The organism is Pseudoalteromonas sp. bablab_jr011 (assembly GCF_016464045.1).
In the GTDB taxonomy this organism is placed as follows: domain Bacteria; phylum Pseudomonadota; class Gammaproteobacteria; order Enterobacterales; family Alteromonadaceae; genus Pseudoalteromonas; species Pseudoalteromonas lipolytica.
Genome location: NZ_JACDWU010000122.1, coordinates 1 through 47,004, shown reverse-complemented (window position 1 = coordinate 47,004; position 47,004 = coordinate 1). Strand labels below are relative to the sequence as shown.

General features: G+C 42.7%; 36 protein-coding genes and 1 pseudogene. 22 read left to right on the top strand and 15 right to left on the bottom strand.

The window, feature by feature from the left end; all coding sequences use genetic code 11:
• Positions 1 to 138: 138 nt before the first annotated feature.
• Positions 139 to 411 (top strand): annotated as a pseudogene (locus tag JIG41_RS05080) (alkaline phosphatase family protein); the annotation flags it as partial.
• Between the two features lie 87 nt (positions 412 to 498).
• Here JIG41_RS05080 and JIG41_RS05075 read toward each other — a convergent pair.
• On the bottom strand, positions 499 to 1,035 hold the full coding sequence (locus tag JIG41_RS05075; protein ID WP_065979268.1) for a hypothetical protein: 537 nt from the start codon (positions 1,033 to 1,035) through the stop codon (positions 499 to 501).
• A 195-nt stretch (positions 1,036 to 1,230) separates the two neighbouring features.
• On the opposite strand from JIG41_RS05075, the gene JIG41_RS05070 reads away from it, so the two are divergent.
• The 3 genes from JIG41_RS05070 (at position 1,231) to JIG41_RS05060 (ending at position 4,055) form a co-directional block, all read left to right on the top strand.
• On the top strand, positions 1,231 to 2,190 hold the full coding sequence (locus JIG41_RS05070) for a RimK family alpha-L-glutamate ligase (RefSeq protein ID WP_036972486.1): 960 nt from the start codon (positions 1,231 to 1,233) through the stop codon (positions 2,188 to 2,190).
• Between the two features lie 162 nt (positions 2,191 to 2,352).
• Positions 2,353 to 3,501: a benzoate/H(+) symporter BenE family transporter gene (locus JIG41_RS05065; RefSeq protein WP_036972485.1), complete on the top strand. Its 1,149-nt coding sequence runs from the start codon at positions 2,353 to 2,355 to the stop codon at positions 3,499 to 3,501.
• Between the two features lie 242 nt (positions 3,502 to 3,743).
• On the top strand, positions 3,744 to 4,055 hold the full coding sequence (locus tag JIG41_RS05060; protein ID WP_036972483.1) for a cupin domain-containing protein: 312 nt from the start codon (positions 3,744 to 3,746) through the stop codon (positions 4,053 to 4,055).
• Between the two features lie 38 nt (positions 4,056 to 4,093).
• Here the strand turns inward: JIG41_RS05060 and hemH are convergent, their stop codons facing one another.
• Both hemH and JIG41_RS05050 read right to left on the bottom strand, forming a co-directional pair.
• The gene (hemH, locus tag JIG41_RS05055; protein WP_074988485.1) at positions 4,094 to 5,116 is read right to left on the bottom strand and encodes a ferrochelatase; all 1,023 of its coding nucleotides are present in this window, start codon (positions 5,114 to 5,116) and stop codon (positions 4,094 to 4,096) included.
• Positions 5,117 to 5,193: 77 nt separating this feature from the next.
• Positions 5,194 to 6,501 carry an HD domain-containing phosphohydrolase gene (locus JIG41_RS05050; protein ID WP_074988578.1) on the bottom strand — a complete coding sequence of 436 codons (1,308 nt, stop codon included), beginning with the start codon at positions 6,499 to 6,501 and terminating at the stop codon, positions 5,194 to 5,196.
• A gap of 95 nt (positions 6,502 to 6,596) precedes the next feature.
• Here JIG41_RS05050 and JIG41_RS05045 point away from each other — a divergent pair, with 95 nt between their 5' ends.
• The 3 genes from JIG41_RS05045 (at position 6,597) to JIG41_RS05035 (ending at position 11,141) form a co-directional block, all read left to right on the top strand.
• Positions 6,597 to 7,559, top strand: a complete 963-nt coding sequence (locus JIG41_RS05045; RefSeq protein WP_199524347.1) for a sensor histidine kinase — start codon at positions 6,597 to 6,599, stop codon at positions 7,557 to 7,559.
• 72 nt (positions 7,560 to 7,631) lie between these two features.
• Positions 7,632 to 8,276: a UPF0149 family protein gene (locus tag JIG41_RS05040; RefSeq protein WP_036972480.1), complete on the top strand. Its 645-nt coding sequence runs from the start codon at positions 7,632 to 7,634 to the stop codon at positions 8,274 to 8,276.
• A 321-nt stretch (positions 8,277 to 8,597) separates the two neighbouring features.
• Positions 8,598 to 11,141: a TonB-dependent siderophore receptor gene (locus JIG41_RS05035; protein WP_199524346.1), complete on the top strand. Its 2,544-nt coding sequence runs from the start codon at positions 8,598 to 8,600 to the stop codon at positions 11,139 to 11,141.
• Positions 11,142 to 11,358: 217 nt separating this feature from the next.
• Here the strand turns inward: JIG41_RS05035 and JIG41_RS05030 are convergent, their stop codons facing one another.
• Positions 11,359 to 13,227 carry a cation:proton antiporter gene (locus tag JIG41_RS05030; protein ID WP_036972477.1) on the bottom strand — a complete coding sequence of 623 codons (1,869 nt, stop codon included), beginning with the start codon at positions 13,225 to 13,227 and terminating at the stop codon, positions 11,359 to 11,361.
• Positions 13,228 to 13,483: 256 nt separating this feature from the next.
• Between JIG41_RS05030 and JIG41_RS05025 the strand changes: the two genes are divergently transcribed.
• From JIG41_RS05025 to JIG41_RS05005, 5 genes are all read left to right on the top strand, one after another.
• Entirely contained in the window at positions 13,484 to 13,675 is a 192-nt protein-coding gene (locus JIG41_RS05025) for an alternative ribosome-rescue factor A (protein ID WP_036972476.1), read from the top strand.
• 472 nt (positions 13,676 to 14,147) lie between these two features.
• Complete coding sequence (locus tag JIG41_RS05020; RefSeq protein WP_199524345.1) at positions 14,148 to 17,327, top strand: glycosyl hydrolase family 18 protein; 3,180 nt, start codon at positions 14,148 to 14,150, stop codon at positions 17,325 to 17,327.
• A 55-nt stretch (positions 17,328 to 17,382) separates the two neighbouring features.
• Entirely contained in the window at positions 17,383 to 18,981 is a 1,599-nt protein-coding gene (locus JIG41_RS05015) for a lytic polysaccharide monooxygenase (RefSeq protein ID WP_199524344.1), read from the top strand.
• Positions 18,982 to 19,046: 65 nt separating this feature from the next.
• Positions 19,047 to 21,680 (top strand): glycosyl hydrolase family 18 protein, encoded by a 2,634-nt coding sequence (locus JIG41_RS05010; protein ID WP_199524343.1) that lies wholly within the window; start codon positions 19,047 to 19,049, stop codon positions 21,678 to 21,680.
• 203 nt (positions 21,681 to 21,883) lie between these two features.
• Positions 21,884 to 22,636 (top strand): ABC transporter substrate-binding protein, encoded by a 753-nt coding sequence (locus JIG41_RS05005; protein ID WP_199524342.1) that lies wholly within the window; start codon positions 21,884 to 21,886, stop codon positions 22,634 to 22,636.
• A gap of 1 nt (position 22,637) precedes the next feature.
• Here the strand turns inward: JIG41_RS05005 and JIG41_RS05000 are convergent, their stop codons facing one another.
• From JIG41_RS05000 to JIG41_RS04990, 3 genes are all read right to left on the bottom strand, one after another.
• The gene (locus JIG41_RS05000) at positions 22,638 to 24,143 is read right to left on the bottom strand and encodes a DUF2235 domain-containing protein (RefSeq protein WP_199524341.1); all 1,506 of its coding nucleotides are present in this window, start codon (positions 24,141 to 24,143) and stop codon (positions 22,638 to 22,640) included.
• Between the two features lie 193 nt (positions 24,144 to 24,336).
• Entirely contained in the window at positions 24,337 to 24,906 is a 570-nt protein-coding gene (locus tag JIG41_RS04995) for a manganese efflux pump MntP family protein (RefSeq protein WP_036972950.1), read from the bottom strand.
• Positions 24,907 to 24,996: 90 nt separating this feature from the next.
• Positions 24,997 to 26,301 carry an NAD(P)/FAD-dependent oxidoreductase gene (locus JIG41_RS04990; protein WP_036972471.1) on the bottom strand — a complete coding sequence of 435 codons (1,305 nt, stop codon included), beginning with the start codon at positions 26,299 to 26,301 and terminating at the stop codon, positions 24,997 to 24,999.
• Between the two features lie 260 nt (positions 26,302 to 26,561).
• On the opposite strand from JIG41_RS04990, the gene JIG41_RS04985 reads away from it, so the two are divergent.
• From JIG41_RS04985 to JIG41_RS04975, 3 genes are all read left to right on the top strand, one after another.
• Complete coding sequence (locus tag JIG41_RS04985; RefSeq protein ID WP_199524340.1) at positions 26,562 to 28,496, top strand: ATP-dependent DNA helicase RecQ; 1,935 nt, start codon at positions 26,562 to 26,564, stop codon at positions 28,494 to 28,496.
• Positions 28,497 to 28,615: 119 nt separating this feature from the next.
• Positions 28,616 to 29,326, top strand: a complete 711-nt coding sequence (locus JIG41_RS04980; protein WP_199524339.1) for a HipA family kinase — start codon at positions 28,616 to 28,618, stop codon at positions 29,324 to 29,326.
• Positions 29,323 to 30,168, top strand: coding sequence for a DUF3037 domain-containing protein (locus JIG41_RS04975; protein ID WP_065979279.1), 846 nt, complete (start codon positions 29,323 to 29,325; stop codon positions 30,166 to 30,168). Before JIG41_RS04980 ends, JIG41_RS04975 begins: the two co-directional genes overlap by 4 nt.
• A 58-nt stretch (positions 30,169 to 30,226) precedes the next feature.
• Here JIG41_RS04975 and JIG41_RS04970 read toward each other — a convergent pair whose 3' ends face one another.
• Both JIG41_RS04970 and JIG41_RS04965 read right to left on the bottom strand, forming a co-directional pair.
• On the bottom strand, positions 30,227 to 31,594 hold the full coding sequence (locus JIG41_RS04970; RefSeq protein ID WP_199524338.1) for a TrkH family potassium uptake protein: 1,368 nt from the start codon (positions 31,592 to 31,594) through the stop codon (positions 30,227 to 30,229).
• Positions 31,591 to 32,250 carry a TrkA family potassium uptake protein gene (locus JIG41_RS04965; RefSeq protein WP_130151919.1) on the bottom strand — a complete coding sequence of 220 codons (660 nt, stop codon included), beginning with the start codon at positions 32,248 to 32,250 and terminating at the stop codon, positions 31,591 to 31,593. The genes JIG41_RS04970 and JIG41_RS04965 overlap by 4 nt, the downstream gene beginning before the upstream one ends.
• Before the next feature lie 180 nt (positions 32,251 to 32,430).
• Between JIG41_RS04965 and JIG41_RS04960 the strand changes: the two genes are divergently transcribed.
• The 3 genes from JIG41_RS04960 to JIG41_RS04950 all read left to right on the top strand — a co-directional run bounded on the left by JIG41_RS04960 (position 32,431) and on the right by JIG41_RS04950 (position 35,385).
• Complete coding sequence (locus tag JIG41_RS04960) at positions 32,431 to 33,735, top strand: DUF4118 domain-containing protein (protein ID WP_199524337.1); 1,305 nt, start codon at positions 32,431 to 32,433, stop codon at positions 33,733 to 33,735.
• Positions 33,728 to 34,396 carry a response regulator gene (locus JIG41_RS04955; protein ID WP_199524336.1) on the top strand — a complete coding sequence of 223 codons (669 nt, stop codon included), beginning with the start codon at positions 33,728 to 33,730 and terminating at the stop codon, positions 34,394 to 34,396. The genes JIG41_RS04960 and JIG41_RS04955 overlap by 8 nt, the downstream gene beginning before the upstream one ends.
• A gap of 80 nt (positions 34,397 to 34,476) precedes the next feature.
• The gene (locus JIG41_RS04950) at positions 34,477 to 35,385 is read left to right on the top strand and encodes a diguanylate cyclase (RefSeq protein WP_199524335.1); all 909 of its coding nucleotides are present in this window, start codon (positions 34,477 to 34,479) and stop codon (positions 35,383 to 35,385) included.
• 61 nt (positions 35,386 to 35,446) lie between these two features.
• Here the strand turns inward: JIG41_RS04950 and JIG41_RS04945 are convergent, their stop codons facing one another.
• From JIG41_RS04945 to JIG41_RS04935, 3 genes are all read right to left on the bottom strand, one after another.
• Positions 35,447 to 36,028: a hypothetical protein gene (locus JIG41_RS04945; protein WP_199524334.1), complete on the bottom strand. Its 582-nt coding sequence runs from the start codon at positions 36,026 to 36,028 to the stop codon at positions 35,447 to 35,449.
• A gap of 105 nt (positions 36,029 to 36,133) precedes the next feature.
• Complete coding sequence (locus JIG41_RS04940) at positions 36,134 to 36,751, bottom strand: glutathione S-transferase family protein (RefSeq protein WP_036972455.1); 618 nt, start codon at positions 36,749 to 36,751, stop codon at positions 36,134 to 36,136.
• A gap of 48 nt (positions 36,752 to 36,799) precedes the next feature.
• Positions 36,800 to 37,831 (bottom strand): NADP-dependent oxidoreductase, encoded by a 1,032-nt coding sequence (locus JIG41_RS04935; protein WP_036972454.1) that lies wholly within the window; start codon positions 37,829 to 37,831, stop codon positions 36,800 to 36,802.
• Positions 37,832 to 38,016: 185 nt separating this feature from the next.
• Between JIG41_RS04935 and JIG41_RS04930 the strand changes: the two genes are divergently transcribed.
• Both JIG41_RS04930 and JIG41_RS04925 read left to right on the top strand, forming a co-directional pair.
• Positions 38,017 to 38,436 carry a hypothetical protein gene (locus JIG41_RS04930; protein WP_065978548.1) on the top strand — a complete coding sequence of 140 codons (420 nt, stop codon included), beginning with the start codon at positions 38,017 to 38,019 and terminating at the stop codon, positions 38,434 to 38,436.
• 10 nt (positions 38,437 to 38,446) lie between these two features.
• Entirely contained in the window at positions 38,447 to 39,289 is an 843-nt protein-coding gene (locus tag JIG41_RS04925) for an SMP-30/gluconolactonase/LRE family protein (protein ID WP_065978547.1), read from the top strand.
• A 1-nt stretch (position 39,290) separates the two neighbouring features.
• Here JIG41_RS04925 and JIG41_RS04920 read toward each other — a convergent pair whose 3' ends face one another.
• Both JIG41_RS04920 and JIG41_RS04915 read right to left on the bottom strand, forming a co-directional pair.
• The gene (locus tag JIG41_RS04920; protein ID WP_036972450.1) at positions 39,291 to 39,524 is read right to left on the bottom strand and encodes a hypothetical protein; all 234 of its coding nucleotides are present in this window, start codon (positions 39,522 to 39,524) and stop codon (positions 39,291 to 39,293) included.
• 180 nt (positions 39,525 to 39,704) lie between these two features.
• Positions 39,705 to 42,440, bottom strand: coding sequence for a TonB-dependent receptor domain-containing protein (locus JIG41_RS04915; protein ID WP_199524333.1), 2,736 nt, complete (start codon positions 42,438 to 42,440; stop codon positions 39,705 to 39,707).
• Between the two features lie 260 nt (positions 42,441 to 42,700).
• On the opposite strand from JIG41_RS04915, the gene JIG41_RS04910 reads away from it, so the two are divergent.
• Positions 42,701 to 43,906, top strand: coding sequence for an anhydro-N-acetylmuramic acid kinase (locus JIG41_RS04910; protein ID WP_118845045.1), 1,206 nt, complete (start codon positions 42,701 to 42,703; stop codon positions 43,904 to 43,906).
• Here the strand turns inward: JIG41_RS04910 and JIG41_RS04905 are convergent.
• Positions 43,903 to 44,379 (bottom strand): hypothetical protein, encoded by a 477-nt coding sequence (locus JIG41_RS04905; protein ID WP_118845047.1) that lies wholly within the window; start codon positions 44,377 to 44,379, stop codon positions 43,903 to 43,905. The two genes, JIG41_RS04910 and JIG41_RS04905, sit on opposite strands and share 4 nt — an antisense overlap.
• A 559-nt stretch (positions 44,380 to 44,938) precedes the next feature.
• Here JIG41_RS04905 and JIG41_RS04900 point away from each other — a divergent pair.
• Positions 44,939 to 46,792: an ATP-binding protein gene (locus tag JIG41_RS04900; RefSeq protein WP_199524332.1), complete on the top strand. Its 1,854-nt coding sequence runs from the start codon at positions 44,939 to 44,941 to the stop codon at positions 46,790 to 46,792.
• Positions 46,793 to 47,004: the final 212 nt, after the last annotated feature.

Here is a 47,004-nt window from a genome sequence, read left to right as displayed (position 1 = left end):
TTATTCAGTTAAAGCTGCTTAAAGCAGGTGGGGACAAAATTAGCTAAAGACCATATAGCAAAAGGGCTTCAGTAAGATTTTTATAAATCATCGCTGTAACCCTTTATTTTATTGGTTTTTCCTTAACTGATCTGCATTACGCGTGTGGGGGATATTATTTTACAAACGACTGCACCGCGCGTATTCACCGACAGCAAAATGGCGCCTTATTTAGGCACCCATGGTTACGCATACACCGATGATATGGCCGCCACATTTATTGCCACCGGCCCTGCGTTTAAAAACGGTATGCAACTTGATGAAGTGAGTAACTTAGATGTGTATCCGCTTATTGCAAATATATTAGGCCTGAAAATTTTAAGCCCTATCGACAGCGATGGCGCGACTTTGTGGCCAGTGTTAAACAAGTAATACGCGGCTTAAAAGCAAAGAGCGAGCGTGTAGTGCGATGTAAAACCGCGGCTACAAACTCGCCCTTTGTTGCTTGAATATTGTCACTTACAGCTTGGTTACCCAACCATACTTGCCATAACTTTCAAATTGGTAGTTTTCGTTACCCGCATTAAACTGCCCGTGTAAGGTATTTTCTGTCAGGGTCATAACGGCTTGATGGTAGTTTTGTGCGTGATCATTTAGTTTACCAAACACACTGCGATCACCGTTGCTGGCTTCAATAATGTCGGTAATTTCGACGGTGTAACTTAGGTATTCGTCTACCTTCAAAATATACTGATCACCGGTTTTTAAGGTTTTGAGTGTTTCAATATCAAATTCACTAAATGCGGTATCGCTCAGCGTTTTAGGTAAGCGCCTTTGTTTGTACAAGTAGTCGTGCGCTTTGTTTGAAAGCTGATTAAGGGGCGCGGTTAAGTTAACAATAGGCTGAGGTGCAATAAATTGCTCATCTGATTTGTATGCTATAACAGGCTTTTCAGCGCTTGGCGTAGAGATAAAGCCATCGCTTTGAATATGCCATTCGTTAAGCGCAAATGCACTGATTGGAAGAATGAAGATTAATGCAAGCGTCCTGTTCACATGTTTCTCTTACGGGTTTTAATGTTAACTTAATGTAAGTTTTTACCTTAAATTAACTTAATGGTCAATAGTTGTTCTATCAATGCTGCTTTTGGTAATCGTGACGATAAAATTTATTTGTTTTACTCGGGCTGCAATGCTGCGCATAATCCGCGTTTTTTTGTCACTTAAACCCCAAGACTAGAGGTACTAACCATGCGTGGGTGGATCATTTATAAAGACAGTTCGGGCTTGTTAAAGCAAGAAACCTATGAAGTTGAGCGTTTACTTGCAGCTGCCAAAGAAGAGGGCATTGATTTACAAGTTTTTTCGCCTGATCAATTTGATTTAACCATTACCCGCGAAGATGGCAAAAGCATTTTGATTGATGGTCAATCAGTTGCACTACCTGATTTTGTTATTCCACGTATGGGCGCGAGCACAACGTATTTTGCTTTGGCTATTATTCGCCACCTTGAGCGTTTAGGTGTGTATTGCGTGAATAGCTCGCAGTCAATCGAAACGGTGAAAGACAAGTTATTTGCACAGCAAATTTTAGCTGAGTGTAATTTACCAACCCCTAATACAATGCTCGTAAAGTTTCCGGTAAATATTGATTTAGTTGAAAAACAAATTGGTTTTCCGGTGGTGATCAAAACGTTATCGGGGTCGCAAGGCAGTGGTGTCTTTTTATCAAAGTCGAAAGAAGAGTTTGATGATCTTATGCAGTTAATCGAGGCTGCAAACCCACAAGCAAACATTATTTTGCAGCAGTTTGTTAAGTCGAGCCACGGTCGTGATTTGCGTGTACTTACTATCGGTGGACGTGCCGTTGCATGTATGGAACGCAACTCGCAGGGTAAAAACTTTAAAGCAAATGTCAGTGCGGGTGGTACAGGTAAGTCATTCCCAATTACCCCCGAAATTGAGTGGCTTGCAACACAAACGGCCAACGTTTTAAAGCTCGATGTAGCGGGCATTGATTTATTATTTGACGAGCAGCATTTTAAAATATGTGAAGCAAACTCAAGCCCAGGCTTTGAAGGCCTAGAAGGTGCATTGGGCATTGATGTCGCAAAAGAAATTTTGCACTTTATTCGTATCCGCTTAGGTATTTTTGACAAGCCCGTAGCGAAAGAAGTAAACGAAGAAGTGGTTGATCAAACTGCCGCTTAGTGATTACTTAACCGAAAGATGCACAAATACGGCCACCGCGACTAGGTGGCCTTCTGTATAGTAAATTACTCTTCAAATACTACAAAAGTGTACAGTGTCAACGTGTGCTTCTTGCGATAAGGTAGGTTTTTATCTGCATGTTTTGCAAGGAGTCTCCCCTTTATGAGTCAACTGATCAGTCGAGCAACCGCGGGCTTAGTGGCGGTGATTATTGGCTTTACCAGCTCAATTGCATTGATATATCAATTAGTGATGGTGTTAGGCGGTACCCCTGATTTAGTGGCCAGTTGGGTATTAATGCTGGGGCTTGCGATGGGAGTAAGCTCTATTGCATTGTCGTATTACTATAAAGTGCCCATTTTGGTTGCGTGGTCGACCACGGGCGCTGCATTACTTATTTCAAGCGCGCAAGGCTACACCTTAAACCAAGCTGTTGGGGCGTTTATGTTTTCGGCGGTGTTGGTGTTTTTATGCGGTATCACCGGTATTTTCGAAAAAATGATGAACAAAATTCCCAGTCAATTGGCCTGTGCTATGTTGGCGGGTGTCTTGGTGAATTTTGGCATTGATGTGTTCAATTTTATGAACGAATTGCCCTTAGTGATTGGCGTGATGGTGGCTGTTTATTTATGTGGTAAACGTTATTTCCCCCGTTTTGCGATGTTAGCCGTTGTTGTGGTTGGCTTTTTAATGGCTGCAATGACCGGACAAATTGATACAAGCAGTTGGCAATGGAAATTAAGCGAGTTTACATTTATTGCGCCAGAGTTTGATTTAAATGCCATGGTCAGTGTGGGCTTACCGCTGTTTATTGTGACGATGACATCGCAAAACTTACCGGGCATCGCTGTGTTAAAAGCACATCATTATAAGGCTCCGGTCTCGGCTGCTCTGAATGTTACGGGGCTTTTAAATGTGTTTATCGCGCCATTTGGTGGGTATTCGATTAACCTTGCGGCGATCACTGCGGCAATTTGTATGAGCCCCGAAGCCGATAAAAATCCCGATAAGCGTTATTGGGCAAGTATTGCTGGTGGTGTGTTTTATATCATTATGGCGTTACTGGCTGCGACATTAGTTGGTTTAGTCGCCAGTTTACCGCAAGCACTTATTTTAGCATTAGCGGGTATAGCCTTGTTTGCCACGATTGCCAGTAGTTTACAGCAAGCGTTAACAGAGGCTTATTATACCGAGGCAGCCATAGTGACATTTTTAGTGACGGCTTCAAACCTGACCTTGTTCACGGTTGGTTCGGCATTTTGGGGGATTGTTGCAGGGGTAATAACCTTAGTGATGACACGCAAAGATTAGGGGCTATTTAAACTAATCCGCAATGATGCTTAATCATTTTGAGGGATTAAACCTGTCGCAAGCTGTGTTAAAAATGTCTGATTTACGACTGCATGGATGCAAGAGGCTGGAGGCAGAGCAATGCGGGAGTAATTGCCGAGAACACCTCAATAACGACATGTTTGCCCAGTTATCAACGAGCTTATATTGCCCAAAATAGATCACTTAATTAAACAAATTAGTATTAAAGGTGAAAGTAACAAATGAAAGTAATACGAAGTCATGAATTTACTGCCGACCGTGCATGGGGCGCATTAGATATCGCCACAATGAACGGCATTACAACCCGTTTGCATTGGACGAATGAGCCTTACAAGTGGCACACCAACGACGGTGAAGAAGTGTTTGTGGTGTTAAGTGGTCAGGTTGAGATGCTTTATAAGCAACAGGGTGAAGTATGCGCTGAGCTGTTAAATGCCGGAGATATCTTTTATGCCAGTGTTGGCACTGAGCATGTGGCTCACCCAAAAGGTGAAGCGCGTATTTTGGTGGTCGAGACACAAGGCAGCGTGTGAGTATCAATTAGGCCCTAGTAACTAGGGCCTAACTATAATTACTTAAGCAAAGGCTTAATAACTTCATACATGGCGTTAATGTGGTCATCGCGCGTATTAAGTGCAGGAATATAACGGTATTTTTCACCGCCTGCATGCTCGAATATTTCGCGATTTTCGCCTTCTATCTCTTCTAATGTTTCTAAGCAATCGGCGCTAAACGCAGGGCTAATTATGGCAATATCTTTAATGCCTTGTGCGGGGTAACTCTCAAGCGTGGCATCGGTGTATGGTTTTAACCATTCTGCTTTACCAAAACGGCTTTGGAACGTGGTCACCGCTAAGTCTTTGTCTAAGCCTAGCTTTTCTGACACTAAACGCGTGGTTTGCATACAAAAACAGTAGTAAGGGTCGCCATTTTCTAAAAATAGTTTTGGCATACCATGATACGAAAATACCAGTTTTTGTGGTGTGCCATGGGCATTTAAATCTTCGCTGATACTGGCTGCTAACGCATCAATGTAAATAGGGTGGTCGTGGTAGCCGTTTATAAAGTGAAGCTCGGGTACCCAGCGCCATTTTCGTAATACGTTCGACACAGCATCAAACGTTGAACCAATCGTTGTACTTGAGTATTGCGGATAAAGCGGCAGCACAATAACGCGGGTAATGCCTTTTTCGCGCAGTGCTTCAAGCCCCGCTTCAATCGATGGATTACCATAACGCATTGCCATAACAACGTCGGTATCTTGATGGCCTTTCTCTTTTAAAATTGCGGCGAGTTTTTCGCTTTGTTGGCGTGTGATATGCGTTAATGGCGAACCGTTTTCTGTCCATATACTTTTATAAAGTGCAGCAGAGCGCTTTGGGCGAAGCGTGAGTACAAAGCAATACAGGATGATCATCCAAATGAAGCGCGGGATTTCGACAATGCGTGGATCAGATAAAAATTCGCGTAAGTAGGTTCTGAGTGCCGCTGTGGTTGGGGCATCAGGGCTGCCTAAGTTGGTCAATAAGATACCGGTTTTTTTATTAAATCGGCCATCATGAGGCTTATCTGTTATAGCGGAAAATCGCGACACTGATCGCTCCTTTAGAAGTAAAAGTAATATAAATCACATTGTAACGAAGTAGCGATAATAAGTGATCACTTTATTCGTTAATTTTTGATCATGATCCTGAAAGGATTCGGTTTTTTCGCTTCGAGCTGCTGTAACTTACTTATCGATTTAGGGCCAAATACATGCCCTTTAGGTAAGAGCAAAATTCCGTCGTAGTTTCTCAGGGCATGCCCAAGCACCATGCCGTTTTTTAACTCGTTTGCATTAATGATTTTCATGCTGCCAACGACTTGGTTACTGGCGCAGCTAATTTTTAATCCGCTTAAAATCTCGAGCAATTTAGGATGGTAGTAGGTGCCACTGTAAAGTTGTAATTGCCCCAGTGCATTTTCGAACTTGCTGTTTCCCAGCGAACTGACTTGAGCCACGGCTTGCCAAAAGTCGCGAGAAATAGCCAAAATCATGGCGGTTATCGGGATATCGGCGCCTTTTAATCCTTTTGGAATACCATTGCCATTGTATTGCTCAAATTGGTAATAAATGGCTTCGGATACATCGTGTAAATGCGTTGCGGGCATTAACATAAGTTGCGCCGTGCTTGGGTGCGTATAAAAAAGCTTTTTTTGATTTTCGTTTAATTCACGCGTGGGCTTTTTATACAGGGCTGGCTCCATTGCCAATAAGCCAATTTGCGCTAAATAGCCTGCCATTTCGGCCATTTCTATGTGTTTTTTATCTAACCCAAGTGCCTGCGCAATTTGCTTGCAGGTGTTCGCTATATTTTGCGCTTGAATACCATCTAGGTATGGGTTGGCGTTGATAAAATTATATAGAATCTCGAAAGTTGTGCGGTGCTCGTGTTTTTCACGTTCGTTTGCTTCTTCAAGCTGTTTAAGCACTTTACGTATTTGTTGGGTGCGTTTTTCAACCATCTGCTCAAGGTTATTATTGAGCTCTTTTAGTTGGCTGTTTTGGGCTTTAATTTTTTGCTCAAGTTGCTTATTTTTACGTTTTAAAGAGGTTTTTTCGATACCGTCATGAATGTTGCGTAACAACAGCTCATTTTGCCAAGGTTTTTGAATATAAGCGTGAATTTTTCCTTTATTTACAGCGGCAATGGTATTGTCGATATCGGAATAGCCGGTTAATAAAATACGCTGTGTATCGGGGGCAATGTTGATTGCTTGTGCAAAAAAGTCTGCGCCATCCATACCGGGCATGCGCATGTCACAAATGATCACATCAAAGGTGAAACTGTCTAAAAGTTTTAGTGCTTCAATGGGCGAAAGGCTGGTTTTAACCGAAAGATTATTTGCCGTTAACAACCTAACTAAGGTGCGTAAAACAATTTCATCGTCATCAATGCATAAAACCTGAATATGTTCTTTATTAAGTTGTTTTGCCATACCACATTGCTTTGAATCATCTTTAATCAATAACATAGCCTTAAATTAGGGCTTGTGCTAGGTTTTATAAGAGATGAGCTAAGTTTGAGGCTAAAATGGGTGATTTTAAACAAGCCTATTTACTAGAAAAAGCGGCGCGTGAACAAGCGGAGCAATTGTTAGCAGATAAAAGCCGGCTGTTGGTTGCATTAAACAGTGAACTTGAACAAAAAATTGCTGATTTAGAGCATCATCAGGCGATGTTTATTCAGGCCGAGAAAATGGCAACACTTGGCACGCTTTGCGCGGGTGTTGCGCATGAAATTAATAATCCACTGGCTTACAGTATTAGTAATGTTGACTGTTTAAAAGATTACTGTGATTTTTTTAGTGAGTTGCTTAGTGCATGTGACAAGTTTGCCAAGCGACACATTGAAAGAGATGTTTTTTCTGAGCAATTGACGCAACTGAATAAAAAACATGAATTTAATTATGTAGCCAACGACTTGCCTGAGCTAATTAGCGACACTGCCCAAGGCTTACAACGGATCCGTAAAATAGTTGCAAATTTGCTCGATTTTTCGCGGCCTAAAGGGCACGAAAAGCAATTTGCCGATATGACTGACGCGGTGAAAAGTGCCGTAAAACTGTTGGCAAATCAGTTAAACGATTACCACTTACACACCCACTACAGTCCTATTTCGATTAGCTGGTGTAATTTGCCTGCGATAAGCCAAGTTGTCGTTAATATTTTAATAAATGCCAAGCAAGCATGTGACAGTAATCGCTCAGAGGCACAGGTTACGGTGTCGGTGTATGAGATTGAGCATCATATTTACATTGATATTGAAGACAATGGCGAGGGAATGTCGGAGCAAACAATGGCTAAAATTTATGATCCCTTTTACACCACAAAACCTGTAGGCGAGGGAACCGGTATGGGCATGACCATGGCATACGCTATTGTGCATGAGCATCAAGGTCGGATTGATATTCAAAGTACACAAGGTATGGGAACGCGTATTAGCTGTGTGTTTCCGATCCTCAGTCATGTAAGGCAAGTTGTTGACAATATCTAAGTTGTTGCAAAAAAATGTGGATTCGCTAGTGTAGGAATACACCCTAACAAAGGCAAAATATAAAGGCTCAATATGCTTAATAAAGAAAGTGCAGATGTATTTAAAAATTATCTCGCAAGTCAAAGCGAAACACAGCAGGTTAGTTTAGACCAAGTAATCGGTTTTATGAGTGGCTTGTTAGCGTGTTCTGAGTTTTTTGGCGAGTCTGAATTGGCTAATTACATAGCCGACGGCGACGAAACGGTGTTTAACACGTTAATGACTGAGTCAGCCCCTCGTGATGCGATGATTGAGCTGCTTGATAATGTAACGGAAGCACAAGTTGAGCAAAAAAAATTACTCGTACATTTATACCCAGATGAAGTGAAAGCCAACGAGCCAAGCCAAGCATTGCAAGATTTTTGCAGTGGCTATATTGCAGCCTATATTGTTAACCAAGATATCTGGCATAGTGATTTACAATTTTTGTTGAAAGCCGATGAACAGAATGACAACGCAGGTGATGGTCAGCTGTTTATTGATAATTTTGAAGCAACGCTTGATTTACTCACAACCTTAGCCATGTGGGATCAGGCGCTTGCAAATCACCCCGAGCCTGATAAGTTAGGAGAAGGTTTTGCGACCTTTTTTACCGCGTTAGATGAAAGCTTGTCTGAGATTGCAACGATGGCGCTGATGCTTGAAGATGAAAAACTCGCGATGATAGAGCAAGAATAACCTCATCCTGTTAATAGCAGAGATAAGTGTGTAGTTGCATTTTCTTGCTTATTTCTGCTCGTTAAATAATCAAAACCCCTTTCTTTAATCACTTAATAGTACAAATAGGTATAATTATACCTAAGTCGTAGCTAATTTTTCTTTCTTTTCATTTTTTTGTTGATAGGATGTTTTGTAAAGGTTAACTCGCAGGCTTGAGTTAGCTTTCAAAATTAAGATTTTATAAATCTATAACACGTGCTTAATGCTTTTCCTTTGTTTCTCCCTGTGGGGCGCTTTATTTTTTAGCTTTGGAAAAGCCAGAATATCAACAGGATTCACATGACAACACATTCTTTTAGTATGCTGGCTATTGCCGTCAGCGTCGCTGTGTCGGCGACTTCATTGCAGGCTGCTGAGCAAGCAACAGACGTTCAAGCTGATAAAAATATTGAACAAATTTCAGTTTTGGGATCGCGAGTAGCAAACCGCACTGCGACCGAATCAAGCTCTCCTATTGATTTAATTGATGCTGATACCCTGAATAAAGGGGGCTTCACTGAACTTGGCCAAAGTTTACAAGCGACCGCACCGTCTTTTAACTTTTCTCGTACGCAAGTGTCAGATGGGTCGGATTTATTTAGACCCGCGACTCTGCGCGGTTTACAGCCAGATCAAACGTTGGTGCTTATTAATGGTAAACGTCGTCATAATCAGTCTATTTTTGGCCTAAACGGCACTGTGGGCGCGGGTGCAGCGGGAACCGACATGAACGCTATTCCGCTTAGCGCATTAAAAGGGGTTGAAGTATTGCGTGATGGCGCAGCGGCGCAATATGGCTCTGATGCAATTGCAGGGGTGATTAACTTATCACTTAACGATTCTACCGGTGTGACAACGGGCTATGTGCAAGCAGGTAGTACGGGCGAAGGCGACGGCGATACGATTTCGATTGGTTTAAATCGTGGTTTTGATTTAGGCGACGAAGGGGGGTTTATTAATTTTTCGGCTGAATACCGTAATGCTGATGGCACTAATAGAGCCGAGCGTGATACGGGTGGGTCGTTAGATGTTCCTGCTGGCACATTATCTGACGATGTCCGCTGGGGGCAAGGTAATGCTGACAGCGAGTTTACGTCACTTTTTTATAATATGGCACTCCCGCTGGGTGACACTGAACTTTACTCATTTGGTGGCTATTCAAACCGAACAGCATTAGGTAATGGTTTTTACCGTAACTATAATCAGGCCGCAAAGAATGTGGTGCAAGTATACAGCGATGGCTTTTTACCTCGTATAGACAACGAAGCCGAAGATATTTCATTTGCAGTGGGTCTGCGTGGCGAGCTGAACCCTGACTGGGGTTATGATGTGTCTGCTGTGTACGGTGAAAATAGCTATGATTTCACTTCAAAAAATACCTTAAATGCCTCTTATGCGGCTGAATATGTAGCTAATAACCCAGATGCGAGTGATGCAGATATTGCTGCTAATGCGGGCCCACGAGGCGGGTATTCGGGCGGGTTTAGATTTGATCAAGCCACCGTGAATGCCGATTTAAACGGCGTTGTTAATATTGGCCGCAGTGAGCCTGTGTATGTGTCGGTGGGGGCTGAGTACCGCAAAGAAAACTATCAAATTGTCCCAGGCGAAGAAGCATCCTATGCGTGCGGCCTTGCTAATACAGACACTTCTTACCCAGCGGTAAACGATGACAGCGTATTTGCTGAATGTGGTTTTCAGGCTTATAACGGCCTTCGTCCTGAGGCATCAAACAAAGAAAGCCGCGACAGCTATGCATTTTATGTCAATGCTGAAACCTTGCTGACAGATGCATGGCAAGTGAGTACGGCACTGCGCTATGAAGATTTCTCTGATGCGGGTGACGACATCATTGGTAAATTAGCGACACGCTATGAAATCTCTGATGATTTTGCAGTGCGTGGTGCAATCTCATCGGGTTTCAGAGCGCCTTCATTACAGCAAAGTGCCTACACGGCTTACACCACTAACTTAGGTGCGGGTGGGGTATTATTGCAGTCATTTACTGCAACGGCGGGATCTGATTTTCCTTCAGCACTGGGCGTTGATAACCTTGGCCTTGAAAGCTCAGAGAACCTAAGCGCAGGTTTTGTTTATAACGTGAGCAGTGAACTGTCGTTAACCGTTGATTTTTATCATGTTGAAATTAAAGACCGCATTACGCTTGGCAGCTTAATGTCTGCGGATGATGTTGCCTTTAGCCCTGCGGCTGTGGCTGCATTGAACGCCACTGGCGCACAGCAAGCGAACTACTTTTCAAACTCGGTAGACTCAACCACGAAAGGGGTTGATATTATTGCCTCGTACCGTACTGATTTGTACGACGGTAATTTCTCAGCAACGTTTGCTGGTAATATTAACGACACCGAAATTGATAATGTTAATGCCCCAGAGGGGATCCCTGAGTCGATTGCACTGGATGATTTGCAGCGTAGCTTTTTAACAGATGGTCAACCAGGTGAGCGTGCAACGCTTACATTTGAATATGATCGTGGCGACTTTAACAGTATGTTGCGCTTTAATTATTATGGCGAAACAGACGTTAAGTACTTTGGTAATGACCATATTGGCTTACCAGATGAGCTTTCACCTACAGGCGAATTTAAAGATACCAGTACGGTAGAGTCTGCGGTTTTAGTTGATATTAACGTGGGTTATCAGTTAACTGATGAGCTTATGCTGTCGGCAGGTATTGATAATATCTTCGACGTGACCCCTGATGAGTTAGGCGAAGATGAAGCACTTGATTTTATCACTAACCAAGCGTTTAAGTACCCTGTACGTGCCTTGCCTTATGGCTTTGATGGCATGACCTACTATGCAAAACTTAGTTTTAGCTTTTAATTCCTATATTGAAATGAAGTTTAAATAGCGCCGAAAGGCGCTATTTTTTTGTCTTTGCGAAGGTGAATACCTATCGGCAATAATACTTAATTAAGCACAATGGTATACGTATAGCGCCCTGCATTTATAAAACGCAGCTGGGGTAAAGCAAAGCGTATAGCAGCGGTTTAATTCACTTTGAGTTATACCGCATAAAACCGCTGTTACGTGTAAGCCTTTATTGTTTTGAACTATTGGCAGCCCGTTCGCATATGTCGCGCATTCGCTGTTTAATCTCAGGCTCTTTTTCGTTGAGTAGTTTACTAATGCAGTCGATGTACGCGTGGTTTTCTTCAAATGGCACACCTATTTCGTAGGCGTCTGCGGCTAAGCGCAGCATTTCTTTGTCAAATTCGCTGAAGATATTAACCAGCTCTTGTGCTTTTTGTTGCTCAATGCCGAGTGCTTCAAATGCGCTGCGACCCATGCGAAGGGAGCTGTCGTAGGTTTCTCTTATAATGTCGCGACACCCGTATGCCCACAAGTCATAAACATGATGGCGGTCTACAGCACGCGCAACAACATGAAGGTGCGGATAGTTTTGCATTGCATAGCGAACCAGTTTGGTTATTTGCTCGGCATCATCAAGTGTAACAACTAGTAATTTTGCATTGTCTATTCCGGCGGCGCTGAGTAAGTCGGGTCTTGTTGCATCACCAAAAAAATTGCGGATCCCGACACGCTCTAATCGATCAAGCTGTTTGTAATTGTAATCAATTACGGTGGTATTAAAGCCGCCCGCTTTTAAGATTAAATCGACAACCCCTCCAACACGACCAGAGCCAGCAATGATGACGTGGCTATCTTCAGGAAAGGTTTCTTCTCGGTGAGCTTGCTCGCCAATATAACGAGGGGCAATGAAACGTTGATACACAATGTATAATACCGGTGATAACAACATAGAAAGTGTGACAACCAATAACAGTTGGTCGGCCAAAGCCGATGGAAGCACATGATTGCCCACGCTGTAGCTTAATAGCACAAACCCAAACTCACCGGCTTGAGCAAGCCCTAGCGCCAGTAACCATAGGGCGGCTCCTTTTAAGCCAAACAGTCGCCCAAGTATTAATAACGCCGCTGTTTTAGTAAGGATCAGTATCGCCGTTAAAAGCACAATGGTCGCGAGGTTATCAGTTAATAACTGAAAATTAATACTGGCGCCAACAGTGATAAAAAAGAGCCCTAACAGTAATCCTTTGAAAGGATCGATATTACTTTCGAGCTCGTGCTTATAGGGGGAGTTTGCAAGCACCACGCCTGCTAAAAATGTGCCCAATGCGGGTGAAAGGCCCACTAACGACATCATCAATGCTATGCCAATAACAAAAAATAGCGCCGTGGCGGTAAAGAGTTCACGAAGCCGTGCTTGTGCTACAAACCTAAAAAGTGGGGCTGTGAGATGGCTTCCGCCAAACACCACAAGCGCAATCATACCTAATGTGACTAAGGCTGCTTGCCAGCTTTCAAGCCCTGCTACGAGGCTAAGCCCTGTATGACTGTTATTGCTGGTGCTTGTTATTCCTGTTGCCAGCTCTGGTAGGGCTAATAATGGAATAAATGCGAGCATGGGAATAACCGCAATATCTTGCGTGAGTAACACGCTAAATGATGCTTGGCCGCCGTCTGATTTTAATAACCCACGCTCTGACAGGGTTTGCAGCACAATCGCCGTGGAAGAAAGCGATAAAATTAAGCCAATAGTGAGAGCTGTTTGCCACGGGTGATCCAACATCATAGCCAGTGCAGTAAATGCTGCGCTGGTTAATAAAACTTGCCCTCCGCCAAGACCTATTAGTTGTTTGCGCATTGACCACAGTGTTTTAGGTTCAAGCTCAAGACCAACAATAAACAGCATCATCACCACACCAAATTCGGCAAAATGCTGAATGGCAATCACATCCACATTTAAGGTGGTTAGCAAAGGAGAAATAGCAATACCAGCCAGTAGGTAACCCAGTACAGACCCGAGTCCCAGCTTGGTGGCTATTGGCACGGCAATAATGCCTGCAATGAGGAAAATATAGGCTATTAACAGTAAGTCAGTCATTATGATCCTGTTGTTCTTTTTGATTCTTAGTCATTATTTTTTAATAACTATGGTTGTTTTAATCAGTATTGCCAGTTGTTGGTATGTGAATGCAAATAAAAAACACGCTTAACCATAAAAATGGCAAAAATGCATGGCAGCCATTGATTTAAATTACGACAAAATAAGGGTGAAAAAAGAGCCATATTTTTAATAAAACTACTTGCGTAGCAGTATTAACGGTATACAATCGCGACACATTCATGAGGAGTAAAAAATGAGCAAAAAGAAACAAAAAAACCAAAGCCAAGTTGATATTGGCCGCGGCGTAATTAACGACAATGCCTATGCTGCATTGGTTACCTCTAAGCTGTTTCAGGCTAAAGTTGAAAAAGCTAAAAAAGGCAAAGGTGCGTATCAGCGTAAGGCAAAACATGCAGGACGAGAGTCCTATTTAATCGCTGCTTAATTGAGTTGTGATCAAATAGGATTTTTTATAAAAGCAAACACCCGCTGTTTGCTTTTTTTATCTCAAACATCTTCTAAAAAAGTCACCGCGTTTACTTTTTACACAATTTTTATATATGTTTTTACAATAAAACTAATTTATTCGCTATATACCCAAAAAAGATACATTTTTTATTAACGCTATTTACCGCTATTTTCCCTCGCCAAATTCTAAATGCCTTGTAAGCCGTACGCTTCAAGGTTAAAAACTTGTTAATTTTGTGTTCATTTTTACGCTGTAGAATCGAGCAAGTTTTAGTCGCAGCTCAATAATTTTTATCAGTTTTGACAGAGATTAACGGTATTTTTCAGTAAAAATAAGAATGCATTTACCTTTATTGGGTAAATTAGAGGTTGACCTGATTATTTTTTATGTTACTTTTAGGTTGGAAATGTAAAATAATTGTTATAACAACCTTGGGCGGAGGGAGCGAATGAGCTCACATCAATTAATAAAAAATGCCTTTAAACTAAGTGCGCTGTCACTCAGTGTATTTGGCTTTACAGCACAGGCTGCAATTGATTGCAGTAACTTAGAAGTATGGCAGCAAGGCCAAACACATGTCGGTGGCGATCAGGTGCAAGCACAAGACAGTGCCTATGAAGCTAAATGGTGGACACAGACTAACCCCGTGGAGACATCCGGTGTTGATCAAGAGTGGCGTTTATTGGGTGTTTGTGACAGCGCTGTCAGTGAGAATCAAGCACCACAAGTAACAAGCTTAAACCCTGCTGAGGGTTCTTTGTTTACCACTGGTGACAGCGTTGTCATAGGGGCTGGCGCCATTGATACTGATGGCACAGTTGCGAGTGTTGAATTTTTTGTTGATGGAACATCGGTGGCTGTTACAAGCAGTGCGCCATATTCAACAAGTTGGCAGGCAACCGTCGGAAGCCATGTAATAAGTGCGGTTGCAACGGATGAGTTAGGGCTTACATCAACAGCGGTGGCACATTCGGTGAGTGTGTCTGATGCTGTCGAACCGGGTAATCAAGCGCCGACAGCAAGCATTGAATTTAGCACTGTAGCGAGTCAAGTTACCGTGGGTACTGATATTGTATTTGCACTTTCGGGCAGTGATAGCGATGGTCAGGTGACTGGGCTTAGTTTGGCAGAAAATGACAGCGCTGTTTATCAGGCAAGTAGCGCGTCATCAAGCTATACATGGCAAGCACCGGCACTGGGTCAATTTACCTTTACGTTAACCGTGACAGACAATGAAGGCGCAACTGGCACTGCCACTCACGTTGTGAATGTGGTTGAAGCGACGCCGCCAGGTGCTGATTGTAAGCCACACGGTTTATACCAAACACCGGGTGTGAATACACCGTATTGTACAGTTTATGACAGCAATGGCCGTGAAAAAATGGGCGCTGATCATCCGCGTCGTGTGATTGGTTATTTCACTAGCTGGCGCAATGGTGCAAATGGTCAACCGAGTTATTTAGTGAATGATATTCCGTGGGACAAAATTACCCATATTAACTACGCCTTTGCGCACGTTGATGCCAATAACAAGGTGTCGATAGGCGATCCGAATGCTGCGGGCAACCCCGCAACAAATATGACTTGGCCGGGGGTAACAGGGGCCGAAATGGATCCTAGCTTTAGCTACACAGGTCACTTTAATCTACTGAATAAATTTAAAAAACAGCATCCAGATGTAAAAACATTAATCTCTGTGGGTGGCTGGGCCGAAACCGGTGGTTATTTTGGTGCAGATGGCACGCGCGTAAACAGCGGTGGTTTTTACACAATGACAACGAATGCCGATGGCTCGGTAAACCAAGCTGGTATTGATGCGTTTGCGAAAAGCGCCGTTGAATTCATTGAAACGTATGGTTTTGATGGGGTTGATATTGACTATGAATACCCATCGTCGATGAATGATTCGGGCCATCCTGATGATTTTGCTATTTCGAATGCGCGTCGAGCAGGCTTAAATGCCTCGTATCGTGTGCTGATGCAAAAATTGCGTGAAGAGCTTGATATTGCGGGTGAAAAAGCAGGTAAGCATTATCTACTCACGATTGCATCACCGTCTTCGGGTTACTTACTGCGTGGTATGGAAACTTTCCAAAGCGTGAAGTACCTAGATTACGTGAACATTATGTCGTACGACTTACATGGCGCATGGAACTCACACGTAGGTCACAACGCAGCATTGTATGACACTGGCCTTGATTCAGAGCTTGCACAATGGGGCGTGTATACAACAGCTGAGTTCGAAGGCATTGGTTACTTAAATACCGATTGGGCTGTACGTTATTTCCGTGGCGCGGTGTCAGCGGGTCGCATCAATATTGGTATTCCTTATTACACGCGTGGTTTTAAAGATGTGTCGGGTGGCACACATGGCCTGTGGGGACAAGCTGCGTTACCTGATCAATCTAACTGTGCAAAAGGCACCGGGGTTGGTGAGAAAAACCTATGCGGCAATGGTGCGCTAGGCATTGATAACCTGTGGCATGACAAGAACGATGTAGGTGAAGAAATGCCTGCAGGTTCTAATCCTTTATGGCATGCGAAAAACTTAGAAAACGGGATTAATCCGTCTTACCTTGAAATCTACGGCTTAACGCCAGATACCGACACAGATGATGTTTTAACGGGCACTTATACACGTTATTACGATGATGTTGCCGTGGCGCCTTGGTTATGGAACGCAGATAAAAAGGTGTTCTTATCAATTGAAGATGAACAGTCGATGGCAACCAAAGTTGATTACGTTATCAACAATGGCTTAGGTGGCATCATGTTTTGGGAACTGGCGGGTGACTTTGATTACGACTCGGCAAAAGGCGAGTACTTTATGGGGTCAAGTTTAACGACGCTGGCTTACGATAAGTTTAATCAAAGCGGTGTGGCATACGACACACATCAAGGCAATGTTGATTTTACCGTGCCCAGCGAAGCTGTAGATGTGAGCTTTACGGTTAAAGACTTCCCGATTGGTGATGATAACTACCCAATTTCACCGACTTTCTCATTTACTAATAACTCAAATATTGATTTAAGCGGCGCGAAAATTAGCTTTGATGTGCCGGTATCGACGTCAGCCATTTTCAAGTCGAACTGGAATGCGCAAGAAAAGCTCGGTATGGCGGTTGAGGCAAATGGCTCGAATGCTGCGGGCAACAATATTGGTGGTTATGAGAATGAATTCCATCGCTTTTCAATCACTCTTGTAAATGAGTGGGGTGGAATTGAAAAAGCCTTTAACACCGGTGAAACCGTTGATGCACAAGTCATGTATTACATGCCTATTACTGGCCCAACTAATTTCACTATTGAAAAAGAGGGCAAAACCTACGCATTTAAATACGAGTACCCAATGCTTCCTGATGCCGTGCCGGGCACCACAAACCCAGGCGGTGACAATGGTGGTGATAATGGCGGTGACACAGAGGGTAACGATGCAACGTGTGACGGTGTCGATGTCGCCAGCATTGCGGTCTATCCAAATTGGCCGCAAACAGACTGGGCTGGTAACCCAAGCCATGCCGTTGGCGGTGATCTGATGAATCACAACAATGTGATTTACGAAGCTAAGTGGTGGACAAGCACAGAGCCAGGCACATCAGCTGATTGGACTGTGAGCTGCACGCTTTAACTCAACAAAGCGGGGCACGCAATGTGCTCCGCATTTCTACAGCGAGAATACAACAATGAAAACAACTAAATCGAAGGCATTGTCTTTATCGGCAGTGGCAACCAGCATGCTGCTTGCCTGTGCATCAAGCCATGTGAATGCCCACGGATTTTTAGAAAGCCCTAAAGCTCGCCAAGCATTTTGTCAGGCAGACGGCGGTTATTGGTGGCCCGCTGATGGTAGCGCTATTCCTAACCTTGCTTGCCGTGCAGCATTTGCAGAGGCAGGGCATGTGCAGTTTGTGCAAGATATTGAATATTCAGCGAACACGATTGATTACACCAACCTAGCAGCGGTAAAAGACAGTGTGCCCGATGGCCGTTTATGTGCGGCAGGCGACAGTGAAAAACGAGGCATGGATTTACCCTCAGCTCACTGGCAACGTACCGAGGTGGTGCCCAACGCGAATGGCGATATTTTAGTGCGTTTTTTAGCAAGTACGCCTCATAACCCAAGTTTTTGGCAGTTCTATCTGACAAAGCCTGGATTTGATAGCGCCACAGACGTTCTCACGTGGGACGATTTAGAGCTGGTTGAGGAATACGGCAATCTTGATTTTGTGATTGGTGATAATAACGACCGTTACTATGAAATGAGCGTGTCTATTCCTGCTGAGCGCCGTGGCGACGCTATTTTATATACTCGCTGGCAGCGTGATGATGCAGGTGGCGAGGGCTTTTATAATTGTAGCGATATTACCATTGTCACAGACACTGCACCGACGGATCCGAGTGAATGGTCTGCACTGACGTATTTTGTGCGCCAAGGTCAAAATGCCGAAGTGGGTGACAGTGTGTCTGCGCGTTTGTTTGATGAAACAGGGCAAGAGCTGTTTACACAACAAATGCAAGTCACCAGCGATAATCAGGCTAATTGGCAAGCAGAGTTTGCTCAGCTGCTTAATCTGAATTACAGCCATTTACTACGCATTGGTGTGCAAGATGCTGGTGGCACAATCGCTTTTAATGCCAGCGATATATTAACCAATCAGGTGTTTGCAACAAACGCCAACTACAGTTTTGCACTGAGCGTAAAAGCCGCACCTGAAAATACTGCCCCTATTATCCATCAACCTGAAGATATCACTCTGAATGAAAATAGTACGGCAGATGTGCACTTACATGCCTTTGACGATCAGCAAACCGCATTAACATACCGCTGGAATGTACCGGCTCCTGTTCGCTTTACTGGGGCGGGTGCCGACATCACGTTAATAGCACCAGAAGTCGATGCAGATACCTCTTTTACTGTCACGGCCTCAGTATCTGACAGCATGCTTACCAGCGAAGCCAGCTTTACGGTCACGGTACTAAATAGCAGTGTGGTTGAGCCAAACCCCGATGCGCCCGCGTGGAATAACAGTGCGCAATATAACACCGGCGATAAAGTGAGCTTTAACGGCGGGATCTACAGTGCGAAATGGTGGAACCAAGGCGCACAACCCGACAGCAGTGATGCATGGCAGCTTGAATCAGGTTCGGCATCGAGCGAATGGAACATCGGCAAAGCCTACCAAGGCGGTGACGAGGTGACCTATCAAGGACAGCGCTATCGTGCGCAGTGGTGGACTCAGGGCGATACACCGAGTACCAGCCAAGTATGGGCAAAAATCTAAAGTTTTGTAGTTCAAACTTTATCAATAACAGCAAACAGCTAAATAAAAATAGATAAGAGAGAATCATGAATATAAAACAATTAAGCGCAGCCATTGGTGTTGCATTATGTGCCAGTGCAGCGAATGCTGCACCATCGACACCGACCATTATTTGGGAACCGCAAGAGTACTCGTTTGTTGAAGTAAACCTTGAAGGAACGGGCTCGTATAAAAGCCTCGTTAAACGTGTTGATCAAGTAACGATTAACATTGAGTGGAATGCATGGAGCGGTGATGGTGGCGATAGCTACAAAGTGTATTTTGACAATATGCTGGTAAATGAAGGCCCTTTGGCTGCGGGCACTAAAAGCGGAGTGATTAGTTTCCCTTATGATAAAGCGGGTCGCCACACTTTGTATGTTGAGCTTTGTGAAGGTGGCACAACATGCGCGCGCAGTGAAGGCAAACCCATTGTTATTGCCGACACCGACGGTGCGCACTTAGCCCCATTACCCATGGATTACGATCCCAATAATAAAGACATTGGTACAAAAGAAGGGTTGGTAACAGGGGCTTATTTCGTTGAATGGGGTATTTATGGGCGTGACTACGATGTCACAAATATTCCTGCACAAAACTTAAGTCACATTTTATATGGTTTTATTCCAATTTGTGGTCCGAATGATTCACTGACTGGAGGCCCTAAAAACGCGCTAAATACTGCGTGTGCGGGCTCTGAAGATTTTGAAGTCGTTATTCATGATCCGTGGGCAGCGATTCAAAAAGCCCTTCCGGGTGTCAGTGCAGACGACCCAATCCGTGGTACTTACTCACAATTAATGGCGCTAAAACAACGCTACCCTGATTTAAAAATATTGCCATCTGTAGGCGGTTGGACGTTATCTGACCCATTCGCATATTTTACTAATAAAGCAAACCGTGACACGTTTGTCGCATCAATGAAAGAGTTCTTAAAAACATGGAAATTCTATGATGGTGTCGATATTGACTGGGAATTCCCTGGGGGCGACGGTGCTAATCCGGCGTTAGGTGACCCAATTGCAGATGGCCCTGCTTATGTGGCATTAATGCAAGAGCTGCGAGCTATGCTTGATGAGCTTGAAGCCGAGACTGGTCGTCAATATGAGCTAACATCAGCAATTGGTGCAGGCTACGACAAAATTGAAGATGTTGATTACCAAGCAGCTAGCCAATATATGGATTACATTTTTGCCATGACGTACGATTTTTACGGCGCGTGGAGTGGAGTAACAGGCCATCAAACCGCCTTGTACTGTTCATCGCATTTCCGCCCTGGTCAATGTGATGGCACGGGTGTTGACGCCCAAGGCGTACCATACAAAGGACCTGCTTACACCACCGATAACGCAGTGCAGTTATTACTTGCGCAAAATGTTCCATCGAAGAAAATTGTTGTGGGCACAGCGATGTATGGTCGTGGTTGGGAAGGGGTTTACCCAGCAGGCACGACTATTGATGGTAACCCTATGACTGCAACAGGGGCGGGTCCTTTAAAAGGCAGCACTGCGCAAGGCGTCTGGGAAGACGGTGTTATTGATTATAAAGGCATAAAAGCACATATGATCGGCGCAGCAGGCACCGGTATTAATGGCTTTGAAGTGGGCTACGATGAGCAAGCAAAAGGCGCATATGTCTGGAATCGCTCTACAGGTAAATTGATTACGTATGACAGCCCTGCCTCTGTTATTGCAAAGGGTAACTATGTTAATCAACATGACTTAGGGGGATTATTTGCATGGGAAATCGATGCCGATAATGGTGATATCCTGAATGCGATGCACGAAGGTTTAGGTGGTGCGGTTACAGAGCCTAGCAACAGAGCGCCTGTGCTGTCAGTATCAAGCACCGTAACTGTAAACGCCGGTGAGTCTGTTTCAGTTGCTGCATCAGCAACCGATGCCGATAACGATGCACTGACTTATAGCTGGACAGCAGACGCCGCGCTGTCTGTAACGGGTGAAAACTCAAATACACTGGTTATTGCTGCGCCATCAGTGACAAGTGATGCGCAATACCTAGCAACGGTATCGGTCACCGACGGTAAAGCCGTGGTGAGCCGTAATGTAACAGTGAATGTTGTGGCGCCAAGTACGGGCGGCAATTCAGCGCCTGTTGTGGCTGCAATTTCAGATAAAACCGTTGCTGAAGATGCAAGCGTTGCGGTATCTGTGTCTGCTACAGATGCAGATAATGATGCACTTAGCTATAACTGGACAGTGCCTGCAGGCTTAACATTGGTGGGTTCAGGTGCAAATATTAGTTTGCAAGCGGGCAGCGTTGATGCCGATACAAGCTATGTTGTAACGGTAGAGGTATCTGACACACAAGCTACGACATCGGTAAGCTTCAACGTGACAGTGACAGACTCTGGCACAACAAACCCACCGGGTGGCGATACAACATGGGATGAAGCCGCCATTTATGTGGGCGGTGACACGGTAATCTATAACGGTGTTGAATATACTGCAAAATGGTGGACACAAGGAAACCGTCCTGATTTAGGTGGCCCGTGGGAAGCAAGCTCAAAACCAACAGACGGTAATGGTGATGTGGTTTGGCAAGCTGTTGGTATCTACAACGGGGGCGACCAAGTCGTTCACCAAGGTACAAAATACGAAGCGAAGTGGTGGACTCAAGGAGAAGAGCCCGGCGTTGTGGATGTATGGAAAGCACTTTAAACCTACCTAGCTACATGTAGTGTATTTTATTAAAATGTGATTTCCCTACAAAGCAGCCTTCGGGCTGCTTTTTTAGTGTCTAATCTCTAACTTTTCCTTATTTTAATTGCTCACTTTCCTCCTCGCTTAGTTTTTGTGTTTCACCTATTATGAACCATACTAAAAGAGTGATGAGTTTAGGCTCTTAAACTACAGGTGTGTTGATGACGATGAAAGTGCTTTTCTTATTGGTTTTTGCTGCGTTAAGCACTGAAGCGTTTAGCTGCGATAGGGTTTTAAAAGTCGGGGTGAGCCAATCGTGGCGACCCTATGTTTTTAGCCAAAATGATCAGCTCACCGGGATTGATATAGAGATTACTGACTTGGTGTTAAAAGAAGCGGGGTTTTGCAGTCAATTTATTGTAATGCCTTCGTCAAAACGTGGATTTGCTGAATTAAAACATGGCACTGTTGATTTACTTCCCGCAGCCAGCTACAGCCAGCAGCGAGATGATTTTAGTACTTTTTCAGTGCCTTATCGTAACGAAGTTATGCGTCTTTTTTGGTATCCGCACAGCCATTTGGAATCACAAGACTTAAAAGGTTTACTCGACCATAAACAAACTATTCTTACCAATAGCGGCAGTTATTATGGCGATGAATTGACACGTTTAAGTACGAATAAAAAATATAAAGATCAGTTTGTTACTGTCCCATCATTACGACAGCGCTTAGCAATGCTGGTGGCCAAACGCGTTGATTTTTTTATTGACGATGAACTAGCAGGCTTAAGCTTGATTCAACAACATCAGGCTAACAACGTAAAAATTCATCCGTATATTATTAATAACGATTATATTTATTTTATGCTAAGCGACTTGAGCCTCTCCGAGGAGGAACGACAGGCTATTAACCACGCGATTCAATTCAACAAGCAAGCAATAACCGATATAATCAGTTCCTATAAAACACAGTGAGTTAGCCTAACCGCGTAACACGCAACTTGATACGTCCGGCATTGGCACCATAAAAACGATTTAAGTCATTCGCAAATGGGCAAAACTCGCCTGACTTTGTAATGCGAATATCGGCACCTTCAGCAATTTCAAATAAATGCTCATCGTTGTCATCAATCGCGCCAATAAGTGCAAACCACTGTGCATGCGCTAAGCGTCTAAATGGCTCAAGCACAGCCATGGGAATTTCTTTTACACCTAATTGCACGTTATCACGATGCCAACCCGCGGGGCCGCAACTAATGCCATCGTCATACCAAGTTTGATCAGGATAAGGCGTAAACCGATAGGTCGCCCCTTGCGCTAACATTAATCCGGTGTGGTTATATTTTTCGGCGCCATAAACAAATACATCTTTACTTTGACCAATACTGAGTACGGTCATGTTTTGTTTATCAAGCGCAATATGTGGGCTTAAGCCGTTGAAGGTTAAGCGGCTGTCATCACTGTAGAGCACATCATACGTAAGGCTTTTTAGCGACTCAGGGCGATAACTGGTTAAACGGTTAATACGCTCTGCCACGGTGTAATGAATTGTGGGAGGATGTTCACTTTGCTCATTATCAACCAATACGCAGCACTCTCGGTCAACAAGCTTAAATAAAGGATTAAACCAAAAGTAATTTTGTTGGTGACTAAGCGCCAACGGATCGGGGGTGACAGTGACATCGTCTTGGGCAATTAAATTACGGTGCTCATCGGGCAGTAAACTATGGTAATTAATATCAGCACTGGTCAGAAGGTTAAGTGAAATAGTTTGTTCTATTAACCACTCAATAGCATAACGCAGACAAATGTCGGCTAAGCCATCACGGTAATACCCGCCACCCACGTCAGAGTGTGCGCCCGCAAACCATACCTCTTCTACATGGGGCGCTTTGTTTATGAGTGTTGGCTCAAACGCGCGGCGCTTTTCATCCAGCGCAACACAATGCAGGGCTGCGTTAATATTACTGGCTAGGGTGTAGTTTTCAAAAATAACGTGTTCAGCGCCACGTGTTGCTTTGGTCACTTTTGAAAAACCAATAGATGCCACGGTATCAAATACGCATAAAAAAACATTGTCGCTTATTAAGGGCTCAAGGCATTTTGCAAAACGCCTTGCCAATGCTGCACCACGACTAAAACCCGTTAGCAAAACCCGATCGCCCACAGCGTAATATTGTTTAAAGTCGTTTATTGCGCGGTTTAAAATACTGGCGACATCGTCGCCTCTTGGGGCTAATGCTTGATTGAATAAACGTCTGAAGCGGCTTCCTTGAGTGCCTATGCCTTGGTAATAAAAACTAAGTTGGCTTGGGAATGGCGTTTCGGGTTCACTGTTGAGTGTGCCGCCAAATAACAAATGAAGTTTAAGAATATTGGAAATACTGGCATCTTCTTTGAAATGAGCGGCACTAAATTGTTCTGCATCACGGGGCTCACTGCCTGTGCCATCAAAGTTGAAAATCAGCGTTTTAGGGGTCATAGCGTCATTCCTTTAGTGGTTTGTCATAACATACAAGGCATTTATTAAAATTTGAAGACAAATTATGCGTGATGGCACTCTTTTTATATCAGGCTTTTTATATCAGGCTTTTTATGAGAACACAGAAGACAGGAGAGAGATTTGGGCAAGGTGTGGTTAACCTTGCCCAAAATAGCCGTTTGAACAGCTAAAATTAAGCGTAAGTGTGGCTGTATAGAATGCCTGAGCCAATTAAGATAAGGGCAATACCGCCAATGGCTTCAGCTTTTTTGCCAACCCAGCCACTCATCACATTCCCCAGTAATGAGCCGATAGTCACCATTACGGTTGTGGCGAGACCTATCATTGCGGCAGCAACATAAATATTAACTTTCATAAACGCAAGGCTTATGCCCACGGTCATTGCATCAATACTGGTGCCTACTGCGGTCAGCAGGGTTGCCATTAATGAACGCTTATTGCTTGGCACTTCGTCGGCGTCGTCATCGTCGTCTTTACGACTTTCAATGATCATGTGTATGCCAAGGCCCACCAATAATACAAACGCAATCCAGTGATCATAGGCTTCAACGTACTCGGCACCCGCACTGCCAATTAACCAACCTAAGACAGGGGCAATTGCTTCAATGCAGCCAAAAATTAAACCCAATTTAATGGCACTAAGAATACGTGGGTTTTTAAGTGAACTGCCTTTGGTGATTGATGCAGCAAACGCGTCGGTTGACATTGCAAGCGACAATACGCTGAGAGTAATAATATTCAATTTTTGCGCCCCACAAAAAGTGCGCATTATACGCGTATAAGCCGTAAACAGGTAGAGTAATTTACGGCTTAGGGTGAGTCGCGCTGTTTGTTAATGCAGTTTCATTTTGGGTCTTACCACGCGGAGTACTTTTTCGCTGATCCACAATGCAAAGGTTTTGGCACTGCCATGAATGGCGCGCTGGTGCATACGATAAAGAGAAATATACATAAACCGCGCTATTTTCCCTTCAATAAAAAAGCTATTACTGGTTAAGTTACCCATTAAGCTGCCCACGGTGCTGTAACGTGACAAATTCACCAAAGAGCCATGATCACTATAGGTAAACACGCTTAACGGGTTGTTTTTGAGTGTGGCTAGTAGGTTTTTTTCTACGCATTGTGCCATTTGATGCGCTGATTGTGCGCGTGGTGGAACCTGCGAGCCATCGTCTTGAGTAAACGCGCAGCAATCACCAATCACAAAAATAGTCTCATCAACACTGCTTTGTAGGTATTGATTTACCTTAATTTGGTTGTTACGTGTAAGCTCAAAAATACCAATATCTTTGATAAAATCGGGGGCTTTTACACCTGCTGCCCATACCATGATATCGGCCTTTATAATGGCGTCATTGTTAGTGATAAAGCTGTTTTCTGTGGCTTCTTTTACTTGCGTGCTTTCGCGCACCGTGACCCCTAATTTTACCAGTTCTCGTTTTGCCGAGTTGGCTATGCGTTCAGGCAAGGCAGGCAAAATACGAGGACCTGCTTCGATTAAATCAATGTGTAGGCGCTTGGCTGTCATTTTATCTAGGCCATACATTTTTAGCATGTCGGATACATGATACAGCTCAGCCGAAAGCTCAACGCCCGTCGCTCCACCGCCAACAATGGCAATTGTTAGAGCCTGCTGTGGGTCGTCATCTTGGTGCAAGCGAGTAAAGTTATCGAGTAATGCATGTTGAAAACGCTCGGCCTGTTGGTTTGAATCAAGGTAAAAGCAATGATCTTTTACGCCGGGGGTATTAAAGTCGTTACTCACACTGCCGATGGCGAGCACTAAGTAGTCATAGCTGACATGTCGCTGTGGCAAAATGCGATGGCCAAGTTCGTCTTTTAACTCGCTTAAGGTAATGGTTTTGTTGGTTGAATCTAAGTGGCAAAAACTGCCGAGTTGAAAATTATAATGGTGTTTTGCTGCATGAGCAGAGTACACAACGCCGTCTAAATCGGCATCAATCGACCCCGTCGCTACTTCATGAAGTAACGGTTTCCAAATATGGCTACGGTTTTTATCGATTAATAAAATATCTGCTTGGCGTTTTTTCCCGAGTTTATGTCCTAATTGTGTTGCAAGCTCTAAGCCGCCTGCGCCACCACCGACTATCACGATTTTAGGAGGTTGGTTAGTCATTACGTTGCCCTCAAAAGTATAATACCTAAACACTCTCGATTTAAAAGCGCTTAGGTATTGCAAATCCATTCTTCAATACCCCATGGCAACGGGTCTATTGTGCGCCTTTTTACTGGCTTTGTCAGCAAAGCTTACGAACAATATAGTGTGTTTAGTGATATTAATGGCCTTGGGTGATGAGCCTAAACACGTTAACATGGCTAATTCGCACTAAGGCACCTATCATTACCTAATACAGGGAAATGAAACAAGGGATCAGGATGACTACAGCACTCCACACTTCGCTAAATCAATACTTTGGCTTTACTGAATTTCGCCAGGGTCAGCAACAAACGATTGAACAACTGTTAAATCAACAATCATCATTGGCTATCTTTCCGACGGGGTCGGGCAAGTCGTTGTGTTATCAATTAACTGCATTGCATTTGCCTAATTTGACCTTGGTGGTTTCACCCTTGTTAGCGCTGATGAAAGATCAAATCAGCTTTTTGAATAGCAAAGGTATATATGCGGCCAGCTTAGATTCGAGTCAAACGAGCGAACAAAGTCATACCGTGATGAGTGATGTGCGAACCGGGAAGGTTAAAATTTTAATGGTGTCGGTGGAGCGTTTTAAGAACGAACGCTTTCGCGAGTTCATCAAGCAAGTGCCGATTTCAATGCTGGTGGTTGATGAGGCGCACTGTATTTCTGAATGGGGGCATAACTTTAGACCCGACTATTTAAAACTGCCGCGTTATCGCGATGAGCTTAATATTCCTCTGGTGTTGCTATTAACTGCAACGGCAACCAAAAAAGTAAAACGTGACATGTGTGAGCGGTTTGCCATTGCACCTGAATGCGTTGTGCAAACAGGGTTTTATCGTGCGAACCTTGATTTATCGGTGTTAAGTGTGGCGAGCCAAGATAAACAATCGCACTTAACACGCGTTATTGCTGAGCAGCAGGGCGCTGGCATCGTGTATGTGACGCTGCAACACACTGCCGAGCAAGTGGCCGCAGCGTTAGCGCAGACAGGACTTAATGCAGTGGCGTATCATGCGGGTCTTGACGATGATAAGCGCTGGCAAATTCAAGATGACTTTATGGCGGGTAACATTAATATTGTGGTTGCCACCATTGCGTTTGGTATGGGCATTGATAAGTCGGATATTCGCTTTGTTATTCATTATGATTTACCTAAATCAATTGAAAACTACAGCCAAGAAATAGGCCGCGCAGGGCGAGATTCTAAGCAATCAAATTGTTATACCTTGGCAAATCTAGATGGCCTGAACACGGTTGAAAACTTTGTTTATGCCGATACCCCCGAGCAAACTGGTATTGAATATGTGATCAACAATATTCGCACGGAGCAAACGAATGGTCAGTGGGAAATGCAAGAATACAGCTTGTCGAGTGACAGTAATATTCGTGCACTAGCCTTAAAAACGTTATTAGTACAGCTTGAAATTCATGGCGCTATCACGCCGTTGTATGCCTATTATGCTGACTTTAAATATAAGTTTTTAACAGGCAAAGACACACTTCTTCAGCAATTTGATGAGCAGCGCCAAGCATTTTTACAGCAGGTATTTAATCATACTGAGTTTAAGAAAATTTGGGGCACTCTCAACTTTGACGCCTTAACACATGCCACGCAAGTCGATAGAAAACGGGTGGTTGCTGCGCTCGATTATTTGGCCGAAAAAGGTCACATAGCCCTTGAAACTAAACGCATTACACAAGTGTATGAGGTGAATAACGAAGTCATTAATGCAGACAATTTAGCGTCGCAATTACATCAGTACTTTATTGAAAAAGAGCAGGCAGAAATAAAACGCATTGCTGCATTGGTGCGCTTTTTTGAGCTTAATAGCTGTTTGAGTTATAACCTTGCACGTTATTTTGATGATCATAATGCCCCAAAAGGGTGTGGCCATTGTTCTGTGTGTCGAGGCCAGTCTGTAAAACTTAGTTATTCACTTGAGCACACCATGCCAGACACTGCGGTTATTGCAGCTAAAGTTACACAGCTAAAAGAGCACTTAGCCACTAAAGGGGTAACTGAAATCAGTATTGATACTCAATGCCGTTTTTTAGCGGGAATGAGTGTGCCACTGTTTACCCGCAATAAAGTTAGGCAGCTCTCAGGTTTTGGCCTTTGCGAACACCAGCGTTATAGCGATATTAAAGCAGTGCTACAGCAGTTGTAGTGGATAGATTATTGTTTAACAAATATTTATAGTTTGAAATATGTAAAAACCTGTATAAAGTTTATTCGTGAAATAAAATTATACTTTCTATATAGGGCTTTGAGTTTTTAAGGATATAAATGTTAGCTGTTACGGAAATTGTCAGACAATTTAAACAAGGCCAGACGACCCCATTTTTGTGTAGGACTGATAATGATGAGCAATATATTGTAAAAGGTGCTCGCGCTACGGCTAAAGGGTTGGTTAAAGAGTGGATTGCTGCGCATTTATGTAGAAGTTTTGGTCTACCTAACCCTGATTATGATCTCATATATGTAGATGATGCACTAGTTGAATACGGATATGATGATCTTGGTCCTGGTATGTGCTTTGGTTCTAGATTCATACCTAATATTCAAGATGTTACATTTGCTGAGTTGGAATTTTTATCAAATGAACTTTTAAGAGACCTCTATATTTTTGATTATTGGATAAAAAATGATGATAGGAATCTAACAAGCCTTGGAGGTAATCCAAATCTGTTCTATGAGCCCTTAAAGAAAGAAGTTTATGTGCTCGATCATAATTTGTCTTTTGAACCTAATTTTTCTTTAGAGAAGCATAAAGAATTACACTTAGGCAGGTCAGCTTGGAATGATCCCCAGTTACCACTTTGGAGTCGGGTTGAGTACGAAGATAAGATGGAAGCTTCATTAAAAAATATTGATGCTGCAATAAGCTCTTTACCTGAAGAATGGCTTGAATATTATGATTTAGATAGCATTAAGAGTGAAATAATCGTAATATTAAAACAATTTAAATTAGCAAAATTTTGGGAGGATATAAGATGAAAAATTTATGCAAATACTCAATCATACGTTTTATGCCTTTCAGTGAAACACAAGAATTTGCCAATGTTGGAATATTATTATTCTCTCCAAAAACAGGTTTTGTTGACTACAAATTAGCACCTAAAAGCTTTGGTCGAGTTACGGAGTTTTTTGACGATTTAAACGGTGAACTTTATAAAAGTGCTTTAGTAACTTTTGAAAAAGAATTAACAAGAGTGAAAAGCTTAGGCTCTAGGTTTTATGGCGCAAAACAAGTTAAGTTGCTCGAAGAAGTTACTCGGTTCAGGGAAGGGATTGTTAGTTTTAGTGAGACAAGAGCTGTACTGCACGAAGCTCCTCAAATCGCACTTGAACAGCTATATAACAAGTATATAGCTAGAAACTTTGTGACTAAAGAGTACCGCGAACAGCAAATGGTTAAGGCTCTAAGACAAGATTTAAAAGATAATATCAGAGGTGTGCATTATACTCAGCAGAAATTGCCTGCTGGTTTGGGTGTTCAAATTGATATTCCTTTTGTAACAAAAGGAAGTCAAATTACTAAAGCAATAAAGCCATTATCTTTTAATCAAACAAAACCATTAGCATTAATAGAACATGGTGAACAATGGATAAATCGCGTTAGACGATTAATTCAGGCTGGAGCGATTGAAGCACAAAACATGCTATTCACGCTTGAGAAACCCAAAAGCAAAAAACCAGAGTTTTTAAAAGCATACGATGAAGTTATTAACGAAATGGAAATGCTTAATACAAAATTCACTCTCTTTGAAGATAGGAAAAGTATATACAGTTTTGCTACTAATTTTGAAGATGAAGAATTTAAGTTAATTTCTACTTAAAAATTTCAAATAAAGCCCAAAGGCAACCCTTTCTTGGTTGCCTTTTTTTACAGATTATTTAGCCAATTTGAATACTGGTAGTAGGGTAGGTCAAAGGTTGGCTGTGCTGGCGAGCAAAACAATATGCAAAGGTGAGTGGGCCAACCCGACCTATCAACATCAGTAGTATGATGATGAGCTGACTAGGTGCGCTTAAATCACCCGTAATACCCCGCGAAAGGCCAACAGTACTGAGTGCTGAAATCGCCTCAAAGGTGATATCGAGTAATGAACCTTGTTCAAGCTTTGCAATAATCATAATGCTGGTAAAGGCGATAAATAAGTACAGTATCATGACGCTTAATGCCTTGATCACTAACTTGTCGCTCAACTGACGGTTAAACACGGTGACTGTTGTTTGCTGTTTTAAATAACTGCGCATCGCTAAAATTAGGATCACAAAGGTTCCTAGTTTTATACCACTAGCCGTACTGACTGAACCACCGCCAATCACCATAAGCAACATGGTTAGTAGTGTTGAATCTTGACTCAAGCCATCAATCGGTAAAGTATTAAATCCTGCAGTACGAGGTGTCACCGCTTGAAACCATGCGGTTAGTATTTGCTCTGAGGTTGTGAGTGGTGCCAATGTAGCAGGGTTTGCGTGTTCAAATAAAAAAATGAGCAAAAATGCGGTGCTGTTGATCACTAAAGTCGCAATTAATACTAGGCGTGTATTGGTTGATAGTGATGACCAACGTTTTTGTTTGTAAATATCAATTAGTACCGTAAAGCCTAAGCCGCCGATGATAAATAAGCCTGTGATCACAGCGTTTACCGTCACATCACCTTTGAACGCAGATAAGCTATCGCCACTTAAAGCAAAGCCAGCATTATTAAACGCAGAAATCGTATAAAACAAACTGTGGTAAGCACTTTTCACTAAGCCATAATCATCAAACCAACTGATAAATAATAAGCAAAACGCCACGGATTCAATAATTAATGAATACACTAAGACGTATTTAGCGACCTTGATCACCGAGGTTAAATCGTTAGTGTCAAAAGCAGAACTGGCGAGTAAGCGCTGTTGTAAACCTAGGGTTTTTCCTAAACTTAATATTGAAATCACAGCCACTGTCATAAAGCCAATGCCACCAATTTGAATCAGTAGCATCACCACGCTTTGACCAAATACTGTCAGTGCAGTACCCGTATCTATCACTACTAGCCCTGTTACTGTAACCGCAGAGGTTGCTGTAAAAAGTGCTTCCAGCCAGCTAATCGGTTGGGTGCTGGCTACAGGTAGCATGAGTAAACTCGTACCCAATATGATTAGCACAATAAAGCCGATTGTGAGTACTAATGGCGGATTAACTTTTTGCCGCTTGCGACACTTCACACCGCTAAATTGTTTGGGATAAACGTTGGCTTGCCAGTTAATCATAATGCACGAAACCGTTTTGCTAGTTTAGTTAAATAAGTTTTAGAGCCAAGTAGCACCAGACTATCGCCGTGGCGCAGTTCGGTGTCATTAGTCAGCTCAGTATTGAAATAATCATCACGGCGTAGTGTGAGTGGTTTAATATCGCTATTACGCTCTTTTAGCAGCCAGCCAATTTTGCGACCAGAAAGCTGTAGATCAATGCCCAGTTCAACAATAAAAGTGGACTGGTTAAGCGGAAAATATTGATTAACCATTGGATAGTTAAGCGCTTGTGCAACTCTCACGCCCATTTCTTCTTCAGGGTGAATGATGCGTTCAACACCCAGTTTACTCAGGATTTGATGGTGGCTTTTGGTGCAGGCTTTTACCCAAATTTGTTTTACGCCTAAGTTTTTTAAGTGCAATACACATAAAATACTGGCTTCAATGTTTTCGCCAATGGCGACTAATACGGCTTGGCAACTGGGTAAATCGAGCCGCGCTAATTGTGTTTCATCACTGGCGTCGACTACCACGGTAAAACTGAGCTGGTCGGCATAGTGGTTAACTGTGCTTTCGCTAATATCTGCGGCACACACTGTGTGCCCTTGTTTTGAAAGTTCTAAACAGGCGGTTACGCCAAAACGTCCTAATCCGATTACTGCAAACTGAGCCATTGTTTTTCTCGCTATTGTGGGTTCGCACTTAATGCTAATAGCAAAAAAACAGAAGTCTTTAGAAATGGCAGAAGCTTTATAAAGATTTTATGCCGAGATAAAAAACTTTATAAAAACTTTATAGTGACAAAAATAAAAACACTTTAATCTAATGACAATTCGTTAGATGAGCATAAACAGATGATGCAGTCAGTATTCAAACCCCCGTTATTTAAGGCCATATTTTTAAGTGTATTGATGCCACTTGTGGTGGTGCTTGCTATTTTTCCGTTTCGTGAGCTGTTTACAACCACCGATATTGTGATGTTACAGCTGTTGTGGGTGACGTGGGTGGCTGTTCGAAGTAATCGCCGTGTTGCAGCGCTGACAACCCTATTGAGTGTAGCCTGCACCGACTGGTTTTATGTGGTGCCGTACTTTACCTTTCATATTGAAAACATTGAATATGTGGTGACATTTGTGGTGATGCTTATTGTTGGCCTAGTGATAAGCCATTTAGCCGGTGAGCTCAATACTAAAGTGCGCGATGTGCAAGAACACGCCAGCAATAGCCGACTGCTCTATGAGCTTGCGAAAAAATTAAATGAACTCGACAGTTTAGATGAGCAAAAGCAATTATTTATAGCCGCGATGACGGCACATTTAAAGGTTAAATGTGATTGGCAAGTGACGCAGACAAACAATGTTATGTATTTAAATGAGCAGCAGCCTGAATTAGGGGGGATCGCGTTTGCAAAACCCTTGACGAGTGAGCAACAAGCGCTGGCAGATACGGCGTGCTCTTTATTGTATCAAGTTCACGAAAAAACGTTATTGCGTCAACAGTCTGCGGCCATTGCAGTACAAGCGGAACTTGAACGGTCAAAGAATACCTTGCTGCGCAGTTTATCGCATGACTTGCGAACTCCTTTGGCAACCATTATGGGGGCATCAAGTATGCTGGCTGATGAAGAGATTGAATTAAGTCGTGACGTGGTTAAAGAACAAGCCAGTAATATTTTTGAGCAAAGTAAAATACTTAATCAGCATTTTGATAAGGTAATGGAACTAAGCAAAGTCAATAAGTTAGGTGAGAATATTACATGGCAAAAACTCAACGTTTCGACCCTCATTAGCGAAGCAAAAGCGCGCAGGCAACAGCAATTAAGCGACTTTAAATTAACCATTAATGCTGCACAAAATAGTGCCTGTTATGGTGATGAAACGCTGCTAGAAATTGCCTGTGCTAATATGCTCGAGAACGCAGCGCGTTATGGTGACGGAACGGCGGATATGCAATTTATTGAACGAGATAATGAGTATCAACTCGTGCTAATAAACTCGATTAATCGCAATAATGAAACCAGTCAAGACGAAGGCGTTGGTCTTGGCAGTATTATCTGCGATGTAGTTGCTAAGTGTCATCAAGGTCAATTTGAGTTAACCCTTAATGAGCAAACAGGGCAGGCGAAAGCCCAGTTGATTTGGAGTAAACAGCATGGCTAACATTTTAGTGTTAGAAGACTCACCTCCACTGCAAAGTTTTTTAAAAACGCTGCTTAAAGCCAGTGGCTATGAAGTCAGCCTATGCGCAAAGGGCTTAGATGGCTTTGTACTGTTAAGTGAGCAACAGTTTGATTTAGTGCTACTTGATTTAGGCTTACTCGATATGGATGGACAAAATTGGCTGCTTGAGTTTAGGCAATGGAGTTTATTACCAGTATTGGTTTTATCTGCGCGTGATGGCGAAACAGAAAAAGTAACCGCACTGGATAATGGCGCAAACGATTACATAACGAAGCCCTTTAGTGCCAACGAACTTCTTGCCAGAATACGGGTTTTATTACGCGCCCAATCTTCGCCAAATATGACATTGCAATGTGGTGATATTCATATTGATCCCCACAAACATGTTGTTAAAAAAGACGGGCAGAGCATCAAGTTAACTAAAAAAGAATACGCTATTTTACTGTTACTCTTTCAACAAAAAGATAAAGTATTAACGCATAACGCTATTTTATCTCAAGTATGGGGGGAGCAATATATAAATCGCCCTGAATACGTGCGTGTTCACATAGGCCAGTTAAGACAAAAACTCGAAGATAATGCAGCAAACCCTAAACACATACTTACCGAGCCCGCCGTGGGTTATCGGCTAGTTGATTAAGTTTTATGTCTTTTTCGTTAGGCATACCCCATTTATTGACTACTCTTTTAATATTAAAAACAATAAATTGGGGTATTTGATTGACGTCTAATTCAAAGGGCAGCAAAGGGCTTAATACGCTGTCCAATAAGCAGCTAGAGCGTATTATTGCAGAAATTGATCAAGCAATTGAATGGCACCAATCTTGGTATAAGCAGTTACTACGCAGCCTAATCTCAAATGTCCCTGCTAATAAAAATGACCTTAGCGACAATGCGCATACTTTTTGCGAGTTTGGTCAGTGGTTTAATAAGTTACCAACCGACACTAAAAAGTTGCATCCTCATTTTTCTGAGATGGGCACTGCGCATCAAAAAATGCATCAAGGTGCTAAAGTGCTTTTGTCGTTAAATGAAGCTAAATCGGCTATTCCAGTGAGCTTACTCGATCAATTTCATGCTGATTTAGACACGCTCAGAGATTTATTTGAAGCGGTGAGCGATGAGTTTTCCGACGTTTTGCATACCCGTGATCCACTTACTGGGGCAACTGATCGCACCAACTTACTGAGTCTCCTGCGCAAAGAGCACGAACGCTGTAAACGTCACTCGCTTGAATGTGCAATTATCATGATAGATCTTGATCATTTTAAACGCGTAAATGATGAGCATGGTCACGCAGCTGGCGATAAGGTATTGGTTGCCTTAGTAAAATGTATTCAATCGCATTTACGAGAGTACGATCAACTGTATCGTTATGGGGGGGAGGAATTTTTAGTGTGTCTGCCAGAGACCGAGCTTGAAGGGGCCAAGTCATTTTCTGAGCGTTTAAGAGCGAGTGTCGAAGAGTTAAACATTAATATTGGGACCAACACGCCTATAAATGTGACAGGCTCGTTTGGTATTGCCTCTGTCAGTGCTAACGATGATATTGAGCAGGCAATTGAAAGAGCAGATCACGCGATGTATCAAGCTAAAAAGTCTGGCCGCAACAGAGTCTGCGTGACGTAAGGATATTAGCGACGCTTGCCTCTTCTTTACTGATTATTTTTGGCGATGGACATGGCCATGCTTACTTTACCTTGAGCCCAATCAACACAGACGACTTTGCATTACGTGAACTAAATAAACTGGTACATAAATAGCCGCTATCAGCGATATAGGCAGAAAGTTGTTGTGAGTGTTTCGTGAAAGTTTCTAAATCAAGGTGAGTCGATGCTAAGTACAGGCCATTGCTAATGATAGCGTTATTTACGGTGTTTAAAAATGTCACCGCTGCTTGAAAGGAATCAAAGCAACATAATGTGTCTGCTTCATTATTAAGGTTTATGATATCTGCAAGGTCTATATTGCTCGGCATTTCATGACTGTAAAGCTTGGCAACAATATTTAAAATGACATTTTGTATCACGCTTGTGTCGTTGCTTGGGTGGGTTATTTTAATGAGTGGTGTGCCATACGATGCACAAAAATCAGTAAGCTCTTTTGTGTTAGAGCAATCAAGCCCGCCAACAAATACGGCATCGAATTGAGCAAAATCTGTTGCCTGAAATGTGTGTGGGCAAAGCAATGTTGCATGCTCTGAGGCCGTTAGGTTTGGTACTAATATGGCGATGTTTAAATCGTTAGATAATTCGTGAATAGGTACAAACATTACTTATTTACTATTTTAAAAATGCCCAGTAAAACCGCGGCTATGCCCTCCATCGTAATAATATAGAGGGAGTAAAGGCACCAAACAGTGCCCTTACTTTTTACGCTAATCGTATTTTGCTTCTAGCTCATTAGCTGTGTGATAGCTTTCGTGAGTTTTTAGCTGCTCAAAGTAGCGTTCGATTTCAGGGAAGTGCGACAGCTTACCCGCCTGAGCAACCTGCTCTACAACAAAAGACATCATGAAATCAGCGCCTGTCAATGTGTCGTCGACTAAGTACTGCTTACCTTGTAATTGCTGATTAACATAGCTCAGTATTTTAGCAATTTCATGGTCGGCATAGTCGGCAATAAAGTTAGTTTGACAGCCATCTTTAGTAATAAAGAGTTTTAGTAGAAGAGGCACCATGGCAGAGCTTTCAGCAAAATGCAGCCATTGCTGGTAATCAACATAGCTGTCGCTTTGCTGACTTGGCATAAACTTGCCTTGCCCGTACTGGCTAATTAGATAATCAGTAATTGCACCAGACTCGGTAATTACTTTACCGTTATCTTCAATAACGGGCGATTTACCCAGCGGATGAATTTGTTTTAGTTCATCAGGTGCTAAAAACGTTTCTTTATTGCGTTGATAGGCAACAATGTCGTAATCGACACCAAGCTCTTCCAGTAACCAAATAATACGTTTAGAACGTGATTTATTTAAATGGTGTAACTTAATCATTCGTTATCCTTAATAGTGGCGCAGCATGGGTTGCTACGCCTAAAAAATTTATATTGGCTGCTGAACTTGCACGACAGTTTTGCCAAAATTCTCACCATTCAACATAGCATTAAAGGCGTTAAGTGTATTTTCGAAATTAGCTTCAAGGTGCTCTTTATATTTGATTTTTCCTTCGCTTAGCCATGCTTGCATGTCTTTTGCGAACTCCTCATAACGATGAGCGTAGTCATCAAAAATTATGAAACCTTGCACTTTAATACGTTTCTTTAAAATTAAGCCCATAAGCATAGACAAGCGGTCTGGGCCCGGTGGCAGCTCGGTTGCATTGTACTGTGATACTAAACCACATAATGGAATGCGCGCTTTGGTATTTAACAGTGGTAATACGGCGTCGAGTACATGACCACCGACATTTTCATAATAGACATCAATGCCTTTATTACAGGCTGCGCTTAACTGTTCTGCAAAATCATCCGCTTTGTGGTCAATACAAGCATCGAACCCAAGGTTTTCAACAGCATGTTGGCATTTTTCTTTACCGCCAGCTACGCCAACGACCTTACAGCCTTTTAATTTAGCTATTTGCCCTACCGTTGCACCGACAGGTCCTGTGGCCGCAGCAACAACGACCGTTTCGCCTGGTTTTGGTTCACCAATATCTAAAAGCCCCATGTACGCCGTAAACCCAGGCATACCCATAATACCTAACGCATAAGAAGGGTTTTCAGGGTTCTTACCCAGCTTCATTAAGCCTTTTGTGTCGCTGATTGCGTATTCTTGCCAGCCCGTGTAGGCCAACACCCATTCACCTTCTTGGTAGTCAGGGTGGTTTGATTGCTCAACTTGGCATACGGTTGCGCCCACCATCACATCACCAATTTCGACAGGGTCAGCATATGACTCTGCATCGCTCATTCGCCCACGCATATAGGGGTCGAGTGATAAATAAATAGTTCTGAGCAGTACCTCACCGTTTTTTGGTGCGGGTATTGAGTGTGTTTTTAATACGATATTGCTTTCATTTGCGACGCCATTTGGGCGAGACTCAAGAATATATTGACGATTTTGAATATCAGACATACTTTGTTCCTATTACTAGGTTTATGAAGTGGTGCATATAGATGAAGTGCGGGCGCATTCATAAAATTCAATGATTAAATTGTCACTGTGAAAATAAACACAATTTCAGTCACGCAATAATCGATTTTGCAGAGGGCATAGAAAGGTGTATGCTCAAATGCAACAGATAAGTCAAAAGGATTGATATGAAACGTATTTTATTGTTAACGACGGCGCTTTTAACTGGCGCGTTTAGCGCTCAGGCTAACGCGAATGATGAGGTATTATCGGTTGACCCTGTCTCGCTTTCGGGCGGTGCGTTTGCATTTGAAAACGACGCCAAACGTTATCCCAAACAAAGCCAATTTAGTATTTTGCATAGCGTGATGATGAGTAGCGAAAGTGGCCGACGTCTCGCCGTGGTTACTATCGAAAACAAAGCATCTGGCTCTCGTATTTTACAAGCCGACCATATTATGGCGTTGTTTGCAGATGGCAGCCGATTAAACCCACTCACTTTCGATGAAGGCATTAAGCTTGATGATGGAGAAAAACGCTCCCTTACACTTTCGTTTGGTGAAAATGAGTACCCAATTTTAGCTGTCTATACCAGCCTAGATAAATAAAAGGATGATCATGAAATTTCGCACTTTAGCAGCTGTCGTTGCGCTTTTTAGCTCACAAACCGTTATGGCCGTTGATAGCCAAGACTTTGTAAAAGACAATGTGTTTACGCAAGGCATTGAAGGACCTACCATGTTCAACGGCACCTTGTATGCCGTTAACTATGCAGAGCAAGGAACGATAGGCCGAGTCGATAACATGGGCAAGTCGTCATTATTTGTGCGCTTACCAAATGACAGCGTTGGTAATGGTTTGCAATTTGATCAACATGGTAACCTTTATATTGCCGATTACGTTAATCACCGTATTTTAAAAGTGCCTGCGAACAGCCAACAAGTCGAAGTATTTGCCCACAACAGTGAAATGAATCAACCTAATGATATTGCGATTACGCAAGGAGGAAGCTTTTTTGCCAGCGATCCTAATTGGGCAAAAAGCACCGGACAGCTGTGGCGTATAAACGCAGACGGTAGCACACACCTTCTCGAAAAAAACATGGGAACCACTAACGGGGTTGCCGTGAATAACGACAACAGCAAGCTGTATGTAAATGAAAGTGTGCAACGCGTTGTATGGCAGTATGACCTTGACGATGCACTGAATATTAGTAATAAACGCGTGTTGATACGCTTTGATGATCATGGCCTAGATGGCATGCGCGTGAATAACCAAGGGCATATTTTTATTACCCGTTACGGAGCGGGTAAAGTGCTGGAGGTTTCACCTGAAGGTAAGGTTTTAAAAACCTACACGCTTAAAGGCCAGCATCCCACAAACCTAACCTTTAACGACGAGCAGGATACTCTCTTTGTTACTATGCAAAAGCGCGGTGCGATAGAGGTCATTAAACTTTAAATTAGCCTTGCTTAGCGCGAGTGATAGCGGCGTTAATCGCCGCTTTTGCTTGCGGGCTATTTTTCCAACAGCTTGAATGCAGCATTGAGGCAACTCGCTCAGCAATTGTGTTTGCATCGAACCCTGCTAACTGCTCAAATGAGTCAATGCCAATTTCTTCAAAGCGTTTTACCACTGTGGGGCCGACCCCTTTAAGCGCTAATAAAGCCGCGCGTTCTTGTTCATTAAATGGCATGTATACATTCCCTGTTTATCAGTTTTTATTTAGGTACTTTGACCTAATTATTAAGGCGTTAAAATTAAATATTATACTAATTCGCTTAATTAAGTGGTCTATCTTGAGGCAATAAAAAAGCGCACCGGGCAGGGTGCGCTTGAGGGGATTAATCCTGTGTAGCTAAAACAGTAGGACTAATTAAAAACTCGGAGCGTATCTCAGTGAAACACCGACAGAGCGGCCAATCACACTATAATCACTTACGGTATTAAAGTGGTTTGCACCGATTTCAGGTGTCGGTGGTTCACGGTCTAATAAGTTATCGACACCAAAATTAACAGCAAGTTCCTCATTTACTTGCCATGCTGCTGCGAAATCAAGATAATTTTGTGCTGAGATTGTTTCTGAACGGTCTACAGCATACTCTACTTCCCCGATTCTGCGCCAGCCAAGTTGGAAATTCATGTTATCTAATTGCCAATCAATGCTTGCACGGTGTTTATAGTCTGCTTGTAAAATACTCGCAAAGTCACCAGAACACGCACTGCCATAGGTGCCTTTACAGTCTACTTCTGCCACGGTGCTGTTATTTTGGCGAGTTTGTTTAGTAACAAAGTTACCTTGGTACGAGAATCTAAAGCGACCGCCCATTTGAGCTGGGGCATCAATAACGTAGTTAGCCGCAACATCAATACCTGCTTGCTCAATTGCTGCTAAGTTAAAGTCGTTAACAATAGCTGTGCTAATAAACCCAGTATTCGGATCGCGAAGTACAGCACCACACAATGGGTTATTCGGGTTAGGATCGTCAATGTAACAGCTTTGCAGTGCCGCACCTGGTTGAATTTGACTTACCGCATCCGTTACGCGAATGCTGTAATAATCTAACGATAAATCAAAGCCTTCTAAATAGCTAGGGGTGTAAACAATGCCCAAAGTATCAGATTCAGCTTGCTCTGGTTTAATATTTGGGTTTCCGCCGTACGTGTATTTTGCTGTGCTTGAGTCAAACTCAGTGCCAACTGGCGGCGCACCAAATGCAGCACATTGGCTTGCATCGCCCGTACCTAGCAAACAAGGATCGCCGTTATAACGGCCCGCTAGTCGAGGGACAAATTGATCACTGTTTTGATCAAATAACGACAGCGAAAGTGCCGTAATAGGGCTGGCAAATTCACCTAAGTTAGGTGCTCTAAACGCCGTTAAGCGGTTTGCACGAATACGAATATCGCTGTTAATTGCCCAGTTTATACCCAGTTTATAGGTATCTTCTGCTTCAGTGTTTGAGTAGTCAGAAATGCGATAAGCACCTTCAAAGCTAAGCTCTTCGGCAAAGGGCTGATCAATTAAAATAGGCACTAATACCTCAGCATAAAACTCTTCTGAGCTGAAGCTTGCGTCCATATCAAATGCACTAATTGACGCAAAGCTGGTGCCATTTCTAAACGCATCGCCCGGTGTTTGTTTACCGGTTTCTTTACGGTATTCGTAACCAACGGCAAAGTCGACAGGGCCAGCAGGAAGCTCAAACAAGAACCCTGAATCACCCGATAAAGTTGCTGAAATCACACTTTGTGTACGGTCGCGAGTGGTATAAATTAGTGGGTCGCTGAAATCAGTTAAGTCGAGGTTGGGATCAAAAATGTCCACTGAGTTAGCTAGCGCTGCAAAGCGGCTGTTGCCACTGTTGTCATTGCGATAGGCATTGTTATAAATGGTTGCTACTTCGTCGGTTTTACCGTATTGACCATACACATCGTAGCGTAAGTAATCGGTTAAATCGCCTTTTAAACCTAATTGAAATTGCATTGAATCGCGAACGGCTTCTGTATGTTGCACACCTAAACCAAGGTTTCGCTCTACATTTACACGTGCATTACCTTCGCTATCAAACGTTAGTTGGTCACGTAACTCGCTAGGAATATACGGGTTATTACTGGTAAGAGTGACTTGCTCGTTCACAAAAATAGGTGTTTGACCACTGGCACCCGCTCCCTTTACAGTCACTTTCGAATACATGGCACGCCCATATGCAACGGCGCTGTTGCTTACATCAACATCGAATAACAAGCCAGTTGAAAAGCGATCCATTGGTTGGGTTAAGTAACGATCGGCTGTAAAATCAGTCGTTTGACGCTCATTTGAAACACTTCCAGCATCTGTAATAGCAAGGCTATTGCCTGATGCAACATCGGTATAGTAACCACCACTATTAATCAGCGGTGTTGAGTTATCAAGGGCGTAGCTTCGCTCGCCTGCTAAAAGTTCTTTACGTTCGGTGTAGCCTAAATATCCGGTAACGTGGCCGCGACCCTCGGCGATATCACCCCCGAAAATTGCTTCAAAATTAAGTTTTTCATTCCCGCCATCTGCACTTTCATAACTCGTCGAGAATTCAGCACCGGTAAAATCATCATCTAATACAAAGTTTACAACCCCTGCAACGGCATCAGCACCGTATACCGCAGCAGCACCGCCGGTAAGCACGTCAACACGCTTAATTAAACCTGCCGGAATCGTATTTACGTCAACTGAGTTTCGAAAACTAAAAGGTACAGCGCGTGTACCATCAATAAGCACAAGTGTTCTGTTTTGACCTAGGCCACGTAAATCAATCGTCGATGAGCCAAACGAGTCGCCAACGGTTGCGCCTGTGCTATTTGCACCTGCTGCCGCTTGTGGCAGTTTAGCCGTAATATCTTCAACGTTTACCGCACGGTCTAGGTGAATTTGTGCTTCATCAACACTGACAACAGGGCTGCTTGAAACTAATTCGGTTCGTTGAATACGTGAGCCTGTTACAGTGATTACTTCAGGCTTTTTGGCTTGTTCGGTATCTGCAGCGTGCGCCACCCCCATAACCGAGCTTACAGCAATAGCAAGTGGTGAGAGCAGCAGTAGCGAACGTTTTGTGTGAGTTGTCTTTGCTTTCATGTTGATTCCCTAGCGTTTTATCATTTAAATCAACGCTGGTTGGTATGCGACCAAGACCATTTAGTTAATTTAATGCGTCATACTTTTTGTTATGATGGCTGTTGTGTTCTCCTTTTGGGGAGCTCACCCGTACAGTTTTAAAGCAAATTAAAAATCTTTGCAATAATTATTCTTTAAATGTATTGTTTTAAAATATAAACTATTCCAATCCATCAAACGGCTTATTACTATATAACAAGCTGATTTTAAGTGATTTATTTATGCATCAACATATTGAAAAACTGTATTTAAGTGCAAAAAAAGAAAAAAAATTAATTATTGGTCTGATGAGTGGCACCTCATTAGATGGCCTTGATATTGCGCTGTGTGAGGTCTCTGGGCAAGGCATGAATACCCATGTTGATGTTATTAAGTTTACTACCGTTGATTACGACGATAATTATAAATCACGCGTTAAGCGCGTGTTTGCAAAGCGAGAATGCGACCTTGAAGAAGTAACCTTACTTAACCCATGGATAGGTCAGCTTCATGGCGAGATGGTTGCACATACTTTAGCGAGCTGGGGTATAGATAAAGAGCATATTGATGTAATAGCAAGTCATGGACAAACTATTTATCATTGCCCTAAAACTCAGCACAAACGCCCTGAATACGGTAATGCAACGTTACAAATTGGCGACAGTGATCATCTCGCGGTTACCGCAGGGATCACCACTATTGGCGACTTTAGACAAAAGCATATTGCTGCGGGTGGAGAAGGTGCTCCTTTGGCGGTATACGGTGATTATTTGTATTTCACAAGTCATCAAGAAAACCGTATTTTGTTAAATATGGGGGGGATTGCTAATCTTACCTATTTACCAAAATCTGCCGATGCGCGAGCTGTTTTTAGTTCAGACATTGGCCCAGGCAATACCATTATGGACGCGTATGTACAGCGACATTTTGCTCCGCTTCAGTATGATAAAGATGCATTAATCGCCAGTAAAGGCACCGCAAACGACGCTTTGTTAGCGGCGTTATGCAGTGATGCATTCTTTAGTTTAGATTTTCCAAAGACAACAGGGCCAGAAGTATTTAACCTAGAGTATTTAGTGTCGGCTCAAGCGCGTTCTAACACGAGCGATCTGTCTCATTACGACGTCATGGCCACTTTAGTCACGTTTTCGGCTTTAATGATTGCTAAAGCAATCAATCAATGCAGTGAAAAACTGACCGATATTGCAGTGTATGCCAGTGGCGGTGGAGTGCATAACCCGCTGCTAATGAAAATGATCTTAGCGAATTGCCCGCAGCTTTCAGCTATTAAAAACACCGATAGCTTAGGCATTAACCCAGATGCGAAAGAGGCGGTATTGTTCGCGATTCTGGCAAATGAGTGTTTGTCGGGGGGGCAACAGCGTTTTGGTAATACCGAGCAAGGGATCCCCGATATTACCATGGGTAAAATAAGCTTTTGCGATTAGAAAAACGCTAAGAAACTTGCCCCAAGATTACTGATATAGTGCCGAAAACCCTGATTTTTAGCGTGGTTTTTCGGCGCTAATTGTGGCGATGCGCTGGCAGCGATACCCACGTCGAATTGCGCGCTGTCTTTCAATGTTGCATGCTTACCATGAAGCATTAGCTGCAATACAAATTCACCACTTTGTGTCACGTTTTCTAACGTAAGCATAATAAGCTGCTGATCTAGGTCATGTTGCGTCAGTGTGCGCGCAGTAAAATACGCTGATTCACGCGCATTAGGATAGGTCGCACTAATAGAGATCACATCGCCCTCATGCGCATCTTCGGGTAGCACACAATAAAACAAAACCTGCTTTTGCTCGTTAGCAACAAAATGCAGTTGTTCGTATTCCATCGTATGCTCAAGTGCCGCACATAAGGGATCATCACTAGAGGGGAGTGCAAACGAAAGTTGCACCAAAGCACTGTTCATTACTTCTTCATTACGTTAGTTGATTAAATTAGCGCCAATTATTGATCAATTAAATGACAGAATTATGACTATTGTCATAAGGGGGATTATTTATTTTATGAACAACTAAAATTGTGTTCTTTCTGTTCCAAAACTGGAATGGTTTCTGACAAGATTGGAATAGAAAGTCTTGTCTGGTAAGGGTTTTAGGGTGGAGGGAAATATCGATATTTGGGGTTTTCTGATAAGGCGTGGTACCTGTATATTTACCTCAAAGCTACAGATGAATCATAATTAAAATATCAAGTACTGGAGGTAATACAAAGCTCAGTTTGGATTAATCAAAAACCTGCCTTTTTTGTGCTGTCTCTTAACTCAAAAATGCCCCTTTCTGCGTTAGAGTAATTGGTCTCTAAGATCGAATTATCTGTTCGTTGACCTAATTTATCTAATACCTCATTATGTGTTTAGTTGATTAACACTCTAAATCACTACACTTTAAAGGTTGGTTGAGCGTTTTGTCATAGTGTTATGAGGATTTCTCTCACCTTTCTTTTCTCATTGGCTTAAGGAGTACGGGATGAAGATAACAAAATTGACGTTGAAAAATTTTCGTGGTTACAGGGATGTATCTGTCGATTTTGATGAAAATTTTAATGTGATAATTGGTAAAAATGACATTGGTAAATCTACGATTCTCGAAGCATTAGAGATATTTTTCAATAATGATACGGTGAAAATAGATATTAACGACCACAACGTTCATGCGGCTGGTCAAGACTTCATGTCAATTCAAGTCTCCTTCAAGCCTGAAGATAAGGAATACACAATAGATACCGTACCAACAGACCTGAAAAAGGAGTATCTTCTAGATAGTGACAACAACCTATCTATAAAGAAAATTTGGGATTGTTCAAAAGATAAACTATCGTCATCATCCCTAAAAACGTATCTAGTTGCCAACTACCCAACTGCATTTGACTCACCTCTGATAACCCAGAAAATTGCAGATTTAAAGAAACTTCTAGATGACTATAAAGACCGGCTTGATGTCAACGAAGTTAAGAAGCATAAAAGCTCTTCCATCCGTCAAGCAATATACGGTGTTGAAAATCTGAATGATTTTTCTGTTATAGAAATCCCAATTGATAAAGAGGATGGGAAGAAAATTTGGGAGTCATTAAAGTTAGACTTGCCGCTGTTCTTTATTTTTCAATCTGACCGTGCAAACAAAGACTCAGATAAAGAAGTTCAAGACCCTCTTAAAGCCATTACAAAAACAGCCATTAGTCAATTAGAGGCTGAGCTTGAGGATGTAAAAGAGCAAATTAGAATCAAAGCTGAACAATTAGGACAAAATACATTAGCAAAGCTCAAGGAAATGAGTCCAGAGATTGCCGATGTTCTTTCTCCTGAGATGACTCACAAGCCTTGGGAATCATTATTTTCGTTCTCATTCAACTGTGACGATGGTATTCCGATCAATAAAAGAGGGAGTGGTGTAAGGCGGTTAATTTTGCTTAACTACTTCCGTGCGGAAGCTGAGCGTAAGAACTCAGAAGAGCGTAACGTTATCTACGCAATTGAAGAACCCGAAACATCACAGCACCCAACATGGCAGGTTGAGCTTTTTAATGCTCTTGTAGAGCTATCGGAAAACTCTAATACTCAAGTGCTGATTACTACGCATAGCCCGTCGCTGGCGGGGCTGGTGAATACAGATAAAATCCGATTTATTGATCGAGTAGATGGCTCCACTATTGTTCGTAAAGGGAGTCAAGAAAACTTGGAGGCTATTGCAAATACGTTAGGTATGTTACCTGACGTATCGCTCTCAATAGATAACTTAGGTGTGCAAACGATCCTTTGTCTGGAAGGGCCAACTGATGTTGAGTTCTTTAGTCATATAGGCAAACTATTCGATCTAGACTTGAAAAATGATGACCGCATATTAACGATAGTCTTAGGTGGTGGCACTTTAATGCATTGGGTTAATAACAACTACTTAGCTAAATTAAATAAGCCCGAAGTTCATATATATGATAATGATGTATCTAAGTACCAGCTTGCTGTCGATCAAGTTAACCAGAGAGAAGGCTCTTGGGCTACATTAACCAATATGCTAGAGGTAGAAAATTATATTCACCCTCGCTTGTTTAAAGAAGTTTACCCTATTGACGATGACTTCATTGACTTAGTTGATGGTTGGGAAAATGAATGGAAACATAAGAATATTCCAAAGGATTTATCGATATTTTTGAAGGAGCTAAAGGCTGCTGGCAATAATGAAATAGCTGGTGAAGGCGCAGGATCGATAAAAAGGATTCTATCCGAAAAAGCAGCCCCGCTTGTCACAGTCGAGGATCTCAGACAACTTGGAGCTTATGAAGAGGTCTGTGGTTGGTTTGATAGGATAAAAGAGAACCTCCAATAGATACTAGCGTTAAGGCTTCAAGATACTTTTTCTTACCCTAAATAAATGCGTTAGTTCATTTGCACTAACGTATTTCTGTCGGATAGACGACACCTGTTACCAAGTGTCGCCCTCCTAAGAACCGTACGTGCAACTTTCACTGCATACGGCTCAAGCCTTCACGAAGGCACCTAATTGGTACCCAGCAACTTATAAAGCAGCGAGATTAGGCT

What these genes read in the sequence shown, in the direction of transcription:
- JIG41_RS05070 (WP_036972486.1), top strand. Translation starts at nt 1,231, where the DNA reads ATGCGTGGGTGGATCATTTATAAAGACAGTTCGGGCTTGTTAAAGCAA.
- JIG41_RS05065 (WP_036972485.1), top strand. Translation starts at nt 2,353, where the DNA reads ATGAGTCAACTGATCAGTCGAGCAACCGCGGGCTTAGTGGCGGTGATT.
- JIG41_RS05060 (WP_036972483.1), top strand. Translation starts at nt 3,744, where the DNA reads ATGAAAGTAATACGAAGTCATGAATTTACTGCCGACCGTGCATGGGGC.
- JIG41_RS05050 (WP_074988578.1), bottom strand. Translation starts at nt 6,501, where the DNA reads ATGGCAAAACAACTTAATAAAGAACATATTCAGGTTTTATGCATTGAT.
- JIG41_RS05045 (WP_199524347.1), top strand. Translation starts at nt 6,597, where the DNA reads ATGGGTGATTTTAAACAAGCCTATTTACTAGAAAAAGCGGCGCGTGAA.
- JIG41_RS05040 (WP_036972480.1), top strand. Translation starts at nt 7,632, where the DNA reads ATGCTTAATAAAGAAAGTGCAGATGTATTTAAAAATTATCTCGCAAGT.
- JIG41_RS05035 (WP_199524346.1), top strand. Translation starts at nt 8,598, where the DNA reads ATGACAACACATTCTTTTAGTATGCTGGCTATTGCCGTCAGCGTCGCT.
- JIG41_RS05030 (WP_036972477.1), bottom strand. Translation starts at nt 13,227, where the DNA reads ATGACTGACTTACTGTTAATAGCCTATATTTTCCTCATTGCAGGCATT.
- JIG41_RS05025 (WP_036972476.1), top strand. Translation starts at nt 13,484, where the DNA reads ATGAGCAAAAAGAAACAAAAAAACCAAAGCCAAGTTGATATTGGCCGC.
- JIG41_RS05020 (WP_199524345.1), top strand. Translation starts at nt 14,148, where the DNA reads ATGAGCTCACATCAATTAATAAAAAATGCCTTTAAACTAAGTGCGCTG.
- JIG41_RS05015 (WP_199524344.1), top strand. Translation starts at nt 17,383, where the DNA reads ATGAAAACAACTAAATCGAAGGCATTGTCTTTATCGGCAGTGGCAACC.
- JIG41_RS05010 (WP_199524343.1), top strand. Translation starts at nt 19,047, where the DNA reads ATGAATATAAAACAATTAAGCGCAGCCATTGGTGTTGCATTATGTGCC.
- JIG41_RS05005 (WP_199524342.1), top strand. Translation starts at nt 21,884, where the DNA reads ATGACGATGAAAGTGCTTTTCTTATTGGTTTTTGCTGCGTTAAGCACT.
- JIG41_RS05000 (WP_199524341.1), bottom strand. Translation starts at nt 24,143, where the DNA reads ATGACCCCTAAAACGCTGATTTTCAACTTTGATGGCACAGGCAGTGAG.
- JIG41_RS04990 (WP_036972471.1), bottom strand. Translation starts at nt 26,301, where the DNA reads ATGACTAACCAACCTCCTAAAATCGTGATAGTCGGTGGTGGCGCAGGC.
- JIG41_RS04985 (WP_199524340.1), top strand. Translation starts at nt 26,562, where the DNA reads ATGACTACAGCACTCCACACTTCGCTAAATCAATACTTTGGCTTTACT.
- JIG41_RS04980 (WP_199524339.1), top strand. Translation starts at nt 28,616, where the DNA reads ATGTTAGCTGTTACGGAAATTGTCAGACAATTTAAACAAGGCCAGACG.
- JIG41_RS04975 (WP_065979279.1), top strand. Translation starts at nt 29,323, where the DNA reads ATGAAAAATTTATGCAAATACTCAATCATACGTTTTATGCCTTTCAGT.
- JIG41_RS04970 (WP_199524338.1), bottom strand. Translation starts at nt 31,594, where the DNA reads ATGATTAACTGGCAAGCCAACGTTTATCCCAAACAATTTAGCGGTGTG.
- JIG41_RS04965 (WP_130151919.1), bottom strand. Translation starts at nt 32,250, where the DNA reads ATGGCTCAGTTTGCAGTAATCGGATTAGGACGTTTTGGCGTAACCGCC.
- JIG41_RS04960 (WP_199524337.1), top strand. Translation starts at nt 32,431, where the DNA reads ATGATGCAGTCAGTATTCAAACCCCCGTTATTTAAGGCCATATTTTTA.
- JIG41_RS04955 (WP_199524336.1), top strand. Translation starts at nt 33,728, where the DNA reads ATGGCTAACATTTTAGTGTTAGAAGACTCACCTCCACTGCAAAGTTTT.
- JIG41_RS04945 (WP_199524334.1), bottom strand. Translation starts at nt 36,028, where the DNA reads ATGTTTGTACCTATTCACGAATTATCTAACGATTTAAACATCGCCATA.
- JIG41_RS04940 (WP_036972455.1), bottom strand. Translation starts at nt 36,751, where the DNA reads ATGATTAAGTTACACCATTTAAATAAATCACGTTCTAAACGTATTATT.
- JIG41_RS04935 (WP_036972454.1), bottom strand. Translation starts at nt 37,831, where the DNA reads ATGTCTGATATTCAAAATCGTCAATATATTCTTGAGTCTCGCCCAAAT.
- JIG41_RS04930 (WP_065978548.1), top strand. Translation starts at nt 38,017, where the DNA reads ATGAAACGTATTTTATTGTTAACGACGGCGCTTTTAACTGGCGCGTTT.
- JIG41_RS04925 (WP_065978547.1), top strand. Translation starts at nt 38,447, where the DNA reads ATGAAATTTCGCACTTTAGCAGCTGTCGTTGCGCTTTTTAGCTCACAA.
- JIG41_RS04920 (WP_036972450.1), bottom strand. Translation starts at nt 39,524, where the DNA reads ATGCCATTTAATGAACAAGAACGCGCGGCTTTATTAGCGCTTAAAGGG.
- JIG41_RS04915 (WP_199524333.1), bottom strand. Translation starts at nt 42,440, where the DNA reads ATGAAAGCAAAGACAACTCACACAAAACGTTCGCTACTGCTGCTCTCA.
- JIG41_RS04910 (WP_118845045.1), top strand. Translation starts at nt 42,701, where the DNA reads ATGCATCAACATATTGAAAAACTGTATTTAAGTGCAAAAAAAGAAAAA.
- JIG41_RS04905 (WP_118845047.1), bottom strand. Translation starts at nt 44,379, where the DNA reads ATGAACAGTGCTTTGGTGCAACTTTCGTTTGCACTCCCCTCTAGTGAT.
- JIG41_RS04900 (WP_199524332.1), top strand. Translation starts at nt 44,939, where the DNA reads ATGAAGATAACAAAATTGACGTTGAAAAATTTTCGTGGTTACAGGGAT.